The sequence below is a fragment of the Streptomyces sp. NEAU-174 genome (assembly GCF_052665095.1).
Genome location: NZ_JBQTCE010000006.1, coordinates 495,848 through 542,491, shown reverse-complemented (window position 1 = coordinate 542,491; position 46,644 = coordinate 495,848). Strand labels below are relative to the sequence as shown.

Annotated in this window: 47 protein-coding genes; 19 read left to right on the top strand and 28 right to left on the bottom strand. The window is 71.5% G+C overall.

What is annotated here, in order from left to right; all coding sequences use genetic code 11:
- Nucleotides 1–88: 88 nt before the first annotated feature.
- Entirely contained in the window at nucleotides 89–496 is a 408-nt protein-coding gene (locus tag ACT2CW_RS20680) for a RidA family protein (protein WP_445517726.1), read from the bottom strand.
- Nucleotides 497–812: 316 nt separating this feature from the next.
- Between ACT2CW_RS20680 and ACT2CW_RS20675 the strand changes: the two genes are divergently transcribed.
- On the top strand, nucleotides 813–1,601 hold the full coding sequence (locus tag ACT2CW_RS20675; RefSeq protein WP_445517725.1) for a hydrolase: 789 nt from the start codon (nucleotides 813–815) through the stop codon (nucleotides 1,599–1,601).
- Nucleotides 1,602–1,643: 42 nt separating this feature from the next.
- Here the strand turns inward: ACT2CW_RS20675 and ACT2CW_RS20670 are convergent, their stop codons facing one another.
- Nucleotides 1,644–2,924 carry a YeeE/YedE family protein gene (locus ACT2CW_RS20670; RefSeq protein ID WP_164424825.1) on the bottom strand — a complete coding sequence of 427 codons (1,281 nt, stop codon included), beginning with the start codon at nucleotides 2,922–2,924 and terminating at the stop codon, nucleotides 1,644–1,646.
- Nucleotides 2,925–3,222: 298 nt separating this feature from the next.
- Nucleotides 3,223–3,984: a FadR/GntR family transcriptional regulator gene (locus ACT2CW_RS20665; protein ID WP_445517724.1), complete on the bottom strand. Its 762-nt coding sequence runs from the start codon at nucleotides 3,982–3,984 to the stop codon at nucleotides 3,223–3,225.
- 158 nt (nucleotides 3,985–4,142) lie between these two features.
- On the opposite strand from ACT2CW_RS20665, the gene ACT2CW_RS20660 reads away from it, so the two are divergent.
- Nucleotides 4,143–4,946 carry a carbon-nitrogen hydrolase family protein gene (locus ACT2CW_RS20660; protein ID WP_445517723.1) on the top strand — a complete coding sequence of 268 codons (804 nt, stop codon included), beginning with the start codon at nucleotides 4,143–4,145 and terminating at the stop codon, nucleotides 4,944–4,946.
- Nucleotides 4,940–6,376 (top strand): APC family permease, encoded by a 1,437-nt coding sequence (locus ACT2CW_RS20655; protein WP_445517722.1) that lies wholly within the window; start codon nucleotides 4,940–4,942, stop codon nucleotides 6,374–6,376. Before ACT2CW_RS20660 ends, ACT2CW_RS20655 begins: the two co-directional genes overlap by 7 nt.
- A 63-nt stretch (nucleotides 6,377–6,439) precedes the next feature.
- Here ACT2CW_RS20655 and ACT2CW_RS20650 read toward each other — a convergent pair whose 3' ends face one another.
- On the bottom strand, nucleotides 6,440–7,306 hold the full coding sequence (locus ACT2CW_RS20650; protein ID WP_445517721.1) for an AraC family transcriptional regulator: 867 nt from the start codon (nucleotides 7,304–7,306) through the stop codon (nucleotides 6,440–6,442).
- Between the two features lie 252 nt (nucleotides 7,307–7,558).
- Between ACT2CW_RS20650 and ACT2CW_RS20645 the strand changes: the two genes are divergently transcribed.
- Nucleotides 7,559–7,903 carry a hypothetical protein gene (locus ACT2CW_RS20645; protein WP_164424817.1) on the top strand — a complete coding sequence of 115 codons (345 nt, stop codon included), beginning with the start codon at nucleotides 7,559–7,561 and terminating at the stop codon, nucleotides 7,901–7,903.
- Here ACT2CW_RS20645 and ACT2CW_RS20640 read toward each other — a convergent pair.
- From ACT2CW_RS20640 to ACT2CW_RS20615, 6 genes are all read right to left on the bottom strand, one after another.
- The gene (locus tag ACT2CW_RS20640) at nucleotides 7,861–8,568 is read right to left on the bottom strand and encodes a pentapeptide repeat-containing protein (RefSeq protein WP_182468551.1); all 708 of its coding nucleotides are present in this window, start codon (nucleotides 8,566–8,568) and stop codon (nucleotides 7,861–7,863) included. The genes ACT2CW_RS20645 and ACT2CW_RS20640 overlap by 43 nt on opposite strands.
- Nucleotides 8,569–8,588: 20 nt before the next feature.
- Nucleotides 8,589–9,122: a ferritin-like domain-containing protein gene (locus ACT2CW_RS20635; RefSeq protein ID WP_182468550.1), complete on the bottom strand. Its 534-nt coding sequence runs from the start codon at nucleotides 9,120–9,122 to the stop codon at nucleotides 8,589–8,591.
- 158 nt (nucleotides 9,123–9,280) lie between these two features.
- Nucleotides 9,281–10,165: a DNA/RNA non-specific endonuclease gene (locus ACT2CW_RS20630; RefSeq protein ID WP_164424811.1), complete on the bottom strand. Its 885-nt coding sequence runs from the start codon at nucleotides 10,163–10,165 to the stop codon at nucleotides 9,281–9,283.
- Between the two features lie 200 nt (nucleotides 10,166–10,365).
- Entirely contained in the window at nucleotides 10,366–12,516 is a 2,151-nt protein-coding gene (locus ACT2CW_RS20625) for a xanthine dehydrogenase family protein molybdopterin-binding subunit (protein WP_445517720.1), read from the bottom strand.
- The gene (locus tag ACT2CW_RS20620; protein ID WP_445517719.1) at nucleotides 12,513–13,505 is read right to left on the bottom strand and encodes an FAD binding domain-containing protein; all 993 of its coding nucleotides are present in this window, start codon (nucleotides 13,503–13,505) and stop codon (nucleotides 12,513–12,515) included. Before ACT2CW_RS20620 ends, ACT2CW_RS20625 begins: the two co-directional genes overlap by 4 nt.
- The gene (locus ACT2CW_RS20615) at nucleotides 13,502–14,059 is read right to left on the bottom strand and encodes a (2Fe-2S)-binding protein (protein ID WP_037957040.1); all 558 of its coding nucleotides are present in this window, start codon (nucleotides 14,057–14,059) and stop codon (nucleotides 13,502–13,504) included. The genes ACT2CW_RS20620 and ACT2CW_RS20615 overlap by 4 nt, the downstream gene beginning before the upstream one ends.
- A 251-nt stretch (nucleotides 14,060–14,310) precedes the next feature.
- On the opposite strand from ACT2CW_RS20615, the gene ACT2CW_RS20610 reads away from it, so the two are divergent.
- Nucleotides 14,311–14,922 carry a TetR/AcrR family transcriptional regulator gene (locus ACT2CW_RS20610; RefSeq protein ID WP_164424805.1) on the top strand — a complete coding sequence of 204 codons (612 nt, stop codon included), beginning with the start codon at nucleotides 14,311–14,313 and terminating at the stop codon, nucleotides 14,920–14,922.
- Between the two features lie 79 nt (nucleotides 14,923–15,001).
- Here the strand turns inward: ACT2CW_RS20610 and ACT2CW_RS20605 are convergent, their stop codons facing one another.
- From ACT2CW_RS20605 to ACT2CW_RS20595, 3 genes are all read right to left on the bottom strand, one after another.
- Nucleotides 15,002–16,006, bottom strand: a complete 1,005-nt coding sequence (locus ACT2CW_RS20605; protein ID WP_445517718.1) for a Gfo/Idh/MocA family protein — start codon at nucleotides 16,004–16,006, stop codon at nucleotides 15,002–15,004.
- Nucleotides 16,007–16,075: 69 nt separating this feature from the next.
- Nucleotides 16,076–16,852 carry an SDR family oxidoreductase gene (locus tag ACT2CW_RS20600; RefSeq protein ID WP_445517717.1) on the bottom strand — a complete coding sequence of 259 codons (777 nt, stop codon included), beginning with the start codon at nucleotides 16,850–16,852 and terminating at the stop codon, nucleotides 16,076–16,078.
- Between the two features lie 15 nt (nucleotides 16,853–16,867).
- Nucleotides 16,868–18,046 carry a phytanoyl-CoA dioxygenase family protein gene (locus ACT2CW_RS20595; RefSeq protein ID WP_445517716.1) on the bottom strand — a complete coding sequence of 393 codons (1,179 nt, stop codon included), beginning with the start codon at nucleotides 18,044–18,046 and terminating at the stop codon, nucleotides 16,868–16,870.
- A gap of 108 nt (nucleotides 18,047–18,154) precedes the next feature.
- On the opposite strand from ACT2CW_RS20595, the gene ACT2CW_RS20590 reads away from it, so the two are divergent.
- Nucleotides 18,155–19,186, top strand: coding sequence for a LacI family DNA-binding transcriptional regulator (locus ACT2CW_RS20590; protein WP_445517715.1), 1,032 nt, complete (start codon nucleotides 18,155–18,157; stop codon nucleotides 19,184–19,186).
- A 129-nt stretch (nucleotides 19,187–19,315) separates the two neighbouring features.
- On the opposite strand, the gene ACT2CW_RS20585 is transcribed toward ACT2CW_RS20590, so the two are convergent.
- Genes ACT2CW_RS20585 through ACT2CW_RS20560 form a run of 6 tightly spaced genes read right to left on the bottom strand, consistent with a single transcriptional unit; the run spans nucleotide 19,316 to nucleotide 25,665 of the window.
- Complete coding sequence (locus ACT2CW_RS20585) at nucleotides 19,316–20,032, bottom strand: sulfite exporter TauE/SafE family protein (protein ID WP_164424793.1); 717 nt, start codon at nucleotides 20,030–20,032, stop codon at nucleotides 19,316–19,318.
- Nucleotides 20,029–21,105: an ABC transporter ATP-binding protein gene (locus ACT2CW_RS20580; RefSeq protein ID WP_445517714.1), complete on the bottom strand. Its 1,077-nt coding sequence runs from the start codon at nucleotides 21,103–21,105 to the stop codon at nucleotides 20,029–20,031. Before ACT2CW_RS20580 ends, ACT2CW_RS20585 begins: the two co-directional genes overlap by 4 nt.
- Nucleotides 21,098–22,111 carry an ABC transporter ATP-binding protein gene (locus tag ACT2CW_RS20575; protein ID WP_445517713.1) on the bottom strand — a complete coding sequence of 338 codons (1,014 nt, stop codon included), beginning with the start codon at nucleotides 22,109–22,111 and terminating at the stop codon, nucleotides 21,098–21,100. The genes ACT2CW_RS20580 and ACT2CW_RS20575 overlap by 8 nt, the downstream gene beginning before the upstream one ends.
- A complete protein-coding gene (locus tag ACT2CW_RS20570) occupies nucleotides 22,108–23,067 on the bottom strand; it encodes an ABC transporter permease (RefSeq protein ID WP_164424785.1) in 960 nt (319 codons plus the stop codon). The genes ACT2CW_RS20575 and ACT2CW_RS20570 overlap by 4 nt, the downstream gene beginning before the upstream one ends.
- A gap of 14 nt (nucleotides 23,068–23,081) precedes the next feature.
- Nucleotides 23,082–24,011 (bottom strand): ABC transporter permease, encoded by a 930-nt coding sequence (locus ACT2CW_RS20565; RefSeq protein ID WP_164424782.1) that lies wholly within the window; start codon nucleotides 24,009–24,011, stop codon nucleotides 23,082–23,084.
- A gap of 1 nt (nucleotide 24,012) precedes the next feature.
- Entirely contained in the window at nucleotides 24,013–25,665 is a 1,653-nt protein-coding gene (locus tag ACT2CW_RS20560; protein WP_445517712.1) for an ABC transporter substrate-binding protein, read from the bottom strand.
- Between the two features lie 188 nt (nucleotides 25,666–25,853).
- Here ACT2CW_RS20560 and ACT2CW_RS20555 point away from each other — a divergent pair, with 188 nt between their 5' ends.
- Nucleotides 25,854–26,903, top strand: coding sequence for a 2-hydroxyacid dehydrogenase (locus tag ACT2CW_RS20555; protein ID WP_445517711.1), 1,050 nt, complete (start codon nucleotides 25,854–25,856; stop codon nucleotides 26,901–26,903).
- 6 nt (nucleotides 26,904–26,909) lie between these two features.
- On the opposite strand, the gene ACT2CW_RS20550 is transcribed toward ACT2CW_RS20555, so the two are convergent.
- The gene (locus ACT2CW_RS20550; protein ID WP_182468538.1) at nucleotides 26,910–27,689 is read right to left on the bottom strand and encodes an SDR family oxidoreductase; all 780 of its coding nucleotides are present in this window, start codon (nucleotides 27,687–27,689) and stop codon (nucleotides 26,910–26,912) included.
- A gap of 99 nt (nucleotides 27,690–27,788) precedes the next feature.
- Between ACT2CW_RS20550 and ACT2CW_RS20545 the strand changes: the two genes are divergently transcribed.
- The 7 genes from ACT2CW_RS20545 (at nucleotide 27,789) to ACT2CW_RS20515 (ending at nucleotide 34,249) form a co-directional block, all read left to right on the top strand.
- Complete coding sequence (locus ACT2CW_RS20545; RefSeq protein ID WP_445517710.1) at nucleotides 27,789–28,313, top strand: winged helix-turn-helix transcriptional regulator; 525 nt, start codon at nucleotides 27,789–27,791, stop codon at nucleotides 28,311–28,313.
- A gap of 140 nt (nucleotides 28,314–28,453) precedes the next feature.
- The gene (locus tag ACT2CW_RS20540; protein ID WP_445517744.1) at nucleotides 28,454–29,416 is read left to right on the top strand and encodes a D-cysteine desulfhydrase family protein; all 963 of its coding nucleotides are present in this window, start codon (nucleotides 28,454–28,456) and stop codon (nucleotides 29,414–29,416) included.
- A gap of 40 nt (nucleotides 29,417–29,456) precedes the next feature.
- Nucleotides 29,457–29,660, top strand: coding sequence for a hypothetical protein (locus ACT2CW_RS20535; RefSeq protein WP_445517709.1), 204 nt, complete (start codon nucleotides 29,457–29,459; stop codon nucleotides 29,658–29,660).
- A gap of 151 nt (nucleotides 29,661–29,811) precedes the next feature.
- Entirely contained in the window at nucleotides 29,812–30,579 is a 768-nt protein-coding gene (locus ACT2CW_RS20530) for a GntR family transcriptional regulator (protein WP_445517708.1), read from the top strand.
- 91 nt (nucleotides 30,580–30,670) lie between these two features.
- Nucleotides 30,671–31,678, top strand: a complete 1,008-nt coding sequence (locus ACT2CW_RS20525) for an ADP-ribosylglycohydrolase family protein (RefSeq protein ID WP_445517707.1) — start codon at nucleotides 30,671–30,673, stop codon at nucleotides 31,676–31,678.
- Between the two features lie 61 nt (nucleotides 31,679–31,739).
- Nucleotides 31,740–33,233, top strand: coding sequence for a purine-cytosine permease family protein (locus ACT2CW_RS20520; RefSeq protein WP_445517706.1), 1,494 nt, complete (start codon nucleotides 31,740–31,742; stop codon nucleotides 33,231–33,233).
- Complete coding sequence (locus tag ACT2CW_RS20515; protein WP_445517705.1) at nucleotides 33,230–34,249, top strand: PfkB family carbohydrate kinase; 1,020 nt, start codon at nucleotides 33,230–33,232, stop codon at nucleotides 34,247–34,249. The genes ACT2CW_RS20520 and ACT2CW_RS20515 overlap by 4 nt, the downstream gene beginning before the upstream one ends.
- Before the next feature lie 66 nt (nucleotides 34,250–34,315).
- On the opposite strand, the gene ACT2CW_RS20510 is transcribed toward ACT2CW_RS20515, so the two are convergent.
- Nucleotides 34,316–34,945, bottom strand: a complete 630-nt coding sequence (locus ACT2CW_RS20510; RefSeq protein ID WP_445517704.1) for a TetR/AcrR family transcriptional regulator — start codon at nucleotides 34,943–34,945, stop codon at nucleotides 34,316–34,318.
- Nucleotides 34,946–35,135: 190 nt separating this feature from the next.
- Here ACT2CW_RS20510 and ACT2CW_RS20505 point away from each other — a divergent pair, with 190 nt between their 5' ends.
- The 3 genes from ACT2CW_RS20505 (at nucleotide 35,136) to ACT2CW_RS20495 (ending at nucleotide 37,031) form a co-directional block, all read left to right on the top strand.
- Nucleotides 35,136–35,837 carry an SDR family oxidoreductase gene (locus ACT2CW_RS20505; protein ID WP_182468531.1) on the top strand — a complete coding sequence of 234 codons (702 nt, stop codon included), beginning with the start codon at nucleotides 35,136–35,138 and terminating at the stop codon, nucleotides 35,835–35,837.
- A 64-nt stretch (nucleotides 35,838–35,901) separates the two neighbouring features.
- Nucleotides 35,902–36,324, top strand: coding sequence for a tautomerase family protein (locus tag ACT2CW_RS20500; RefSeq protein WP_037956995.1), 423 nt, complete (start codon nucleotides 35,902–35,904; stop codon nucleotides 36,322–36,324).
- 104 nt (nucleotides 36,325–36,428) lie between these two features.
- The gene (locus ACT2CW_RS20495) at nucleotides 36,429–37,031 is read left to right on the top strand and encodes a DJ-1/PfpI family protein (protein WP_445517703.1); all 603 of its coding nucleotides are present in this window, start codon (nucleotides 36,429–36,431) and stop codon (nucleotides 37,029–37,031) included.
- A 10-nt stretch (nucleotides 37,032–37,041) separates the two neighbouring features.
- Here ACT2CW_RS20495 and ACT2CW_RS20490 read toward each other — a convergent pair whose 3' ends face one another.
- From ACT2CW_RS20490 to ACT2CW_RS20480, 3 genes are read right to left on the bottom strand one after another with little or no spacing between them, the layout of a single operon-like run.
- On the bottom strand, nucleotides 37,042–37,833 hold the full coding sequence (locus ACT2CW_RS20490) for a siderophore-interacting protein (protein WP_250852762.1): 792 nt from the start codon (nucleotides 37,831–37,833) through the stop codon (nucleotides 37,042–37,044).
- A 52-nt stretch (nucleotides 37,834–37,885) separates the two neighbouring features.
- The gene (locus ACT2CW_RS20485) at nucleotides 37,886–38,794 is read right to left on the bottom strand and encodes a PDR/VanB family oxidoreductase (RefSeq protein WP_445517702.1); all 909 of its coding nucleotides are present in this window, start codon (nucleotides 38,792–38,794) and stop codon (nucleotides 37,886–37,888) included.
- A 23-nt stretch (nucleotides 38,795–38,817) separates the two neighbouring features.
- Nucleotides 38,818–39,447: an MSMEG_1061 family FMN-dependent PPOX-type flavoprotein gene (locus tag ACT2CW_RS20480; RefSeq protein WP_164424756.1), complete on the bottom strand. Its 630-nt coding sequence runs from the start codon at nucleotides 39,445–39,447 to the stop codon at nucleotides 38,818–38,820.
- Nucleotides 39,448–39,559: 112 nt separating this feature from the next.
- Between ACT2CW_RS20480 and ACT2CW_RS20475 the strand changes: the two genes are divergently transcribed.
- Complete coding sequence (locus tag ACT2CW_RS20475) at nucleotides 39,560–40,234, top strand: TetR/AcrR family transcriptional regulator (RefSeq protein ID WP_445517701.1); 675 nt, start codon at nucleotides 39,560–39,562, stop codon at nucleotides 40,232–40,234.
- 66 nt (nucleotides 40,235–40,300) lie between these two features.
- On the opposite strand, the gene asnB is transcribed toward ACT2CW_RS20475, so the two are convergent.
- Entirely contained in the window at nucleotides 40,301–42,133 is a 1,833-nt protein-coding gene (gene asnB, locus ACT2CW_RS20470; RefSeq protein WP_182468613.1) for an asparagine synthase (glutamine-hydrolyzing), read from the bottom strand.
- A 457-nt stretch (nucleotides 42,134–42,590) separates the two neighbouring features.
- On the opposite strand from asnB, the gene ACT2CW_RS20465 reads away from it, so the two are divergent.
- Nucleotides 42,591–44,045 (top strand): glyceraldehyde-3-phosphate dehydrogenase, encoded by a 1,455-nt coding sequence (locus tag ACT2CW_RS20465; RefSeq protein ID WP_445517700.1) that lies wholly within the window; start codon nucleotides 42,591–42,593, stop codon nucleotides 44,043–44,045.
- Between the two features lie 118 nt (nucleotides 44,046–44,163).
- On the opposite strand, the gene ACT2CW_RS20460 is transcribed toward ACT2CW_RS20465, so the two are convergent.
- The 3 genes from ACT2CW_RS20460 to ACT2CW_RS20450 all read right to left on the bottom strand — a co-directional run bounded on the left by ACT2CW_RS20460 (nucleotide 44,164) and on the right by ACT2CW_RS20450 (nucleotide 46,480).
- Nucleotides 44,164–44,976 carry an IclR family transcriptional regulator gene (locus tag ACT2CW_RS20460; RefSeq protein WP_164424749.1) on the bottom strand — a complete coding sequence of 271 codons (813 nt, stop codon included), beginning with the start codon at nucleotides 44,974–44,976 and terminating at the stop codon, nucleotides 44,164–44,166.
- 159 nt (nucleotides 44,977–45,135) lie between these two features.
- On the bottom strand, nucleotides 45,136–45,456 hold the full coding sequence (locus ACT2CW_RS20455) for an indolepyruvate ferredoxin oxidoreductase subunit alpha (RefSeq protein WP_414083000.1): 321 nt from the start codon (nucleotides 45,454–45,456) through the stop codon (nucleotides 45,136–45,138).
- 1 nt (nucleotide 45,457) lies between these two features.
- Nucleotides 45,458–46,480: an NAD(P)/FAD-dependent oxidoreductase gene (locus tag ACT2CW_RS20450; RefSeq protein ID WP_445517699.1), complete on the bottom strand. Its 1,023-nt coding sequence runs from the start codon at nucleotides 46,478–46,480 to the stop codon at nucleotides 45,458–45,460.
- Between the last annotated feature and the right edge of the window lie 164 nt (nucleotides 46,481–46,644).

Below are 46,644 nucleotides of genomic sequence, written 5' to 3'. Positions count from 1 at the left end.
TCCCCCTCCCCACCCCCAAAAAGACGGGACCCCCCACCAGCTTCGGTTTTGCCCCCGGGGGGGGGGTGCCCCCCCCCCGCGGCCACGCTCAGTCGAGGACCGCGGTGGCCTCGATCTCGACCAGGTGCTCGGGTACGTCCAGCGCCGCGACGCCCAGCAGCGTGCCCGGCGGGACCGGGGTGACCCCCAGCTTCGCGGCCGCCCGAGCGGCCCCCTCCAGGAACCGGGGCATCTTGTCGGGGGTCCAGTCGATGACGTAGACAGTCAGCTTCGCCACGTCGTCGAAGGAGCCACCGACCTCGGCCAGGGCGGTGGCGATGTTGAGGTAGCACCGCTCGACCTGAGCGGCGAGATCGCCTTCGCCGACCGTGACCCCATCGGCGTCCCAGGCCACCTGCCCGGCGATGTGGATCAGCCTCGACCCGGTCGCGATCGACACCTGTCGGTACGCGTCGATCTCCGGCAATCCGCTGGGGTTTACCAGGGTGATGGCCATGCTGCCTGCCTTCTCGTGATGGGGCCCAAGGGCTCGCTCGCTGTCACGGAACCCAAGAGTCCGTGCTCTCTGGTGGTTACTCGGAAACCGTAAGAGAGTGACCTCTGGCATGGAAGAACGCACTTTTCGGTGACTGAGGAACCTTTTGGTGACCGAAGGGCGAAGCGGCTCGGGTGCCGGTCGCGAGGACATCCGGCCTTCCCGGCTTGTCATGTACGGGCTACAGTGCGAGAGATATATGGGAGCGCTCCCAAGCTCGCACTCCCAAGCCCGCTCCAAGTGCTCCCGACCCTCCCCACCAGCCGAAGGATCTCCCATGACCTCCACACCACACCGCGCCCTGGCCGTCGCCGCGGTGGCCGTGGCGGTGGCGCTGGCCGCCCCGGCCGCGCCACGGGCCTCGGCACGACCGGCGGCCTGTGCCGCCAACGGCTTCTGCGAGGACTTCGAGTCCCAGACCGGGACCACCCCCGCGGGCCGCTGGACCACGGCCGTCGCCAACTGCTCGGGCACCGGCACCGCCACCGTGGACACCACGATGGCGCACGGCGGCACCAAGTCGGTGCGGATCACCGGCAAGGCGGGGTACTGCAACCACGCCTTCGCCGGCACCTCGCTGTCCGGTCTGCCGTCCGGCGGCGATCTCTACGCCCGCTTCTGGGTCCGCCACACCACCGCGCTGCCCGCCCAGCACGTCACGTTCGGTGCGCTGCGCGACGCCAACGACAACGGCAAGGACCTGCGCATGGGCGGCCAGAACAAGGCGCTCCAGTGGAACCGCGAGTCGGACGACGCCACCCTCCCCGCCCAGAGCCCGGCGGGCGTCGCGCTCAGCACCCCTCTGCCCGTCAACACCTGGACGTGTCTGGAGTTCCGCCTCGACCGCACCGTGGGCCGGCTGGACACCTGGGTGAACGGCGGGCTCGTCACCGGCCTGGTGGTCGACGGCACTCCGACCCAGGACGTCGACCAGCAGTGGCTGAACCGGGGCGGGTGGCGGCCCGCCCCGGCCGATCTGCGGCTGGGCTGGGAGAGCTACGGCGAGGGCGACGACACCCTCTGGTACGACGACGTGGCCGTCGGCACCTCCCGTATCGGCTGCTGACCAGCCGTCAGGGAACGTGAACCGCCCACGGCCCCGCCGCCGTCAGCAGACGCCGTCGCCCGGCTTCGGGTTCCCGAGTCCGAAGAGCGGCCGCAGCTTCAGCCCGGCCCAGGTGCCGAGGAGGGCGAAGGCGCCCCAGACCCAGCCGTGCAGGCTGCCGGAGGCGATGCCCGCGAGGTAGGCGCCGATGTTGCAGCCGCCCGCGAACCGGGCACCGATGCCCATCAGCACCCCGCCGAGCACCGCCGCGGTCGCCGTACGCCACGGCACCCCGCGGTGCAGGGTCCAGGTGCCGCCGAGCGCCGCGGCGACCGCCGCGCCGATCATGATGCCGATGTCGGTGAGGCTGGTCTTGTCGGCGAGCACGGGCCCCGCGAGCATCTCCTTGTTCCCGGGCTGCTGCCACCAGCTCCAGCTCTCCGGATGGCCGCCGAGCGCGCGCACCAGCTCTGAGCCCCACAGGCTGAAGGCGCTGGTGACGCCCCACGCGCCACCGGAGACCAGCAGCACACCGGCGCCCAGCACGGCCAGCGCCAGCGCGCCGACCGCCAGCGGCCAGGAGCCGCGCAGCACGCGCGCGGCGGCACCCCGCGCGGAGGGCACCGGGCCGATCGGCGGCGGGTTGCGGCGGGCCTGGACGCGCCGGCTGACCAGGACGATGGCGGCGAGCACGAGGATGGTCACCGCCCACGAGCCGAACCAGCCGATGTGGTCCGCCATGACCACCGGCTCCAGCGAGGGCAGGTCCTTCCACAGGTCGAACTGCCAGGCGGCCAGGGTGGCGCCGCCGATGAAGCCGCCCAGCGTGAGCACGATCGACGTCTGCCCCGAGCCGACCGCGAAGAGGGTGCCGGAGGCGCAGGCCCCACCGAGCTGCATGCCGACGGCGAAGAGGAACGAGCCGATCAGCAGCCCGAGCCCCAGCGGTCCGCCCGAGGGCGCCGGCACGGACCCGAACAGTCCGGTCTTCGTCCCGATGAGCAGGGCGAACAGCGTGGCCGTGGTGCCCAGCAGCAGGGCGTGGGCGCGCAGCCCGGTGCCGTTGCCGACGGCCACCAGCTGCCGCCAGGCGGAGGTGAAGCCGAAGCGGGAGTGGAAGAGGGCGACGCCCAGGGCGAGGCCGAGCAGCAGCAGGACGCCGGGCTTGGCCCCGTGGGCGGACCATACGTACGCGGTCAGCGCCGCGGCGAGCAGTCCGGACACGGCGAGCGGCACCGGCCGCACCGGTGGCGCGGCGGGCGCCTCCGGCCGCGGCACGGAGGTGGGGGAGGGGGACAGCAGTGCGGCGGTCTTCGCCGCATCGGCGGGCGGGGCGGTGGTCACGTGCGGACTCCGGAGATGAGGAGAGAGGGATGACGCTGGGCGGGAGGGCCCGGCCGGACGGCGCGGCGCCGAGGCGGCGGCGCGCGGTGGGGGAAACCGGCCGGTTCCGGCTCAGCGGCGACAGAGGCCGTCGTCGACGCACCACGCCGAGCTCGCGAACAGCGCGAGACAGAGCAGACGGGCGGGTGCGGACATGTACTCCAGGATATGGTCCGGGTTTCAAGAACTGGACCCCGGTCTCACCATGCGATCTGTGGAGTCAGCCACAGATTCGGCCACGGACACCGACGGCCTCGGGTCAGCCGTCCTCGCCCCGCTCGGCGGTGTCCGCGAGGCCGACGTACATCGAGTGGTGCAGCTCCGCCACATGGTCCCGGAGCAGGGCGGCCGCCGAGGCGGCGTCCCGCGCGGCGAGGGCGGCCCTGATGGCCTTGTGCTGCTCGTTGCTGCGGCGGAGGTAGTCCAGCGGATATGGCAGGAAGTACGCGTACAGCTCTCCGGTGACCCGCTCGTACATCCCCAGCGCGGCGGGCAGCCCGGCGCCCTCGGCCAGGGCCAGGTGGAACCGCCTGTCGCCGGCGTGGAACTCGGCCCAGCTCTCGGCCGCGTCCATCTCCCGGACGCACTCGTCCAGCCGGTCGAGCCCCGGCCGGCCGAGCCGCTCGGCGGCCAGCTGTGCGAAACCGGCCTCCAGCACGATGCGCTCGTCGATCAGCCGGTGCACCCGATCGCTGTCCTCCCGGTACGCGGCCACCTGCGCCACGGTGCGGCGGCGGGGCCGCTCCGCGATGAAGGTGCCGCCCGTACGCCCCGGGCGCCGCTGGACGACTCCCTCGCGCTCCAGGGTGGAGAGGGCCCGGCGGACGGTGATCTCGCCGACCCCGAGCGCCGCGGCCGTGGCCCGCACGTTGGGCAGCCGCTCGCCGGGCGCCAGCAGGCCCAGGTCCACCGCCAGCGAGATCCGGGCCCGTACGGTGTCGACGGCGCTGGTGCGGCGGATCGCGGCGAGGGCGCTGCTGGTCAGGGCGCTCGGTGCGCCGGACGGTTCCTGGGTCGCCATTCCCTCAGCGTAGGCATCCCGCCCAAGGGCCCTCCCCACGATCCTCGTACGGAGCCCGGCGCTTTGCGGAACCGTGACCTCCGGGGGTTTACCTGATCAAAGTGAGCATGTTTTCATGGCTCGAATTCACCCCAGGACACCCACGGTCGAAGGCACTGATGAAGATCTCCGGACTCCAGACGGCGGGAACGCCCGGCGACGTCGCCGCCAACCTCCGCGAACTGGACGCGGCATGCCGCCGGGCCCGTGCCGAAGGCGCCGAACTCCTGATCACCACCGAGCTGTTCATCACCGGCTACGACATCGGCGACGCCGTCCGGGACCTGGCCCGCACCGATCTGCTCTCCCCGGCCCAGGAGATCGCCGCCGCCCACGGCATCGCGCTCGTCCTCGGCGCCCCCGAGCACGACGACGGCGCCTGCTACAACAGCGCCTTCTTCATCGACCGGGCCGGAGCGATCCTCGGCCGCCACCGCAAGAACCATCTCTTCGGCGATCTCGACCGCAGGTACTTCACCCCGGGCGACCGGACCGCTCCCGTCATCACGTACGCGGGCGTCCGGATCGCGATGCTGATCTGCTACGACGTGGAGTTCCCCGAGAACGTACGGGCCGCCGCCCTCGCCGGCGCGGACCTCGTCGCGGTCCCGACCGCCCAGATGCAACCGTACGAGTTCATCGCCGAGCACCTGCTGAGGGTGCGCGCCTGGGAAAACCAGATCTACATCGCCTACGTCAACCATGACGGCGACGAGGGTTCACTGCGCTACGTCGGCCGCAGCTCCATCGTGAGCCCGTCGGCGACCGTGCTGGACAGCGTCGAACACGGCAACCGGCTGCTCTTCGCCACCGTGGAACCGCACACGGTCCGGACAGCGCGCAAGGCCAATCCGTATCTGACCGACCTCCGGCCAGACCTCTTCACCCCGTCCGCCCGCGCCACCAAGGACCCGTCATGCTGACCGACCCCGAAGTGCACGCATCCACCCCGCGACAGACCACGACGAATCTCTCGGGGCGGCTCGGCACCGGCGCCATCGTCTTCATGGTGATCGCCGCCGCCGCGCCCCTCACGGTGGTCGGCGGCAACGTCCCGCTCGCCATCGCCGGCGGCCCCGGCGCCGGAGCCCCCGTCGGCTTCGCCCTCGCCTCGCTGGTCCTGTTGGTGTTCGCGGTCGGCTTCGTCACCATGACGCCCCACGTTCCGCAGGCCGGGGCCTTCTACGCGTACGCCACCCGCGGCCTGGGGGACCGGGTCGGAGTGGGCACGGCCGCCGTCGCGCTCGTCGCGTACACGGCGATCCAGGTCGGCGTCTACGGCTATCTGGGATGGGCCGTGAACGACGTCCTCCACACCTTCGGCGGGCCGTCCCTGCCCTGGTGGGTGTGGGCGCTGGCGGCGCTCGCCATCGTGGCTTTCCTCGGCTACCGCCATATCGACCTCAGCTCCAAGGTCCTCGGTGTGGCACTCGTCCTGGAGATCGCGGTGGTGCTCGTCCTGGACGCCGGGATCTTCACCCGGGGCGGCGCCCACGGTGTCAACGCCGAGTCGTTCACCCCGCATGCGGCCCTCTCCGGACCGCTGGGCGTGGCCGTGCTCTTCGCCATCACCGGATTCATCGGTTTCGAGGCCACCGCCGTCTTCCGGGACGAGGCCCGCGACCCGGAGCGGACCATCCCCCGGGCCACCTACCTCGCCGTCCTGATCATCGGTGGGTTCTACACGCTGTCCTGCTGGGCGCTGGTCCTGGCGGCGGGCACCGACGACGCCCCGGCCGTGGCCCAGAAGACCCTGGACGGGCAGGGCAACATGCTCATGGACACCGCCCAGGCCTACGTCGGCACCGCGCTGCGGGACGTGATGCAGGTGCTGCTGCTCAGCAGCCTCTTCGCCTGTGTGCTCTCCTTCCACAACGTCATCGCCCGCTACACCTTCACCCTCGCCCGTAAGGACCTCCTCCCCGCGCGGCTGGGCGTCGTCCATCCGCGCCACCACTCGCCGTCCGTCTCCTCGGTCGTCCAGACCGTCACCGCGCTGGTCCTGGTCGTGTGCTGCGCGGTCGTCGGACTGGATCCGCTGGTGGGCGTCTTCGGCTCCATGGCGGGGGTGGCGACGGTCGGCATGATCCTGCTCATGCTGATCACGTCCATCGCCGTGGTCGCCTTCTTCGCGCGCGACGCCCGGCTCGCCGCGGGCAGGGTCTGGCAGACCCGGATCGCGCCGGTGCTGGCCGTCGCCGGACTGCTGACCGCGCTGTGGCTGGTGTTCTCCAACTTCACCCTCGTCACCGGCGTCGGTGTGGGCGCGAGCGTCGTCCTCGCCGTCATTCCCTTCCTCGCGCTCGTCGCGGGCCTGGTCCGAGGGGACCGCGGCGCGCGGAAGCGCGGGTGACACCCCCTGGTCCGGCCGCCCGGGCGAGGCACGGGCGGCCGGACCGGACCACGGTACGGTCCGTCAGACCGCGGTCCGCTCCACGGGGATCCACAGCTCCGCGTCCGCCCGCGCCCCGTCCTGCGACAGCCGGGTGCGCAGGATCTCCGGACCCGGCCTGCTCTGGTACGGGTTGGACGGGAACCACTGCGTGAAGACGTCCCGCCACAGGTACTGGAGCGCCTGCGGGAACGGCCCGGAGTTCTGGAAGACGGCCCATGCCCCCGCCGGGACGGTGAGGGTGTCCAGGTCCTCCGGGGCGGCGGCCCCGGTCACCACCCCGTGGTAGTAGTCGAGTTCGGTTCCCTCGGCCCGGCTCGGGTCGAGGTTGTCGCTCACCCCCAGGATCCCCTCCGGCTCCTGGTCGGACAGAGCGGCGATCCGCCGTATCGTCTCCTGGCCGAGCCCCCGGATGAACTCCGCGATCGCCGGATTCACCCCCTCGTGCACGAGCGGAACACGGACCTTCCTGCCGACCACCTGGAACCGCTCCTTCTCCACGACCCGGTATCGCATACTGCTGCTCCCTTCGACGATGAGGCGGAAGGACATCCGCGGCTGGGAGCTCAGCGAGGCACCCGCCCGCCGGGCCTCACCCGGGCCCACCCCGTGCATGGCCCGGAACGCCCGCGCGAACGCCTCCCCCGAGCCGTAGCCGTAGCGCACCGCGATCTCCAGGAGCGTCCGCTCCCCCGCGAGCACCTCGGCCCCCGCGAGGGTGAGCCGTCTGCGCCGGATGTACTCCGACAGCGAGATCCCCGCCAGCGCGGAGAACAGCCGCCGGAAGTGGTACTCCGACGTCATCGCGATCCGCGCCAGCTCGGCCACATCGATCCGCTGGTCGAGCCGCGCATCGATGTGGTCCAGGGCCTCGTTCAGCTGCTCCAGCACCTCGGTCTCCTTCCTTGACGCTGATCACGTTAGGAAGCCGGCGCCCTGCCGGACCCGACATCCTGTGCCCGGTCCGGTCGGGTATGGCGGTCCGTCACCGACCGTCCCGGCCATCGCTTTGCCCGGGTTCCGGCCGGCGTTCATCCGTACGTCCGTTCGGTCACCGTTTCATCACAACGGCTACACGGCTCTCCCACTTCGCCGCCGCCACGCCGCATGATGCACCCCACCATCCACGCACCTGGGAGACACATGGGCACCCGCACCGTCCACGCCGCGGCAGTCATCGCCATCACCCTGCTCCTGACCGGCTGTTCCACCGGCGGTGACGTGCGCGACAAGAGCACACCGAGCGGCACCCCGGGCGCCGCCGAGAAGGCCGAGACCACCCGGGCCTGTGTCGATGCCATCGCCGACCGGGCCGCCGCCCACAAGGGCGGAGCGGTCCGCTCCCACCCCGTCCCCGCGCCCTGCGCCCGGCTGTCGGACGCCGACTATCTGGACGCCTATATGAAGGGCCTCGAGCAGGCGCACAGCGCCGCCCGGAAGACCTCTCAGGGGGAGACCGGCAAGGCGGCCGACGGCGGGGGAAGCTGACCCGAGGCCCGGTCCGCCGCCCGGTCCCGATGGTCGGCGCAGGAGACCCGTGCGCTCGACCGGGAGCCGTCCGGGCAGAGGACGTTCTCCCAACTCGTCGTCGAGATATCGGCATCCCGCAGCCGCGCGCCGCGGAGATCGGAGTCGGACACCGTGGCTCCGGCCAGATCGGCGCCGCTCAGATCCGCTCCGTTGAGGCCGACATGGGTGAGGGAGGCCGCCCGCAGATACACGTCGTCCAGCCGCGCGCCCTCGAAGCTGACATCGGTGAGCAGACCCCTGCCGAGCCTGGCGCCGCGCAGATCGGCGCCGCGCAGATCGACCTGCGAGAGGGTGGCGGAGGTGAGGTCCGCCCGCCGGAGGTCGGCGCCGCGCAGATCGACGTTCTCCAGCGACACCGCGGCCAGCCGTGCCGCGTAGAGATTGCCGCGCCGCAGATTGGCCTCGGACACCAGCCCGGTCAGCGTGGACCGTTCGAGATTCACGCACCGCAGCTTCTTCTGCCACAGGTCGCCACCGGCCACGGTGCGGCTGGAGAGATCCCTGCCCGTGCGGCCGGAACAGCTCCGGCCATGGGCGTCGTCCTCCCCGCACCCGGCGAGCAGGGCCGAGGACAGGGCGGTCACGATGAGGCAGGAGAGCGAGCGGGGCCACCGCGTGGTCATGGGCCGACCCATCACGGATGTCAGACGCCGATCAGATCCACCAGATCGTCGGCGTGCTCCTCCTCTTCCTCCAGGATCGACTCCATCAGCCGGCGGGTGGTCGGGTCGTGTTCGCCCAGCCAGCGGATGATCTCCTGATAGCTGGCGATCACGATGCGCTCGGCGAGCAGATTGTGCTCCAGCATCGCCTTGAGGTCATCGGCGGCCGGGGTGGTGTAGTCGGTGTGGGAGCGCTGGGTCAGCGAGGCGGGGTCGAAGTCGGGGTCGCCGCCGAGCTGCGAGACGCGTTCCGCGGCGCGCAGCGCGTGCTGCATCTCCTCCTTCGCGTGCTCGGTGAACTCCGAGGACACCTGGGCGCGGTCGATGCCCCTGGCCGAGATGGCGTGGCGGGTGTAGCGCAGCCAGCACACCACCTCGGTCGCGATGACGTCGTTGAGGATGCCGATGACCCGGTTCTTGTCCAGACCGTAGGTGTCCGTCACCGGGCCCGCCGCCATCTTCCGGCGGGCGTCGTCGCGGATCCTGGTCACGTCCAGTACGAAGTCGTCGCTCATCGGTGCCCTCTCTGCTCTCCTCGGCTTGGGCGAGTGGTTCCCCGCCGGGGCCCGGAGGGGAGCGGACGGAACGGGAAGATGACTGGATCGCCGCACAGCGCCAGCCGATCGGCGGTATCCGGTGCCGGTGCGGCGTCAGACGCGTGTGGCGGACGGGTTCATGCGGCGCGCACGGTGATGTCGTCGTAGGACTCCAGACGGGTCCAGCGGGGTGCGGCGCGCCTTCCGGCGGTCAGCCGGTCGGCCGCCGGGAGCGGGCCCAGGTCCAGGGCGGTGAGGCGGGCGATGTCGGAGACCGGCACCTGGAAGGTGCGGAACGCCCCGAGCGGGGGAGGGTCTCCGGCCCGCGCTGCCTCCGCCATGACCCGGGCGGCGGCGTCCCGGCTGAGGTCGGGGCTCTGGTCGAGCACATAGGCGGTGGAGGCCAGCTCCCCGTCCTGGAGGAACGCGGCGACCTTCCAGAACCGGAGCGGCACCTGGATGCCCCGGTAGGGCGGATCGGAGTTCTCGAGCACGGGTCCGGTGAACACCGTCAGCTTTCTGTCGAACTCCTCGGCGTGGTCCAGCAGGAAGTTCTCCAGCCCCTGCCAGAGCTGCTTGCCCTGGTTGAAGACGTTCATCTGGGGAGCGGCGTTGGTGTAGTGGAAGGTGTCGTCGTTCGCCATGGAGGCGTTCGGACCCCATACGGGATCGAGGCGGCGGACCAGATGTCCCTTGTCCAGCGGGTTGTCCCGGTAGACGGGGTGACCGGCCTGCTGGGCCTCGGGCAGGCGGGGGTCGAAGCGCCATTCGTCCTCGCGTGGCACATCGACGAGGTGCGCGCCGTCGATCGTGACGGCCGTCGCCGCGGCCAGCCGGCGGTCCGGGCGGAAGACGACGCTGAAGTTGGTGTAGGGCAGGACGGTCGTCTCGGTGTCGGGGCCGGTCGGCCGGGGCAGCGGCAGGGAGGGGCCCAGGAAGCGCTCGTCGTAGCCCTTGCGGCCCACCAGGGACGCCGGGCTCGCGGTCTCCGCGTTCTGCGGGGGATCGGGGGGAGTGGCCATGCCGTTGTCGGTACCGTGCCACCCGATCACATAATCGGACTGGACCTCTTATCCCGCCCGTATGGTCGAGTGGACTCGCCCCACAAGGCCGCATCACGGCCGCAGGAACCTACGAGGGCGCGGCCGAACAGCGCCCCTACGAGCTCGGCGCCGGCCAGGTGGGAAACCTGACCGGCGCCGAGCGCTCGACGGTGCGAGGGTCAGCCCGCGTGGCCGGGCTCCGGCAGGTTCGTCCCCGCCGACAGGACCCGGTCCGGGCGGATCGGCAGGTTGCGGTGGCGGACGCCGGTGGCGTGCCACACCGCGTTGGAGATCGCCGCCGCGGCCCCGACGATGCCGACCTCGCCGACGCCCTTGATGCCGACCGGGTCGTCCGGGTCCGGGTCGTCCACCCAGTCCGCCTCGACGACCGGCACATCGGCGTTGGCGGCGAAGTGATAGCCCGCGAGGTCGGGGGAGACCAGGCCGCCCGAGGCCCGGTCCCTGACCGCCTCCTCGTGCAGGGCCATGGAAATGCCCCAGATCATTCCGCCGACGAGCTGGTTGCGCGCGGTCAGCGGGTTGACGATCCGGCCCGCCGCGAAGATGCCGAGCATCCGCCGCACCCGGACCTCTCCGCTGGTGACGTCCACGGCCACCTCGGCGAACTGCGCGCCGAAGGAGTGCCGTTCCTTCTGGGCCAGGGCGCCGATCGCCTCGGTGGTGTCGGAGCGCGCGGTGATCCCCTCGGGCGGGATGTCGCCGCCCAGGGCCAGCCGCTCGCGCAGTTCGCTCACCGCGATCGCCACCGCCCACGCCCAGGAGCGCGTGCCCATCGAGCCGCCGGCGAGCATCGCCGGGCCGAGGTCGCTGTCCGCCATGACCACCCGGACCCGCTCCGGATCCACCGCCAGCGCGTCCGCGGCGACCAGGTTGATGGCGGTCCGGGCACCGGTGCCGATGTCCGCCGCGTTGATGCGCACGGTGAAGGTGCCGTCCGCCTCCGCCGTCACGGCCGCCGTGGACGGTCCGGCGCCGGAGTGGAAGCTGGCCGCCGCCATACCGGTCCCGAGCAGCCACCGCCCCTCGCGGCGCACCCCCGGACGGGGGTCCCGGCCGGCCCAGCCGAACCTGCGGGCGCCCTCCTCGTAGCAGGCGACCAGATTGCGGCTGCTGAACGGCAGGCCCGAGACCGGGCCCCGGTCGGGCTCGTTGCGGACGCGCAGCTCGATCGGGTCGATGCCGGTCTTCTCGGCGAGCTCGTCCATCGCGCACTCCAGCGCGAACGAGCCCGGCGCCTCGCCGGGCGCGCGCATGAAGGTCGGGCTCGGCACATCGAGCCGTACGACGCGGTCGCTGGTGTAGTGCGCGTCGGCGTCGTACATCACGCGGGCCACCGTGGCGCTCCGCTCGATGAACTCGTGGACGGTCGACGTGACGCACTCGGACCGGTGGTCCAGCACCCGCAGCCGCCCCGACTCGTCGGCGCCGAGCCTGACCCGCTGCGCGGTGGGGCTGCGGTAGCCGATCGTCGAGAACATCTGGCGGCGGGTCATCACGACGCGCACCGGGCGCTGGAGAACGGTCGCGGCCATGGCGGCGGCCACCTGGTGCGGGCGGGTGGTCTTGGAGCCGAAGCCGCCGCCGACGTGCTCGGACCGCACCCGCACCGACTCCGCGTCGAGGGAGAAGATCTGCGCGAGCTCGGCGGCCACCATCGTGCTGCCCTGGTTGGAGTCGAAGACCTCCAGCCGGCCGCCGTCCCAGTGGGCCGTCGCCGCGTGCGGCTCCATGGGGTTGTGGTGCTCTTCCGGGGTGGTGTACTCGGAGTCCACGACGAAGGTGGACGCGGCGAGTTCGGCCTCGACGTCCCCCTTCGACGACACCGCCGGCCCGAAGGGCGAATCCGGAGGGGTGTACATGTCCGGGTGTCCGGCGGTGAAGCCGATGTCGTGCGGCTCCTGCTCGTACCGGACGACCAGTGCCTCCGCGGCCTCCCTGGCCTGCTCGGGCCGCTCGGCGAGGACCAGCGCCACCGGCCAGCCCATGAAGGGGACACGGTCGTGCTGGAAGACCCCGAGGATCGGGTCGGGCTTCCCGATCATGCCCATGTAGTCCAGGTTGACCCGCGGGGCGTTCTCGTGGTGGATGACCGCGAGGACGCCGGGCATGGCGAGCACCGGCTCGGACTCGACCGCGCTGACGCGGCCGCGGGCCACGGTGGACAGCACCATCCAGCCGTGGGCGAGGTCGGGCAGGGGGATGTCGCCCGCGTAGCGGGCCGCTCCGGTGACCTTCTCCCGGCCCTCCACGCGGGTGCGCGCGGTGCCGAAGGCGCCCGTCGTCGTGGTGGTTCCGGTCGTCGTGGTCATCGGGCGGCCTCCTCGGTGAGTTCGGTCAGCAGGGCCACGACGAGGTTGCGCATCAGCGGCACCTTGTATCCGTTGTGGGGCAGTGGATCGGCGGCGGCCAGCTCCGCGTCCGCGGCGGCGGCGAACGCCTCGGCGGTCGCCGGGCCCCCGGTCAGCGCCCGCTCGGCCGCCAGCGCCCGCCACGGCCGGGAGGCGACCGCCCCGAAGGCGAGGCGGACCTCCTGGACGACCCCGTCCCGGACGTCGAGGGCGGCGGCGATCGAACCGATCGCGAAGGCGTAGGACGCGCGCTCGCGGACCTTGCGGTAGCGGGAGTGGGCGGCCACCGGGGCCGGGGGCAGGGTGATACCGGTGATCAGCGCGCCGGACGGCAGCGCGGTCTCCAGGTGCGGGGTGTCGCCCACGGGCAGATAGAAGTCCGCGAGCGGCAACTCGCCCGGCCCGTCGGCGGTTTCGTACCGTACGACGGCGTCGAAGGCGGCGAGCGCGACCCCCATGTCCGAGGGGTGGGTGGCCACGCAGTGCTCGGAGGCGCCGAGGACCGCGTGGTTGTGGTGCTCACCCTCGACGGCCGGGCAGCCGCTGCCGGGGAGGCGCTTGTTGCAGGGCCCGGCCACATCGGTGAAGTAGCCGCAGCGGGTGCGCTGGAGGAGGTTGCCGCCGACGGTGGCCATGTTGCGCAGCTGGCCGGACGCACCGGCCAGGACGGCTTGGGCGAGGGCCGGGTAGCGGCGCCGCACCTCGGGGTGGGCGGCGAGATCGCTGTTGGTGACGGTGGCCCCGATGCGCACGTCCCCGTCCGGCGTCACCTCGACGTGGTCCAGGGGCAGTTCGCGCACGTCGACCAGGCGTCCCGGCCGCTCGACGCCGGTCTTCATCAGGTCGACCAGATTGGTGCCGCCGCCGAGGAAACGCGCGTCGGGGTCCGCGCCGAGCACGGAGACCGCCTCGGAGACCTCGAGAACCCGCTGGTAGCCGAACTCCTTCATGCGAGGGCCTCCTCGGTCCCGGCCGTGCGCGCCTCGGCCGCCCGCGCGACCGCCTGGACGATCGACACATAGGCGCCGCAGCGGCACAGGTTGCCGCTCATCCGCTCCCGGATCTCGTCCGGGGTGAGGGGCGGGGGCCCCGCTTCGGGGCGGACGTCGGCGGTGGCGGCGCTCGGCCAGCCCGCCGCGTGCTCCTCGATCACGGCGAGGGCGGAACAGATCTGCCCCGGGGTGCAGTAACCGCACTGGTAGCCGTCGAGGTCGAGGAACGCCTGCTGCACCGGGTGCAGCTCGTCGCCCTCGGCCACGCCTTCGATCGTGGTGACCTCACGGCCCTCGGCCGCCACCGCGAGCTGGAGACAGGAGACGGCCCGGCGGCCGTCCATCAGCACCGTGCAGGCACCGCACTGGCCCTGGTCACAGCCTTTCTTGGTGCCGGTGAGGTCGAGCTGCTCCCGCAGGGCGTCGAGCAGGGTGGTGCGGTGGTCGACGGGCAGCGTGTGTTTCTCGCCGTTGATGGTCAGCGTGATGACGCTGGACGTCGATGGGGCCATGATCAGCCTTCTTTCGCGGGTGTGGTGCGCGCTGAAGTCGTCCGATGGAGGGGGCCCGGGGCCTAGGGAGGGAGTCCCGAGGATATGGGATGCGGGACAATGCCGGTCGGCGCTCGGTTTCGGCCATCCACACCGGCCGTTTCAGCCGGTAAGGTGGGCCTAAGCGGACAAGTGTCCGCTGTGCAAGAAACTTAGCGGACAGCTGTCCGGTGAGCAAGGTTGGCGCTACGGCGGGGTCCGGAGGAGGGCGAGTGCGGGCAGAGAGGGACGCGCGTCTGCGCTCGGACGCGGCCGCGAACCGCGAGCGCATCCTGGAAGTGGCGCTGGCGGAGCTGACGCGCTCGGCCGACGTCCCGCTGAGCACCATCGCGAAGAAGGCGGGCGTCGGGCAGGGCACGCTGTACCGCCACTTCCCCAGCCGCGAGGCCCTCGTCCTGGAGATCTACCGCCATGAGATGCGGCAGGTGGCCGACACCGCGGCCGAGCTGCTGCGCACCCGAGCGCCGGATCAGGCGCTGCGGGAATGGATGGGGCACCTGGCCCGGTTCGCCATGGCCAAGGCCGGTCTCGCCGACGCGCTGCACAAGGCCATCAGCGCGTCCTGCGGCCAGGAGAAACCGGGGCACGGCCAGATGACCGAGGCCGTGGCGCTCCTGCTGCGGGCCAACGAGGAGGTCGGCACCATCCGCCCGGGCGTCACCACCGACGACTTCCTGCTCGCCATCGCCGGCCTGTGGCAGATCGGCCCCGGCGAGAGCGGGCAGGCACGCGCCCGACGGCTGCTGGACCTGGTCATGGACGGGCTGCGCACGGGCGCGCCCGGGGTGGCCGGGCCGGGCACGGCAGCCGACGGGGCGAGCTGAGCCCGGGCGGGGCCGACGAGGGAGAGCTCGCAGATCCGGGCGGTGCCCAGGACCCCGATGCGCAGCGGCTCGGCTGTCGTCATCCCTTGCGTACCTCTTCCATGGTCACGGGGCGGTGTTCGCGCAACGAAAGCGTGCAGGCCTCGGCGATCCAGCCGGCCTCGACGGCGTCGGCGATGGTGCAGGGGGAGGGCCGCAGACCCGCCACGACCTCGGTGAAGGCGGTGAGCTCGGCCCGGTAGGCGGCGGCGAAGCGGTCCATGAAGAAGTGGTGCGGTGTGCCGCCGGGGAAGGTGGCGCCCGGTTCGACGGAGCGCAGCGGCAGCCTGTCCTCCAGGCCCGCGGCCACGCTGTCCGTCATGCCGTGGAGCTCCAGGCGGGCATCGTAACCCCGGGGGTTGTGGCGGGTGTTGGAGACCACGGCGAGGGTGCCGTCGTCCAGGGTGAGGAGGGCGGAGGCGGTGTCCACGTCTCCGGCGGCCGCGATGTACTCGGCGCCGCGGTTGGCGCCGGTCGCGTAGACCTCGGCGACCTCGCGGCCGGTGATCCAGCGGACGGTGTCGAAGTCGTGCACGGCGCAGTCGCGGAAGATGCCACCGGAGACGGCCACGTAGCCGGCCGGGGGCGGCTCGGGGTCCAAGGTGGTGGACCGCACGGTGTGCAACGGCCCGAGCTCACCGCTGACCACCGCCGCCCGCGCGGCCGCGTAACCGGGGTCGAAGCGCCGGTTGTAGCCGATCTGGACCTCCACCCCACCGTCCTCCACCGCGCGGAGGACATCGAGGCTCTCCTCGATCGTGCGCGCCACGGGCTTCTCGCAGAAGACCGGTACGCCCGCCCGCACGGCGGCGAGGATGAGTTCGGGGTGGGCGTCGGTGGCCGCGGCGATCACGACACCGTCCACTCCGGCCGCGAGCACGGCCTCCGGCGAGTCGACCGCGTGGGCGCCGAAGCGCTCGGCGGCGGCGGTGGCGGCCGCGGCGACCGGGTCGGTGACCACGAGGGAGTCCACCGCGTCGAGCGTGGACAGGGTCTCGGCGTGGAAGGCGCCGATCCGGCCCAGGCCCATGATGCCGATACGCATGGGAAGTCGTGTCCCTTTCTGTCCGGACGGTGGTGTCGCTTCTGGTGACGCTTCTGGTGACGCGGCGGGTCAGCCGAGTCCGCCGACGACGTTCTGGTCCCAGTCGATGACCGAGCCGGTGACGACCCCGCTGCGGTCGGAGAGGAGGAGGACGACGACATCGGCGACCTCGTCCACCTGGCCCAGCTTGCCCATCGGCTGGGCGCGGGCCGCCTCCTCGCGCCAGTCGTCGCCCGCGCCGTGGAAGGCGCGCTGGATGGCGTCCTCGCCCTCGGTGTCGGTCCAGCCCAGGTTGAGGCCGTTGACGCGGACGCGGTCCCAGCGGTGGGCGTGGGCGGCGTTGCGGGTCAGGCCCGCGAGCCCGGCCTTCGCGGCGGCGTACGGCGCCAGGAACGGATATCCGCCGTGTGCGCAGTTGGAGATGATGTTGACGATGGTGCCCGGGGCCTTCCTGGCCACCATGTCGGCGACGGCGGCCTGCATGGCGAAGAACGGGGCGCGCAGATTGATCGCGATATGCGCGTCGAAGAGCTCGGGCGTGGTGTCCAGCAGCGTGCCGCGCGAGGTGAGCCCCGCGGAGTTGACCAGGCAGTCGATCCTGCCGTGGGCCGCCACCACCTGTTCCACGCTGCCGCGTGCCTGCGCGGGATCGGCCAGGTCGGCGCGGAGGAAGGAGACCGTGGCGCCCTGGGCGGCCAGCTCCCCGGCCAGCGGCTCACCGGCGTCGGGGCGGCGTCCGGTGAACGCCACCGTGGCCCCCTCGCGGGCGGCGGCGCGGACGATGCCCGCGCCGATCCCCTGGCTGCCCCCGTTGACCAGGACGATCTTGTCCTGAAGCAGTCCCATGAGCGGTCGTCTCCTTCAGCTCTGGCGGCGCTCGGCGCCGGCCCGCAGTTCCGTACGGAGGGTCTCCGGGCTCCAGCCCCGCTCCAGGGCGCGCCGGAGGGTGTCGGCCTGGGAGTCCGGGGCGAGGCCGCCGACCGGCGGGTCGAGGTCGAGGTTGGTGGGGAACGGGTAGCCCTCGGCGCAGGCCGCGACCACGTTGTGCAGCCAGTCCTCGGTGGCGCCTTCGGCCTTGCGCCGCCGCAGTACGGGGAAGACGGCGTTGGCCACCGCCTCTCGGTCGACGGTCTCCATGGCGCGGCCGAACGCGGAGGAGATCTGGAGCAGGTTGGCCATCCGCCGGATGTCCGCCGAGCGATTGTGCCCGGCGGCGTGGAACAGCGCGGGGTTGAAGAAGACCGCGTCGCCCGCCGCCAGGGGCAGCTGGACGTGGTGCTCGGCGAAGTAGGCCATGAACTCCGGTCGGCGCCAGGCCAGATAGCCGGGCTCGTACGCCTGCGAGTACGGCAGATAGAGCGTCGGGCCGGATTCGACCGGCATGGCGCAGTGGGCGACCGCGCCCTGCAAGGTCAGCACGGGGGACAGCCGGTGGACATGGGCGGGATAGGCCGCGGCCCGCGCCTCGGAGAGGAAGCCGAGGTGGTAGTCGCGGTGCGCGCTCTGGGCCGCGCCGCCCGGGTTGACCTGGTTGATCTGCGAGGTGACCTGGTAGCCGGAGCCGAGCCAGGCGGTGGCCACGAGGGCGATGAGGTCGTTGGCGTAGTAGTCGGCGAAGACCTCCGGTGCGCTCAGGGCCAGCTTCTCCAGCGCGTTCCACACCCGGTCGTTGGCGCCGGGCTTGGCGAAGTGGTCACCGCGGGCGGCACCCGCTGCCCGTTCCCGCTCGATCAGCGCCGTGAACGCCTCGGTGGCCCGGTCCAGGACCGACGCGTCGGGGAAGGCCCCCTTGAACACCACGATGCCCGGGCCGTCCAGCAGGGCGTGGACCAGTTCCGCCTGCGCCTCCCGGCGGCCGGAAGCCGTGGCGGCCCGGGCCCGCAGGCGGTCGCCGTCGTAGACGGGGACGTTCCGCTCCACGGCGTCGGCGCCGGGGTGGTCGCCGGGGTCGGTGGTCCGCTCGACCAGGGTGCGGAAGGCGTCGAGGGAACAGTCGGCCTCACTGAGCCAGACATGAGACCTCGGAGCGATGAGGGGCATTGCCGTCCGATCCTTCCCGTGGGCTGCGGCCTTCTGTCAGTGTTGTGATCGGCCGAGCATCGGGCAATCCTCAGCGGTCCATCAAAAACCCATCAGGGAGGCGCGCCGATGGCCCATCCGTATCCCATCCGGGAGATCGCCCGGCAGGCCGGTCTGAGCGAGGCCACCGTCGACCGGGTGCTGAACCACCGGGGCGGGGTGCGCGAGAGCACCACCCGGGAGGTCCATCAGGCGATCAAGGACCTGGACCGGCAGCGCACCCAGGTCCGCATCGGCGGCCGCACCTTCATGATCGATATCGTGATGCAGGCCCCTGAGCGGTTCTCCTCGGCGGTCCGCGCCGCACTGGAGGCGGAGCTGCCCTCGCTGCGCCCGGCGGTGATGCGGTCGCGCTTCCACTTCCGCGAGGTCGGTCCGGTGGAGGAGCTGATCGCCACGCTGGACCGCGTCGGCCAACGCGGCGGCTGCCAGGGGGTCGTCCTGAAGGCGCCCGACGTGCCCGAGGTCACCGCGGCCGTCGGCCGACTGGCGGCCGTGGGTATACCGGTGGTGACCCTGGTGACCGATCTGCCTAACAGCGCCCGCCGGGCCTACGTCGGCATCGACAACCGCGCCGCCGGAGCCACCGCCGCGTACCTCATGGGCCAGTGGCTCGGCGACCGCCCCGGCAATGTGCTCACCACCGTCAGCCGCGGGTTCTTCCGCGGTGAGGAGGAACGCGAGATGGGCTTCCGCGGCGCCCTGCGCAACGCACACCCCGGGCGCACGCTCGTCGAGGTCACCGACAGCGACGGCCTGGACGCCACCCAGCGCGACCTGGTTCTGCGGGCGCTGCGCCGCGACCCGGACATCCGGGCGGTCTACTCGATCGGCGGCGGCAACACCGCGACGATCCAGGCCTTCGAGGAGCTCGGCCGCGGCTACGAGGTGTTCATCGCCCACGACCTGGACCACGACAACACCCGGCTGCTGCGCGAGCGCCGGCTGTCCGCGGTGCTCCACCACGACCTGCGCCAGGACATGCGCCGCGCCTGCCAGATCATCATGCGGGCCCACGGAGCCCTCCCCGACGACGGCCCCTCCCTGCCCTCGCCCATCCAGGTCGTCACGCCGTACAACATGCCGCCTGACGTGGCCTGAGACGACTGATCGTGGCACCCGCCGGAGCGAGTGGCGGGAGGACGAGTTCCTCCCGGTCCTGCTGGGCCGCACCCGTGGCGGCGGAGGGCTGACCGGATACGTCTGCTCAACGGAAAAGTGCCACCCGGCTCAGACGAACTGCTGGACCACCAGCACCGTCGCGCTCGCCACCGCGAGCACCATGGCCACGGCCCTGGTGCGCCGCAGGTCCAGCCGGCTCGACAGCGGGCGGGCCAGCAGCACGCCGATCGCCGCGGCCGGGGCCAGCAGGGCGGTGTGCCACAGGCTGTACGTGTGCACCGCCCCCGTCGCCGCCAGGGTGGCCAGACTCATCACCGAACCGGCCAGGAAGAACCCGCTCATCGTGGCGCGCAGCCGCGGTCCGCTCAGCCGCTGCCAGACCATGGCCATCGGCGGCCCTCCGATGGCGGTCGCCGTGCCCATCAGCCCCGACATCAGACCGGCCAGCAGCACCGACCGCCGCCGCGGCGCGGGCACGAAGCCGCGCAGGCTCACCGCCACGCCCGCGACGACGACCGCGGCCACCAGGAGGGCGAGGTACCGGGCGGGCAGCACGGCCACCAGCGCCGCGCCGCCCAGCACCCCCGGCACCCGGCCGACCAGCGCCCACCCCGCGCCCCGCAGGTCCAGGTGGCCGCCCTCCAGCACCAGCACCGCGGCCGTGACCCCGGTGGCCAGCAGCAGGACCGCCACCGGGGTGAGCGACGGGTCGAATATCGCGATCACCGGGGCGGCCAGCAGGCCGAGCCCGAAGCCGATGGCGACCTGGAGCAGCGCCCCGACCGCCACCGTGATGAAGAGCAGGGCGAACTCCGGCGAGCTCATGCTTCCATCGGCCCGGCGTCCAGCGGGAAGTGGCACAGGCCCGCATGCGGCTCCCGCCCGGTGTCCGCCGTGCCGTCGCGGATCACGACAGGTGGAGCGAGCTCGGCGCACCGGGCCTCGCTCTTCCAGCAGCGGGTGCGGAACCGGCAGCCCGACGGGATGTCGTACGGGGACGGGATCTCCCCGCGCAGCTGGATCTCGTCGTCCCGGGCCTGCCCGGAGACGGCCTGCCCGGAGACGTCGAGGGTGGGCGCGGCGGACATCAGGGCGGCGGTGTAGGGGTGTACGGGCCGGTCGAAGACGTCCTCGGTGGGGCCGTGCTCGATGACCTTGCCCAGGTACATCACCGTCACCCGGTCGGAGACATGCCGGACCACGGACAGGTCATGGGAGATGAAGACGTAGGAGACACCGAGCCGTTCCCGCAACTCGGAGAGCACATTGAGCACTTGGGCCTGTACCGACAGGTCGAGCGCGGACACCGGCTCGTCGCACACGATGAGATCGGGGTCGAGCGCCAGCGCGCGGGCGATGCCGATGCGCTGCCGCTGCCCGCCGGAGAACTCGTTGGGGTAGCGGTGGGCGTCGCTCTCCCGCAGCCCGACGAGGGACAGCAGCTCACGGACCCGCCGCTCCCGTGCCTGTGCCGTGGGCACGATGTCGCGGTGGGTGCGCCACGGCTCGCCGATGAGGTCGGCCGCGGACATCCGGGCGTTGAGCGAGGCGAAGGGGTCCTGGAAAACCATCTGCACCCGGCGCCGCCAGGCCAGCAGTTCCTTGCCCCTGAGGGTGAACGGATCGGTGCCCTCGAAGCGCACGGTGCCCGAGTCCGGCCGCTCAAGACCGAGCACCACTCTGGCCAGCGTCGACTTACCACATCCGGACTCGCCCACCAGCCCGAGCGTCTGCCCGCGCTCGACCCGCACATCGACGCCGTCGAGCGCGGTCAGGCGCCGGCGGCCATGGCCGAACGACTTGGTCACGCCGCTGACTTCGAGCAGCGGCGGGGGAGCGGCGGAGCCATCGGCCCGGGAGCCGGTGGCGGTGGCGTCGGTGAGGGGCGTCTCAGACACGGTCGAGCTCCTCGGAGAAGTGGCAGGCGGCCGAGCGCGAGGTCCCGACGGACATCAAAGGGGGGCGCTCCTGGGCGCAGCGCTCCCGGGCCAGTGGACATCTGGCCTGGAAGACACAGCCGGACGGGACCGCGCTGAGCTCGGGCGGGCTGCCCGGTACGGCGGGCAACGGGCGGCCCCTGACGGCGTGTTCGGGAACCGAGTCGAGCAGCCCCTTGGTGTAGGGGTGGCGGGGGCGGGAGAACACCTCCGCCACCGGGCCGGTCTCCACCACATTGCCCGCGTACATCACCGCGACATCGTCCGCGCGCTGCGCCACCACCGCCAGATCGTGGGTGATCAGCACCAGCGCCATGTCCCGCTCGGTCTGGAGATCCCGCAGCAGCCGCATGATCTGCGCCTGCACGGTGACATCGAGCGCGGTCGTGGGCTCGTCGGCGATGAGCACATCGGGGTCCAGCGCGACGGCCATCGCGATCAGCAGCCGCTGGCGCATACCGCCGGAGAACTGATGCGGATACGCGCGGGCCCGCAGCCGGGGCTCGGGGATACCGACCCGGGTCATCAGCTCGACCGCCTGCTCCCGGGCGTCGCGGCGCGACATCCCGCGATGGATGCGGAACGGCTCGGCGAGCTGCCTGCCGACCGGCTGTACGGGGTTGAGCGCGGTCAGCGCGTCCTGGAAGACGATCGACAGCACGGGGCCGGCGAGCTTCCTGCGCCCCGCCTGGCCCAGCCGCAGCACATCGGTGCCGGACACCTTCACGGATCCGCCCGTCACCTCGGCGGTCGGGTCGAGCAGCCCGACGATGGACAGCGCGGTCATCGACTTGCCGCAGCCGGACTCGCCCAGCAGCGCCAGCGTGCGCCCCTTGCGCACCCGGAAGCCGACGTCGTTCACCGCGCGGACGGTGCCCGAGGGGGTGCGCACGTCGACGCAGAGACCCTCGACTTCGAGGGCGGGGCCGCCGGTCCCGGTGGCCGCGGGCAGGGTGGAGGACTTCACGCGATCATCTCCGAGGGAACAGCGGCCCGGTTGCCGCGCCGCTTCCTGGGCAACGTCAGACGCCAGCGCTGGGCCGGGTCGGTGGCCAGGCGGACCCAGGCGGCGAGCACCGTGGCCGACACCGTGGTGAGCACGATCGCGACACCCGGCAGCACGGCGATCCACCAGGCCGTCTGAAGGTACTGGCGCCCTTGCGCCACCATCAGCCCCCAGCTCACATCGGGGGGCTGGATGCCGATGCCGAGGAAGCTCAAGGACGACTCGGTCAGCATGACGAAACAGAAGTCGAGCGTGGCCACGGTCAGCAGCGTGGGCAGCGCGATCGGCAGAATGTGCCGGTGGATGATGTTCCGGCTCGGGGTGCCGAAGGTCCGGGCCGCGTCCACGAACAGACGGCTCCTCAGCTCGGCCGACTCCGCGCGGGCGGTGCGCAGATAGACCGGGACGCGCGCGATGGCCAGGATCAGCACGATGTTCATCGCGCTGGGCGCGAAGACATACAGCACGACCACCGCGATCAGCAGGGACGGGAAGCTGAGGATGACATCGGCGACCCGCATCGCGACGTTCTCGCGCATGCCCCCGTGGTAACCGGCCCACAGCCCCAGTGCCGAGCCGATCAGCAGCGAGCACAGCACCGCGGGCACCGCGACGGACAGCGTCGTCCCCGCGGCGTCCACCAGCCGGGCCAGCACGCTGCGGCCCAGCACATCGGTGCCGAGCAGCCCGTAGAAGCCGTGGTCGAGGGAGGGCGGGCGCAGCGAGGCGCGCAGATCCTGCCGTACGGCCCGGTCCCCGATGAACACCCGGCCGAACAGCGCGACCAGGAACACCCCGGCGAGGATGACGGCCGCGACGGCCGCGGCCCGGTCCCGGCCGAGCAGCAGCCACCAGCGCGGCGGACGGGCGCGCGACGGGGCGGTCTCCCCAGCGGGACGGTCGGCCGGGTCGGTCATGGTGGCTCCTTCGCTCACGCCGGCACCGCCTGGCGCACTCGGGGGTCGATCAGGGCGTGGCAGACGTCCACGAGGATGTTCAGCGCGAAGATCGTCACCGCCGTGAGCAGGACGGCGGCCTGCAACACCGCGAAGTCGCGCTGGAGAATCGAGTCGATCATGAGCTTGCCGATCCCGGGCCAGCCGAAGATCGTCTCCACCACCACCGCGCCGTTGACCAGACCGACGGTGAGATCCCCGGCCACGGTCAGCACGGGCGTGATGGAGTTGCGCAGCGCGTGTCCGAACACCACGCGCCGGGGGCCGGCTCCCTTGCTGCGCGCGACCTTCACATACGGCGCGGACAGCGCGCCGACCATGCTGCCGCGGACCACCTGCACCAGCACCCCGAACGGGCGGATCAGCAGGGTGGCGATGGGCAGCACCCAGATCTCCGGGCCGCCCAGGGTGCCGGAGGTCGGCAGCCAGTCGAGACCCACTCCGAAGACCAGCACCCCCACGATCGCGAACCAGAAGTCGGGGATGCTGGCCGCCGTCATCGACAGCAGACCGGCGATCCGGTCGATGAGCGAGTTGGGCCGGTACGCGGCGAGGCTTCCGACCAGCAGCGCCCCGAGGATCGCCAGCAGCATCGTCATCCCGGCCAGTTGGAGCGTGACGGGAAACGCCTTGAGCACCATCGAACCGGCCGACTCCCCGGTGCGCAGCGACGTCCCGAAGTCGAGTCGGGCGGCATGGGTGAGGTAGTCCCACAGCTGCACCGGGATGGAGTCGTCGAAGCCGTGGGCGGCGGAGAACTCGGCGCGTTGCTGGGGCGTGGCGCTCAGCGGGAGGTAGAGATCGACGGGATTTCCGGTCAGCCGGGCCAGGCAGAACACGCCTAGCACCACGAACACCAGGGGGATCGCGCTGGAGATGACGCGCTTGCGCAGGAAGGACGTCATCTCAGTGCCTCCCCGGCTTGGCGGGGCCGACCTCGGCCAGCCGCATCTCGTCCCCGGTGGCGGAATCCGGCCGGTACCGCACCCTCGGCGACAGCCCCAGCAGCCCGCGCATATGGGCCAGATAGGCGTACTGCACGACCGTGTCGTTCTGGTACTCGAGCACCTCGGCGAACGCCTTCTCGCGAGCCTTGCCGGACAGCGCGTCCGCCGCGGCGATGCGCCGGTCGAGCTCCTTGGTGCCGAAGGTGGACTGCGGGCCGTCGCTCACCAGGTACTGACTGGTGGTGAACGCCGCGTCCCCGGCCTGGTTGCCGTGCATGATCAGCAGCGCCACCGGCCCGACGTCACGGGGCAGCGGACGCAGCTGGTACTGGAGGTGGGTGGCGGTGTCCGCCATGCGAATCCTCACGTTCAGCCCCACCCGTGCCATCTCGTACTGGAGGGCCTCGGCCACTTCCGAGATCCCGGCGAACATGCCGTTGCGCGCCACGAGGGTGATCTGCCGGTGCACCGGGACGCCGTCGGCGGCGGCCTGTTTCACCAGCGCGCGGGCGGCGGCCACCCGGTACGGGACGGGGGCGAGGTCGTCGTTGTGGCCCACCACACCGGGCGGGACGAGTTGGGCGGCGGGCTTGGCCAGTCCGCCGAGGAGCGCGTCGATGATGCCCTTGCGGTCGACGGCCATGCCGATCGCCTTGCGCACCCGGATGTCGTCGAGCGGCGCCTCGCGGCCGTCCAGGCGCAGGGCGGTGGTCTCGTTGTTGGGGTAGGCCACGGTGTTGCCCTTGTCGGCGCTGGTGTGGTCCAGCGCCGTCGCTATATCGGCCTCGCCCTTGTCGATCATCGCGGCGCGGACGCTGGCGTCGCTGCGCCAGACGTACCGGGCCCGGGGGTAGGCGGGCGCCTTCCCCCAGTAGTCCTCGTTGCGGGCGAGCGAGATGGAGACGCCGGTCTGCCAGGACTTGACGGCGTAGGGGCCGGTCCCGACCGGTATCCGCACCTTGGCCTTGGTGCTGGTGGTGCGCGGCACGATCTCGACGAAGCTGAGCCGCAGGGGGAGGATGGGGTCGGTCTTCTCGGTGGTGACGGTCAGCCGGGTCGGGCTGACGGCGTGTACGTCGAGCTTCTCGTCGCCGAAGACGTAGCCGTCCACGTTGCAGGCGAGATCGGAGTTGACGGCGCGGTCGATGGAGAAGGCGGCGTCCTTCGCCGTGAACGGCTGCCCGTTCTGGAAGGTCACACCGGGGCGCATGTCGAAGGTCCATGTCGTGGGCTTCGTCTGCCGCCACCCGGTCGCCAGCAGCGGATCCAGCTTCCCCGAGGTGGGGTCGCGTTCCACCAGCGGCTCGGTGATGTTGGAGCGGACGACGACACCGGTCGCGGTCAGCGATGACTCGCAGGGCTCCAGCGTCGGGGGCTCCTGGGTGAGGACCACCCGCAGGGTGCGGCCGTCCGCGCTTCCGGCGTCACCCGCCGCGTCACTGTTCGCCACGGCGCACGCGCTGGTCAGCAGCAGCGTGCCGGTTGTGAGAAGGGCGAGAACTGTATGGGCCCGGCCTCGTTCCCGGTGCGGGCCGGAGGGTACGGAGGACTTCATCGTCGGCGTATCTCCGAGGGTGCTGGCGGGGTGCCGCCCGAGAACGACAGTCGACATGGCTGTCTACACTTACGTACCCGGTCTGCATTTGTGGACGCCGAAGCTAAACCGGGGGTGCCTGGGCGTCAAGGGATCTGACAACAGCCGCAGGTGGAGCGGTCCTTGGCCGAGGCCTCCCGATCATTGACAGCCTCATGGGCCCCATGCACGAATGAAGACAGCGCCTATATATGAGGACGGTGGTCATGGTCGGCACGGCTGTCCCCGGTGGTGACCGGGGGATGCGCATCATGCTCAACCACCGGATCCTGAGCAGGTTCGGCGAGCGGCTGAGGGCACGGACCGAGGACCGGCACGAGTGGCTGGACGTCTGCGACTGGGACGCGGCACGGATCGCCGACACCATCGCCTCCGTCGATGTGTACGTGGGCTCACAGCTCGGCGAGGACCACGCGCGCCGGGCCCGGCGCCTCCGCCTCGTCCATGTCGTCGGCGCGGGCTACGACGGCATCCCCCTGGAGGCGCTGGGGCCCGATGTGACCGTGGCGAACACCTTTCACCACGGCGCGTCGATCGCCGAACACGTCCTGATGTGCGTGCTGATGCTGTCCCGGCGGGTGCTCGCGGCCGACCGCGAGCTGCGGGCCGGGCGGTGGCGGAACGTGGCCGTCGATGCCACGCTCCCCTTCGGGGACACCCTGCGGGGACGCCGGGTCGGCGTCATCGGCTTCGGCGAGACGGGACGGGAGATCGGCCGGCTGTGCCAGGCGGTCGGCCTGGGGGTGCGGGCCGTGCGCCGCGATCCATCGGCCCCGCTGCCGGACGGTCTGCGCCCCGACTGGGTGGGCGGCACGGACCGGCTCCCGGAACTGCTGGCGGACTCCGACATCGTGGTGGTGACCGTTCCGCTGAGCCCCGCGACCCGCGGACTGATCGGCCCCGCCGAACTCGCCGCGATGGGCCCTCAGGCGCTCCTCGTCAATGTCGCCCGTGGCCCGGTCGTGCGGGAGGAGGCGCTGTACGAGGCGCTGTCGGCGGGCACCATCGCCGGGGCCGCCCTCGATGTGTGGTGGGCCGCCCCGCCCCACGCGCCGAGCCGTCTGCCGTTCCACACATTGCCCAATGTGGTGATGACACCGCACAACTCGGGGCACACGGAGGAGACGTTCGCCGCCCGCGCCACGGAGATCGCGACCAATATCAACCGTCTGGCGGCGGGGAGCCCGCTCGGCAATGTGGTGCGCGCCGGACGGGGGCGGGCCGTGCCCGACGGCCCCGCGGTGGAGAGCGTCTGAAGCGGCTCAGACGGCGGGTACGGTGCCGCCGTCGATGACGTGCTCGGCGCCGACGATGGCGGAGGCACGGTCGGAGACGAGGAAGGCGACGAGTTCGGCGACCTCCTCGGGCCGGTTGGGACGCCCGAGGGGGATGCCGCCGAGGGAGTCCATGAGCGACGCCAGAGCGGACTCCCGGTCACCGGTCTGCTCGGCGATGCGGTCGATGAGCGCGTCGGCCGCGCTCGTCTGGATGAACCCCGGGGACACCGTGTTCACCCGCACCCCGAGCGGTGCCACCTGGTTGGCCAGGCCCTTGCTGTAGGTGGTGAGTGCGGCCTTGGCGGCGGCGTAGGCCAGCGTGCCGTTCCACAGTGGCATCCGACGCTGGATCGAGGAGACATGGACCACCGCGCCCCCGCCCCGTTCGATCATGCCCGGGATCAGGGCGCGGTCCAGGCGGACGGCGCCGAGCAGATTGTGGTTGAGCTCCTGCTGCCAGATCTCCTCGGACATCGCCTCGAAGCCACCGGCGGGCGCGGCCGAGCCGCCGAGCGTATGGACCAGGATGTCCGCGCCGCCCAGCCGCCGCCGCACCTCCCGCGCGATGTGTTCCGCGCCTTCCGGTGTGGTCAGGTCGGCGCCGACGAAGTCGTCGTCACGGACGTCCTCGGGCCGGGAGCGGGCGGTGACCAGTACGGTCGCACCGGCCGTCCGCAGCCGGGCCGCGATCGCCGCTCCGGTGCCCTTGGTGCCACCGGTGACGAGGGCCCGACGGCCGGAGAGAGAGTCATTGGGTGTGGGCAAGGCTGTCCGTTCCGGAATGCGCGCAGGGCACACCCCTTGTGACTGCTAAAATAGAAGCAAGTGACTTTCACATTAGCAGTAACTCGGGAGGGTGTCGCGATGGCAAGCCGGATCAGGCTGGAGGACCGTGAGTGCCCGCTGTCGACCACGGTTCAGCACGTGGGGGAGTGGTGGACGCTGCTGATCCTGCACGACGCCTTCGACGGCTATACGCGCTTCGACCAGTTCCAGCAGAGCCTGAACATCTCCACCAGCATGCTCACCACGCGGCTGAAGACCCTGGTGGCGGACGGCCTGCTGGAGCGGCGCCCGTACCAGACCAACCCGGTGCGCCATGAGTACGTGCTGACCGAGCGCGGCCGTTCGCTGCGGCCTGTCGTCGTCGCGCTGGCCGCCTGGGGCAATCAGCACCTCGCGCCTGAGGAGCGCGCCATGATCCTGGTCGACGCCCGCACCGGCGAGGAGGCCGAACCTGTCGTGGTGGACGCGCGCACCGGCCGAAGCCTCGACGACAGTGAGAGGTACGTGTTCACCGCGGGCCCGGCCGCGAGCGAGGCGATGCGCGCCCGCTACGTCGAACTCGAGCGGCAGCGGCCCGTGCCCGGCACTTCCGCGTCCGAGTAGAGAAACAGGCTGGCTGGAAGGCGGCGATCGTGTCAGAAGAGCGTCAGGGCACCACGCAGGATCAGGACATCACGCAGGATCAGGGCACCACGCGGGGCCAGGATGAAACGGGGGGCCAGGACATCGCGCGGGCCGAGTTGATGAGTCGGCCCACACCGCTGGAGCCCGCGCCCCGCCTGGCCCGTGCCATCGGGCTGGAGCCCGAGGATCTGTGGGTCAAGCGTGACGATCTGATCGGCCTCGGCGGCGGCGGCAACAAGGTCCGCAAGCTGGAGTGGACGGCCGGTGCCGCCCGCGCCGAGGGCGCCACCACCCTGGTGACCAGCGGGGCAGCCCAGAGCAACCACGCCCGTCTGACGGCCGCGGCCGGTGCCCGGCTGGGCATGGACGTGGTCCTGGTCCTCGCCGGTGCGCCGACCGAGGGCATGACGGGCAACCTCGCGCTCGACGGTCTCTTCGGCGCCCGCGTCGTATGGGCGGGCGAGGTGAGCGAGGCGGAACTCGCGGCGGCCGTGCAGGACGTGGCCCGCGACCTGCGCGAGCGGGGCGCCCGGCCCGCGGTGATCCCCTTCGGCGGCTCCAGTGTGCTGGGCGCCCTGGGCTATGTCGCGGCGGGGGCCGAACTCCTGGTGCAGGACCCGGACCTGACCACGGCGGTGGTGGCGGTCGGATCGGGCGGCACCATGGCCGGTCTCGTCCACGCCCTCGGCGCCGAGCGGGTGCTGGGGGTGCACTGCGGAGCCGTCGCCGATCCCGAGCACACCGTCGGCCACCTGGTCGAGGGGCTGGCCGGAGAGCCCGCGGCCACCCCTCTGCGGCTGCGCCTCGATCAGGTCGGGCCCGGCTACTCCGCGCTCACCGAACCGGTCATGGACGCCATCACCACGGCGGCCCGCACCGAAGGTATCGTCCTCGACCCCATCTACACCGGCCGCGCCCTGGCCGGTCTCATCGCGGCCGTCCACGACGGCCAGGTGCGCCCCGGGCAGCGCACGGTCTTCGTGCACACCGGCGGACTGCCGGGCCTGTTCGGACACCCCGAGACCCTGGAGCGGGCGCGTTCCGCCGTGGCCGACACCGCCGTACGGTGGCCCCGCGGCTGAGCGCCGCACCGGCACGAACCCGGTGTGCCCGCACGATCCGGTGTCACTCCGCGCGTGGCTCCGCTCCCTCGGCGGCATCGACGACCGCGTCGGCGCACATGGCGAGCCGGCCGGCCAGGGCGCGCACATGGTCGCGCGGGGAGTTCCCGTACGGTGGCGAGCCCGGGCGGGAGCCGGTGGCTGGCACTGGCCGATGGTCGACCGGCCCGGCGAGCTGGCGGCGATCCTGCACGACATGGCCTGACGAACCCCCCTGGCTGTCGCTCGCCGATGGCACGGCCCGCCGCGCGGCAGGCCGTGCCATCAGCCTTCCCGCTGCCCCCAGCTTTCCCGGACCAGGATTCGAGTGCTTGCGACTCTAGACAGGACTGAACATGTATGGCTAACGTCCGGACATGCCTAAACAGGTCCTCAAGCATCAGCGCATCGCCCGCGTCCTGGCCCGTGAGATCCACAGCGGCGCCCTGGAGCCGGGCAGCAGGCTGCCCGGCGAACACGCGCTCACCCGGCGCTTCGCGGTCAGCAGGGCCACCGTCCGCCAGGCGCTGGACGAGCTCAGCAAGCAGGGGCTGATCTCCACCCACGCGGGCGTCGGCTCGTTCGTCACCTTCGACGGCGGACTGCTGGACAACCGGCTGGGGTGGACCAGGGCGCTGGCCGACCAGGGAGCCCAGGTCACCACCGAGGTGCTCCGCCTCGAAGCGGTGCGCGACGCCCGGCTGGCCGGTGAACTCGGCATCGAGGGGGCCGAGTTCATGGCGCTCGACCGGTTGCGGGTGCTGCCGGAGGGCACTCCGGTCGCGCTGGAGCGCAGCCGGGTTCCGATGGTCCCGGCGCTGGCCGATGTCCCGCTCGGCGGGCTCCTCGACGGCTCGCTGACCAAGACCCTCGCCGCGGTCGGCATCCGGGCCACGCACGGGGACGAGTGGGCGTCCGTGCGCCAACTGGCCGCCGACGAGGCGACCCTGCTCCGCCGCCGGGTGGGCGAGGTCTGGCTCAACACCCGCCGGGTCAGCCGCGGGGCCGACGGCCGGATCGTCGAGCAGGTGACCAGCCTCCTGGACCCCGCTCGCTTCCAGCTGCACCTCGGCTTCGGGGAGAGCCCCGACGAGACCGCCCTGGGCAGCGGCGATGAGGCCGCCGTGAGGAAGCGGCCCCGATGAGGCAGCCCCGATGAGACCGCACACCGTGGTCCGCGACGGGCAGCCCGCCCCCGCCCCACGTACCGCCTTCGCGCACTGACAGGAAGTCCCGATGAACCACCAGCACGACCGCGCGCTCGGCGCCCTCTACGGCCTGGCGATGGGCGACGCCCTCGGTATGCCCACCCAGATCATGTCCCGGCGGTCCATCGTCGCCCGGTTCGGCACCGTCACCGATTTCGAACCCGGCCCGGAGGACAACCCGGTGAGCGCGGGAATGCCCGCCGGATCGGTCACGGACGACACCGATCAGGCCATCATCGTCGGCCGGCTGCTGACCGGGTCCGGCGGCCGGATCGAGCCGCTGCGGCTCGCGCACGAGCTCCTGGAGTGGGAGCGCGCCATGAAGGCCAAGGGCTCCTTCGATCTGCTCGGCCCGTCCACCAAGGCCGCACTGGAGGCGGTGTCGGCGGGCGTACCGCCGGAGGAGGCGGGCAAGGCCGGTGCCACCAACGGCGCGGCCATGCGGATCACCCCCGTCGGGGTCGCCTTCCCCGACACACCGCTGGAGCCCTTCCTCGACCGGGTCGCTGAGGCGTGCCAGGTCACCCATGACACCACCATCGGCATCGCCTCCGCCGCCGCCGTGGCCGCCGCGGTGAGCCGTGGCATCGGCGGCGGCAATCTGGAGGACGCCTTCGGCGCGGCGATCGCGGCGGCCGCGGCCGGCGCCGAGCGCGGCCACTGGGTCGCCGGGGCCGATATCGCCGCCCGCATCGGCTGGGCCGTGGACCTGGTCCGCGGCCTGCCCGAGCGGCAGGCCCTGGACCGCGTCTGCGACCTGGTCGGCACCAGCGTCGCCAGCCAGGAGTCGGTCCCCGCCGCCTTCGCCGTACTGGCCCTCGCCGAGGGCGAGCCATGGCGGGCCTGCCTGCTGGCGGCCAACCTCGGCGGCGACTGCGACACCATCGGCGCCATAGCCGGAGCGATAGCCGGTGCCGTCAGCGGGGCCTCCGCCCTGCCCGACGACGCCCTCGCCACCCTGCGCTCGGTCAACGACCTCGATCTGGAACCGCTGGCCAAGGCCCTGCTCGCGCTGCGCGCCGACTCGGCCGAATGACACCAACCTCCGCCCCCACATCCGCACCGGAGCGCCCCCGGACAGAAAGACAGGTACCACCATGGCGGCTTCAGAGAACGACCGCGTCGGCTCCGTCGAGACCAGAGGCATCGAGCCGGTTCCCGACGCCGAGCGCCACGGCCACGCGAGCCAGATGTTCTGGACCTGGTTCGCCGCGAACATCAGCATCCTCGGTCTGCCGCTCGGCGCGGCGCTGGTCAGCTTCCGCGGCCTGAACATCTGGCAGGCGGCCGTCGTGGCCATCCTCGGATCCTTCGGCTCCTTCGCCCTGGTGGGCGCCCTCAGCATCGCCGGGAAGCGGGGCGGAGCGCCCGCCCTCACCCTCTCCCGCGCGGTGTTCGGGGTCCGTGGCAACGCCGGTCCCACGCTGGTCACCTGGATGAGCCGGCTCGGCTGGGAGACCATCAACACCACCACGGCCGCCTTCGCCCTGCTGGCGCTGCTCGACGCCGCCTTCGGCATCCGGCGGAACACCGTCCTCACGGTGGTGTGCCTGCTGGTCTTCATCGGCTGCACCCTGCTGATCAGCGGCCTGGGCCACGCCACCATCATGTGGATCAACAGGTGGGCCAGCTATGTCTTCGGTCTGCTCAACCTCGTCGTGATCGGCTTTCTCGCCACCACCGTGGACTGGGCCAAGGTCTTCCACGCCCCGGTCGGGCCGGTGAGCTCGATGGTCGTGGGCGTCGGCATGATCGCCGCCGGTACCGGTATCGGCTGGGCCAACACCGGGGCCGACTACGCCCGTTACCTGCCCCGCCGGATCCCCGGCGGCAGGCTGGTGGCCGCCTCCGCCTTCGGCGCCGGTATCCCGCTGGTGGTGCTGATCTCGCTGGGCTCGCTCCTCGCGGCGGGTGAACCCGATCTGGCCTCCGCCTCCGACCCCGTCTCGGCGATCAACACGATGCTGCCGTCGTGGATGTCCATCCCGTATCTGATCGCCGCGTTCGGCGGACTGCTGCTCTCCAACCACCTGTCCGTCTACTCGGCCGGACTCACCATGATCACCCTGGGGATACGGGTCCGGCGCACCCTCGCCGTCGGCCTGGACGTGGTCGTCACCCTCGCGGGCGGGATCTACTTCATGCTGATCGCCAAGGACTTCTACGGCCCGTTCATCACCTTCCTCACCCTCCTCGCCGTCCCCATCACCGCCTGGGTGGGCGTCTTCGCGGTCGACCTGATACTCCGCCGGTCCTACGACGGCGCCGCCCTGATGGACGTCGGCCGCTCCAGCCGCTACTGGTTCCGGGGCGGGGTCGCCTGGGCCGCGATGATCGCCTGGGCGGCGGCCATCGTGGTGGGTCTGCTGTTCACCGAGGCCAGCACCAGCGCCACCGACGTGTGGTTCTCCGGGCCGCTCGCCCACAGCTGGGTCGGGTCCAACGGGCTGGGCTGGGTGGTGACCCTGGTGCTCGCGGCCGTCGTCTACGCCCTGCTGCGCCGGTTCGACGGCACCGTCCGCGAGGAGGCGTCCGCGCAACCGCCCCAGCAGCAGGTGCTGCCCGCCCCGGCCGCGCGGGAGGTCTCATGAGCGGCCACGACGGCGTCCCCGGCGCCTCCGGGTATGTACGCGAGGCCACGGGCGGTCGACTGGTCCTGCTCGGCAACGCCATCGTCGACCTGGTGATGCGGGTACCCGCACTGCCCGAGCGCGGCGGCGACATCCTCTCCCAGGACACCACCCTCACCACGGGCGGCGGATTCAACGTCCTCACCGCCGCCCGCCGCCTGGGGCTGCCGGCCGTGTACGCGGGTGCCCATGGCACCGGGCCGTTCGGCGACCGGGTGCGGGCGGACCTCGCCCGGGAGGGCATCGAGGTGCCGCTGGATCCGGTCGCGGAGGAGGACACCGGATTCTGCGTGGCCTTCGTCGACGGCGGTGGCGAGCGCACCTTCGCCACCAGCCTCGGCGCCGAGGCCCGGCTGACGGAGGCCCACGCGAGGAGCGTGCTCGCGGCGCTGCGCCCCGGCGACCTGGTGCAGATCTCCGGATACGGCCTCGCCTATCCGGTGAACGGCCCGGTCCTGGCCTCGCTCGTGGCGCGGCTGCCGGAGCACACCCGGGTCTTCCTCGACCCGGGCCCGCTGGCCGACCAGATCCCGCAGGAGGTGCTGGAACCCGTGCTGGCGCGCTGCGACTGGGTCAGCTGCAACCAGCGCGAGGGGCGGCTGCTGACCGGCCGGGACGACGCCCGGGAGGCCGCGGCCGCGCTCGCCGCCCGGCTGGGTCCGCGCACCGGTGTGCTGCTGCGGGCCGACGCGGACGGCTGCTGGCTGGTCCCGCCCGGCGGAGAGCCCGCGCACCTCCCCGGCCGCCGGGTGACCGCGGTCGACAGCAACGGCGCCGGCGACGCCCATACGGGAGCGTTCCTGGCCCTCCTCGGCCACGGGCTGGACCTGAGCAGCGCCGTGGAGGGTGCCAACGCGGCGGCCGCCTTCGCGGTCACCCGCCACGGCCCCGCCACCGGGCCGACCGCCGACGAGCTGCTGGATCTCCTCGACGGCGAGCCGCTCGCCGCGCGGCTGTCCCCGGCGCTCGGGCGGTAGTCAGCCCCCGGGCCCGCCGTCGGCGGGCGGGCCCGGGTGAGCCCGAACCCCTGACGGGAGCATGCCTCACTCGGCGGCTTCGGGCCCGTCCTTCCCGTCGGGGGTGTGCTCATACGCGGCGAGGACGTGGTCGCGCACCGCGGTCAGGATGCGGTCCGACAGATCGTCGCCCGCACAGGCCCGTGACAGCACCAACGCCCCGACCATGGTGGACAGTTCGACGAGAACGGACTCCTCGTCGGCCGCCGGGTTCCCGGACGCCCTCGCGTTGCGTTCCATCCCGTCGATCAGATTGCGCACACCCTCGATGTAGGCCCCCTTGAGCGGGTCGCCGGGCTCCGCGTGCGCGGCGTCCACCGCCAGTGCCGCGGCGGCGCACCCCAGCCCGGGGTTGTCGCGGTGCCGGGCGGACAGATAGGCGGCCAGGAAGGCGGCCCGGGCGCCGCTCGTGTCCTCGCCCTCGGGGGTTTCCGTCATATCGGCGAGGCGTTCGGCGAACGCGGCCGAGCACGCCTGGGCGACCAGGTCGTCCTTCGAGGCGAAGTGGCGGTAGAAGCCGCCGTGGGTCAGACCTGCCGCCGCCATCGCCTGCGGCACGCTCACCTTGTCGGCGCCGTGGGTGCGCACCAGCTTCGCGGTGGCCGCGATCACCTGCTCGCGGTGGCGTTCGGCCTCGGCTCGGGATGCTCGGGGCATGGTCGGTACTTCCTTCTGCGTGTGGTGCCGGACTGGGGTACCGGACGCCGGTACGCGTCGATGATATTTGCGGCCAATTTTAGATGATGCTAATAATCTATTCCAGTGCGCCGCGGGACGGCGGCCTCATGGACCGCCGTCCCCGCCGGCTGGTGCGCGCGAATCGACACGTTCGACAGGGAGGCCCGACATGGTCGCGATCGATGGTTCCGTGGTGCTGGTGACCGGAGGCCAACGCGGCATCGGCAAGGCGTATGTGGAGGCACTGCTCCGGCGGGGCGCGGCGAAGGTCTACGCGACGGCGCGGAAGCCCGCCCCGAGCGAGGACCCGCGGGTCGAGGCCGTTTCCCTCGACGTCAACGACGCGGACGCGGTGGCCGCCCTCGCCGCCCGGGCCACGGATGTGGACATCGTCGTCAACAACGCGGGAGTGCTCCTGCCCTCGCCGCTGCTGACGGCGGACATGGCCGATGTGGTGGCCACGTTCGAGACGAACGTCTTCGGGCCGCTCCGGGTGGCCCGTGCGTTCGCCCCGGTCCTCGCCGCGCGGGGTGGCGGTGCGCTGGTCGACATGCACTCCGTGCTCTCCTGGGGCGCAGGCGCGGCCGCCTACGGCGCTTCGAAGGCCGCCCTGTGGTCGATCACGAATTCTCTCCGCATCGAGCTGGCGGAGCAGGGGACCCAGGTGGTCGGGGTGCACCTCGGACTCGCCGATACCGAGATGGTCGCCGGGATACCGAGTCAGAAGATCTCCCCGGCCGAGGTCGCGGAGGCGGTCCTGGACGGCGTGGAGAGCGGCGCCGACGAGGTGCTCGTCGACGAGGTGACCCGGCGGATGAAGGCGGCGCTCGCCGGGCCGGTGGAGGGCCTCACCCTGCTCCTCGGACGCTGACCGCCCGCCGCGGACAGCCGCTCGTCACCACCGTTCGACTTCACTCGTCCCGAAGGAGAGAGCAATGCCCCTGTGGCACGTCTACCATCCGGTCGGCGCCTACTCCGCGGAGCAGAAGCGGCAGTTCGCCGCGGACGTCACGGCGTACTACACCCGGGTCGGTCTGCCGAAGTTCTACGTCGTCACCCTCTTCCACGAGGTCCCCGAATCCTCGTTCCTGGTCGGCGGGGAGCCGTCGGACAACACCGTCCGGGTCGTGGTCGAGCACATCGCCCGCCACCTGACGGACCCCGAGGTGCGGAAGAAGGGCACCGAGGGGCTCAACCGCCTGCTCGCCCCGCACACCCGGGACCGCGGGCTGCACTGCGAGTTCCATGTCGACGAGACGCCTCGGGATCTCTGGATGATCGACGGGATGTGGCCGCCGCCCGCGCGCAGCGAAGCCGAACAGCTCTGGGCGCGGGAGAACCGCCCGGTGGCGTACTGACCGCGGCCGCATCGCGGCACCGCGAGGCCGCCGGCATCGGTCGGCGGCCTCACGGTGCGGCGAAATCCATGGCCGGGCGGGGCAGGGTCTGATTGGATCGCGGCATGGCCCAGGAAGACACGCGGAAGATCGGAATCCTGCTGTTCCCGGACGTGGAGGAGCTCGACGCCATCGGCCCATGGGAGGTGCTGTCCTACTGGACCCGCAATTTCGCGGAGGACGGATGGCAGGTGTTCTGCTTCTCCGCCGATGGACACCCCGTGACCTGCGCGAAGGGGCTCACCGTCGCGGCCCATCACGCGACGGCCGACCTGCCGGCGCTGGATGTGCTGCTGCACCCCGGCGGCCAGGGGACCCGGCCCCAGCTCGGGGACGACCAGCACCTGGAGTGGGTCCGGGCCCAGCGGCGATCCGTTCCCCTGATGACGAGCGTGTGCACGGGCTCCCTGGTCTACGCGGCGGCCGGACTGCTGGCCGGGCGCCCCGCGACCACGCACTGGGCGTCGCTGGACCGGCTCGCCGAACTCGACCCGACGATCGACGTACGGCCCGAAGAGCGGTTCGTCGACGACGGTGACCTGATCACCTCCGCGGGGGTCTCGGCCGGTATCGACATGGCCCTTCACCTGGTGGCCAGGCTGACCTCCCCCGAGCGCGCACGTCAGGTGCGGCGTGGCATCCAGTACGACCCGCGGCCACCGGTGTGAGCACGGGCGCTCAGCCGGGGCTGGAGCGGCCGTGCCGCCAGTATCCGAAGAACGCGATGTCCGGCTTGGGCACACCGCGGTCGCGCACCAGATGGCGGCGCAGCCCGGTGGCCAGTCCGGCCTCCCCGGCGACCCAGGTGTAGAACCGGCCCGGTCGCAGGGACGACGTCCGGACCGTGTCGAGGGCCAGCCCGCCGGGCAGGGTGTCCGCGCCGTCCCGGGCCAGCCACCGCACCCGTACGCCCTCGGGAGCGGTGATGTCGTCACGGATGTCGGCGGTCCCGGGTACCTCCAGGAAGACCTCCGCCACCAGCGACGCCGGAGCGTCCTCGAGGATGGCGAGGATCGCCGGCACGGCGCTCTCGTCCCCGACGAGCAGCTGCCATTCGGCATGGGCCGGTGGCAGATAGCTCATGCCCATGTCGAAGATGCCCGCCGGGTCTCCGGGCCGGGCGTGCCGGGCCCAGGTGGAGGCCGGGGTGTCGCCGTGCAGGGCGAACTCGATGTCCACCTCTCCGAGTTCGGGCCGGGCGCGCCGGATGGTGAAGTTGCGCACCCATGGTCGGCGTGACTTCGGCAGCAGGAGTAATTCCGCCATCCACGCGTCGCTGGAGAGCTTCGGCATCCTCAGCCCGTCCTGCCCCTCGCGGGGGAAGAACAGCCGCACCATCTGGTCGAAGCCCATCGGCTTCAGCCGCTCCAGTTCGGGTCCGCCGAGTGTGATGGTCGAGAAGGCGGGGGTCAGCCGGGTGTTCCGGCGCACCTCCAGCGTGATCATCTGACGTGATTCGGGCGTGCGCATCTTGGGCAACATGTCGTTCCTCGCGTTGCGTTGGGGGCCGCTCGCCGCCTGGTCACAGGTCCACGACGAGCCGCGGGGACAGGGCGCGGGACACACAGGCGTACATCCGGCCCGCGGGGGCGCCGATGTCGTCCCGGTGCTCGGGTTCGCCGTCGAGTACGGCCACTTCGCAGCTGCCGCAGACGCCTTCACGGCATCCGGACGCCACGGGGAAGCCGGCGTGGGTCAGGGCGTCCAGCAGCGACTCGTCGTCGGGCACCTGGACCGTACGCCCCGACCGGGCGCACACCGCCTCGAACGCCGTGTTGGGCGCGAACGACCTGGGCGCCGGGCGGAACCGCTCCGCGTACAGCCGCCCCGAGGGGAACGCGTCCTCCACCGCGGCGAGCATCGGTCCGGGGCCGCAGGCGTACACCACGGCACCGGGGCTCAGCACGGATGCCAGCGCCGCGAAGTCCGGCCTGCCCTGCTGGCGCGTGGCGACGATCCGCACCCGGTCGCCGTAGCGGGAGCGCAGTTCGTCGACGAAGGGCATGGACTCCACCGACTGCCCCAGGTACACGAGCGACGCCGGGACGTCCGACGCGGCCGCGGCCCGCAGCATCGGCAGGATCGGGGTGATGCCGATCCCACCGGCGAGGAAGAGGTACTCCGGCGCGGGGAGCAGCGGGAAGTGGTTCCGTGGCAGCGACACATCGAGGGCGCGGCCCTGGCGCAGGAACCGGTGGATGTACTCCGAACCACCCCGGCTGAGGCGGTCGTGCCGTACCGCGACGCGGTAGGACTCCCGGTCCGCCGGGTCTCCGCACAGCGAGTACTGCCGGGTCAGCCAGTTCGGCAGCGCCAGGTCGATATGGGCGCCCGGCTCCCAGGGCGCCAGCGGGCCGGTGGCGCCCCGCAGGACGAGGGAGACGACGTCTTCGGCGACCCGTTCGATGTGGTCGACGACGGTCTGTTGCATCGTTGATTCACCTTGTGCCGTGGTCAGTAGAGTTTCCGGTAGCCCTCTTCGAGGGCGTGGGTGAGCGCCATCGGGTCGATGTCCATGCCGAATTGGGTGGCGGCGATCTCGCCGACCGACGGGATCTCGTCGGCGAGGGCCTGGCTCGCGGGATCCCACAGCCGGGAGCGGATGAGCGCGCGCCCGCAGTGGAAGTACGCCTCCGCCACCTCGACGACGATCGCCAGCACCGGATCCTTCGCCTCGGTCTGCATCCGGGCGAGCACATCGGGGTCGTCCGTGGGGTAGGCGCGGCCGTTGACCCGCAGGGTCTCCCGCAGCCCGGGGATGAGGAAGAGCAGCCCGATCCCGTCGTTCTCGGCGAGGTTGCGGAAGGAGTCGGCGATCTTGTTGCCGGGGCGGTCGGGAATCGCGAGCGTGTGGTCGTCGAGGACCTTCACAAACCCCGGGTAGTCACCACGGGGGGAGCAGTCGGCGCGTCCCTCCGCGTCCGCCGTGGCCATGGAGAGGAAGGGGGAGTGTGCGATGAAGAGGCGGAAGTATTGGTCGATATGGTCCTGGACCTTGCCCTTGACCATGGCTTCGGGCTCCCCGAGCAGGGCGTGGACCTCGGCCGGCGACAACCGCCGGGGACGGGTGCTGGTCTGCGTCATGAGGACTCCTTCCGGGAGTGGCGAAGCGGCTCCGCCGCAGTTCATGGCACTATTGTGAGCAATTACTCAGGTCTTGCGCCACTCGCTTTCGAGGCGCTGTGCAGGAGGTGTCATGACGACCGGCCGTCGCGGACTTCAGCCACGTAAACAGCCACGCCAGGCCCGGGCCGAGCTCACCCGGCAGCGCATCCTCACCGCCGCTGCTCACGTTTTCGCCGAGTACGGGTATGCCGCCGGGACCACCAATCGCATCGCCGAGCGCGCCCGGATCTCGATCGGCTCGCTGTATCAGTACTATCCGAACAAGGATGCGATCCTGGCCGAGTTGCTGATCCGTCATCTCGACACCGGGGGCGACGCCATCAGGAGCCGCCAGGGCGAGGACGAACCCGACTCCCTGGAAGAGATCATCCGCGGCTTCGCGCGCCCCGTGATCGCGAACCATCTCGACGACCCGCAGCTGCTCCGCGTCATGATGGAACACGGGCCGCGGTCGCCCGAGTTGCTCGAGAAGATCGCCCGGCACGAGCGGGAACGGATCGCCTACACCCAGGAGTTGCTCGAGCGCCATCCCGAGGTCCGGGTCGAGGACACCTACGTCGCCGCCCGGCTCGTGGTGTCCACGGTCGAGCTCGTCGTCCACCATCTCATCGCGGCGCCGGACTCCGTCGACACCACCCGGCTGGAGAACGAACTGGTCGCGATGATCACCAGCTATCTCACGGCCGCGCCGGGCGTGGCCGACAAGGCCGAAGCGCCCACGGAACGAGGGACGGACACCCGGTGACCCGGGTGCCCGTCCCTCGTGATGTGTGAGGTGTGAGGTGTGAACGCGTGACGCGGACCGCGGGCGTCAGTCGATCGTGATGACGGGCTTGCGCAGGTCGAACCATGTCGCCAGGTCGAGGGCGCGTTCGACGGTGGCGCGCTGCTGAGTGGTGATGACCTCCGCCGGTGCGTCGAGCGCCTCCCTCAGCGTCTCGGTGCGGCACAGTTCGAGGGCCGGGTGTCCGGAGGTGATGAGGTCGCCCGCCTGCCGCCTGATGGCGGCGAGGTAGGCGGGATCGAAGCTGCCGGGGTAACCGCTCTTCTTGCGGTTGGCCACGGACTCGGGCAGCACATCGCGGGTGGCCTCGCGCAGAATGCTCTTCTCCCGCCCGTCGAACGTCTTCAGCGACCAGGGCGTGTTGAAGACGTAGGAGACGAGGCGGTGGTCGCAGAACGGCACCCTGACCTCAAGGCCGACGGCCATGCTCATCCGGTCCTTGCGGTCGAGCAGGGTGTTGACCATGCGGGTGAGGTGCAGATAGCAGACCTGCCGCATGCGCTTCTCCAGACCGGTCTCGCCGTCCTTGAGCGGGACTTCGTCCAGGGCGCTGAGGTAGTGGTCGTGCAGATAGGTGTCCAGGTCGAGCTTCTCGGTGAGGTCCTGGGACAGCAGGCTCTTGGTGTCGCCGAGCGTCAGTCCTCCGGCGAGCCACGGGAAGGTGTCGGCCTCGCGCCGCTCGTCGTGGAACCACGGGTAGCCGCCGAAGACCTCATCGGCCGACTCGCCCGACAGGGCCACGGTCGACTGTTCGCGAACGGCCTTGAACAGCAGATAGAGCGAGTTGTCCCGGTCGCCGAGCCCGATGGGCAGATCCCTCGCCGCGATGGCCGCCTGCCTGACGGCCGGGTCGGACAGGGCGGAGCCGTCGAGAATGATGTCCCGGTGGTCGCACTTCACATGCTCGGCCACGGCGTGCACATACGGCGTGTCGACGCTGGGCGCCACGTCGATCGCGCGGAAGTTCTCCGCCTGCCCGGGGAAGTCCACGGCGAAGCTGCGGACGGTCTCGCCGTGTTCGCCGAGCTTGCGGGCGGCGAGCGAGGTCATCGCCGAGGAGTCGAGCCCTCCGGAGAGCAAGGTGCAGCGAGGCACATCGGCGACGAGCTGACGGGCGATGATGTCCTCCAGCAGCTCCCGCACATGGGCGACGGTCGTCTCCTGGTCATCGGTGTGCTCGGAGACCTCCAGACGCCAGTACGCCTGCTCGCGAAGCCCATTGCGGTCGACGACGGCGATATGGCCGGGGCGCAGCTCCTTCATGCCCTTCCAGATCGCGTGGCCCGGGGTCTTGGCGAAGGAGAAGATCTCCCGCAGCCCGTCCAGGCCGACCTCGGGGGCGGCGAGCGGATTGGCGAGGATGGCCTTGGGCTCGGATCCGAAGAGGACGCCGTCGTCGGTCTCGTAGTAGTAGAACGGCTTGATGCCCATCCGGTCCCGGATCATCACCAGCTTCTCGGTGCGGGAGTCCCAGATGGCGAAGGCGTACATACCGTTCAACTTCTCGGTGAGGGATTCGCCCCATTCGACATAGCCGCGCAGCACGACCTCGGTGTCGGAGTCGGTGGTGAAGCCGTGGCCCCTGCGGCGCAGTTCGTCGCGCAGCTCGGTGAAGTTGTACGCCTCACCGGAGTAGACCATGCTCACGGGGCCGTCGGCCGTGTCGACGGCCATGGGCTGCGCCCCGCCGGGCAGGTCGATGACGGCCAGCCTCCGGTGCCCGAGCGCCGCCCTGCCGGTCACCCACGCTCCGGCCGCGTCCGGGCCCCGGCAGGCCATCGTCTCCGTCATGGTGTCGAGAACCTGGCGGTGGGAGGTCAGATCGCGACGGTAGGAGACCCAGCCGGTGATGCCGCACACAGTGATCATCCCTTTCACTCAGCGGGAGATGGTTGCCTGTGAAAACCATCTACCTCCCCGGAGGCGGATCGCTACCGGGTGCTGATCTTCGGGGGAGTGGTATTTCTCACTGGTAAATTCCTGTTAATGGTAAGTTTCATCATGAACGCTGTCCGAAAAACGACGCCCACTAAGTCGTTATTTTACGGCTGATATCCACGTCGTAATTCATCAAGGAATGACCGGCGGTATACGAAAGTGGAGGAACGGCTCCGTGGCGGCCCCGGCTCTCCGCGATGGGCCGCGGCGCATGGGCGGCGGCGGGGGCCATGAGCCCGCGTGTCGTTCGGCGAGCGCACGGGAGCCGTGCCGGGAGCCGTGCCGGGAGCCCGCCTGGTGCCGATGGCCGGGGGCGCCGACGAGCCCCATGACCTGGGGAGCTAGCATATGAGCGCCACCTAGCTCGAAAGATAAATCTGTGACTCTCAACGAGGACTCGTTCACCAACTGGAAGCACCGCGAGGAGATCGCGGAGTCGATGATCCCCCTCATCGGGAAGCTGCATCGGGAGCGGGACGTCACGGTCCTGCTGCACAGCCGCTCCTTGGTGAACAAGTCGGTCGTCAGCATCCTCAAGACCCACCGATTCGCCCGCCAGATCGCCGGTGCGGAGCTTTCGGTCACCGACACCCTGCCGTTCCTGCGGGCGCTCACCACGCTGGATCTCGGCCCCTCCCAGATCGACATCGGCATGCTCGCCGAGACGCACCGGGCCGATGAACGCGGCCTCTCCGTCGAGGAGTTCACCGCCGAGGCCGTCGCCGGGGCCACCGGGGCCAACAAGATCGAGTGCCGTGAGGGACGCGATGTCGTCCTCTACGGGTTCGGCCGGATCGGGCGGCTGGTCGCCCGGCTGCTCATCGAGAAGGCCGGGTCCGGCAACGGTCTGCGGCTGCGCGCCATCGTCGTCCGCGGGAGCGGCGGCCGGGCCGGTGAGGACATCGTCAAGCGGGCCTCGCTGCTGCGCCGCGACTCCATCCACGGCCAGTTCCAGGGCACGATCACCGTGGACGAGGCGAACAGCAAGATCGTCGCCAATGGCAACGAGATCAAGGTGATCTACGCCGACGATCCGAGCTCGGTGGACTACACGGCGTACGGCATCAAGGACGCCATCCTCATCGACAACACCGGCAAGTGGCGCGACCGCGAAGGGCTGTCCAAGCATCTGCGCCCCGGTATCGACAAGGTGGTGCTGACCGCGCCGGGCAAGGGCGATGTCCCCAACGTCGTCCATGGCGTCAACCACGACACGATCAAGCCGGACGAGCAGATCCTGTCCTGCGCCTCGTGCACCACCAACGCGATCGTGCCGCCGCTGAAGGCGATGGCGGACGAGTACGGCGTGCTGCGCGGCCATGTGGAGACCGTCCACTCGTTCACCAACGACCAGAACCTGCTGGACAATTACCACAAGTCCGACCGCCGTGGCCGCTCGGCGCCGCTCAACATGGTCATCACCGAGACCGGTGCCGCCTCCGCCGTGGCGAAGGCCCTGCCGGACCTCAAGGCGAAGATCACCGGCAGCTCGATCCGCGTCCCGGTCCCGGATGTCTCGATCGCGATCCTCAATCTCCAGCTCGCGCGCGAGACCACCCGCGAGGAGGTCCTGGACCATCTCCGCGATGTGTCCCTGACCTCGCCGCTCAAGCGCCAGATCGACTTCATCAGCGCCCCCGACGCGGTCTCCAACGACTTCATCGGCTCGCGCCACGCCTCGATCGTCGACGCGGGCGCCACCAAGGTCGAGGGCGACAACGCGATCCTCTACCTCTGGTACGACAACGAGTTCGGCTACTCCTGCCAGGTCATCCGCGTCGTCCAGCACGTCTCCGGGGTGGAGTACCCGACTTACCCGGCCCCGATGGTCTGACGCCCGCCACGACAACGGTCCCGCTTCCGGCCCCGACCGGAAGCGGGACCGCCTACTCGCCCGTTCCGGCCATGTCGGCCAGCAGCCGTACGATGCCCGGCTGCTCGTCGACTGAGGGCTACGGCTCGGTCCGGTACGCCTCGATCACCGCGAGACGGGTGGTGACGGCCTCCGCGGCGTTCCGCAGCGCCGCGAGCGTACGGGGGACGTTGTGGCGTGCCGTGGGGGCGACGACCGACAGCGCGCCCAGGTAGGCGCCGTCCCTTGGGCCGCGTATGGGCACGGCCACGGCGGAGTAGCCGAGCCGGTGCTCCTCGGAGTCGGTGGCGTAGCCCTGCTCCTGGATACGGGCGAGTTCGCCCGGGAGCCGGTCGGCGGTGAGGGTGCGGGCGGTCATCCGGCGCATATGGGGGGCCAGCCGCGCCAGCGGGTACTGGTCGGGCAGCAGCGCCAGGGTGAGCTTTCCCGGGGCCGTGCTGTGCAGCTGGAGCAGCCGTCCGCCGATCGAGGCACCGGCCCGGTTGCGGTGGCGGCCGGCGTTGTCGATGCACAGCAGGTCGGTGCCGTTCGGCACGGACAGGCTCACGGGGCTGTCGAGGGCCTGTGCGAGGTTCTCCAGCACCGGCCGCGCGGCGTGGCGCAGGGTGCGCTGCCGGGGAGCGCGCAGGCCGATCGCGTACAGCAGCAGGCCCAGCCGGTAGTGGGAGCCGTCCCGCTCCAGCAGCTCGCTGGCGACGAGGTCCTGGCACAGCCGGTGCACCGTGGCCTTGGCGACCCCGGTGCGCGTCGTCAGCTCCGTGAGGCTGAGGGAGAGGTCGCCGTCGCCGAAGGCCGACAGGATCAGCCCGACCTTGCCGAGGACGGACTTGGGGGACCGCCCGTCCGGCCCGGCTTCCTCGCCGTTGCCACGAGGTACCGCCGCAGTCGTCACGACATGCCCTCCTCGCCTGCCGGTGTGCCTCGGCCGAGGCCGCCATGAGTGCTGAGGATGGCCAATATAGAGGGCTTCTTGCCTGGTAGGAATGGTGGGAATGGTGGGAGGGGTCGGAACTCGGCGGCGGTCAACCCGGTCCCGCGGCCGGTGATCCGCTCACCGGCCCGCCACCAGGGCCGTGTCCACCCCCAGCGGGCCGACCGGCCCGGCGCCGCCGGGAGCGCCCAGCGGGGCGTCCCGGCCGGGCAGGACCTCCTCGAAGAACCGCCGGTTGTCGGCACGGTGCTCGGGGTCCGCCGTGCGGTCCACGGTGATCGCCTGCTCCGGGCAGGCGACCTCGCAGGCGCCGCAGTCGATGCACTCCACCGGGTTGATGTAGAGCTTGCGCTCGCCCTCGTAGATGCAGTCGACCGGACACTCCTCCATGCAGGACCGGTCCATGATGTCCACGCAGGACGCGCCGATGACGTAGGCCATGTCAGTTCTCCTTCTCGGTGGAATGCCCGGGGAACAGCGCCGCCTCCGGGTCGATGACCGTGGCGGCGTTGTTGACGGCCGTGGCGGCCTCGCCGAAGCCGACGGAGATCAGGCGCACCTTGCCCGGGTAGTCGGTGATGTCGCCGGCCGCGAAGACACGGGGCAGGTTGGTGGCCATGCGGGTGTCCACGGCGATCCGGCGCGCCCGCAGGGTCAGGCCCCACTCCCGCAGCGGGCCGAGGTCCGCGAGGAAGCCGAGGGCGGCTACCACGGTCTGTGCCGGGAGGCGCGTGGTGTCCTTGGTGGTCCGGTGGCGGATCTCGACCTCCTCCAGGTGTGCGGCGCCGTACAGGCCGCTGACCTCGGAATCGGTGAGCATGTCGATGCCGAGCGCCCGCACCTTCTCCACCGACGCGCGGTGGGCGCGGAACCGCGCGGTGCGGTGCACCAGGCGGACCGAGCGCGCCACGGGGGCCAGCAGGGCCGCCCAGTCGAAGGCGCTGTCGCCACCGCCGACGACCACCACGTCATGACCGGCGTGTGCGGTGGGGTCGGGCACGAAGTACACCTGGCCGCGGCCGAGGAAGTCCTCCCCGGCCGGGAGCGGGCGGGGGGTGAAGGTCCCCACGCCACCGGTGATCACGACTGCCCCGGCCCGCACCGCCGTCCCCCGGTCGCTGCGGACCACGGGCAGTCCGTCGCCGTCGTGGTCCAGCGCCACCGCGCGGTGGCCGAGGAGATACCGGATGCCGTATGCCTCCGCCTGCGCCACCAGGCTGTCCACCAGGTCGCGACCGCGCACCGAGGCGAATCCGGCGATGTCGAAGATGGGCTTCTCCGGATACATCGCGCTGATCTGGCCGCCCCGCTGGGGCAGCACATCCATCACGGCCACGCGCAGGCCCCGGAAGCCCGCGCAGTACGCGCCGTACAGGCCCGACGGTCCGGCGCCGATGATCAGGATGTCCGTCTCGACCACCGCCGCGTCCTCCGCGGCGACCGGTTCATCGTTGAGAACGCTCATGGTCGAGGAGCGTAGGCAGGCCGCGATCACGGTCCAATGGAATCGGTCCGCCTGCCGGGACAGGGCGCCGCCCCATCGACAGCCCCGCCACACCGTGTCCGGACACGCGGAAGCGGTGGAACTCAGGGCCCCCCAACCCTGAGTGTCACCCCTCCCCCACCCCA

Coding starts and splice junctions, on each gene's coding strand:
- ACT2CW_RS20680 (WP_445517726.1), bottom strand. CDS start 496: ATGGCCATCACCCTGGTAAACCCCAGCGGATTGCCGGAGATCGACGCG.
- ACT2CW_RS20675 (WP_445517725.1), top strand. CDS start 813: ATGACCTCCACACCACACCGCGCCCTGGCCGTCGCCGCGGTGGCCGTG.
- ACT2CW_RS20665 (WP_445517724.1), bottom strand. CDS start 3,984: ATGGCGACCCAGGAACCGTCCGGCGCACCGAGCGCCCTGACCAGCAGC.
- ACT2CW_RS20660 (WP_445517723.1), top strand. CDS start 4,143: ATGAAGATCTCCGGACTCCAGACGGCGGGAACGCCCGGCGACGTCGCC.
- ACT2CW_RS20655 (WP_445517722.1), top strand. CDS start 4,940: ATGCTGACCGACCCCGAAGTGCACGCATCCACCCCGCGACAGACCACG.
- ACT2CW_RS20645 (WP_164424817.1), top strand. CDS start 7,559: ATGGGCACCCGCACCGTCCACGCCGCGGCAGTCATCGCCATCACCCTG.
- ACT2CW_RS20640 (WP_182468551.1), bottom strand. CDS start 8,568: ATGACCACGCGGTGGCCCCGCTCGCTCTCCTGCCTCATCGTGACCGCC.
- ACT2CW_RS20635 (WP_182468550.1), bottom strand. CDS start 9,122: ATGAGCGACGACTTCGTACTGGACGTGACCAGGATCCGCGACGACGCC.
- ACT2CW_RS20630 (WP_164424811.1), bottom strand. CDS start 10,165: ATGGCCACTCCCCCCGATCCCCCGCAGAACGCGGAGACCGCGAGCCCG.
- ACT2CW_RS20625 (WP_445517720.1), bottom strand. CDS start 12,516: ATGACCACGACGACCGGAACCACCACGACGACGGGCGCCTTCGGCACC.
- ACT2CW_RS20620 (WP_445517719.1), bottom strand. CDS start 13,505: ATGAAGGAGTTCGGCTACCAGCGGGTTCTCGAGGTCTCCGAGGCGGTC.
- ACT2CW_RS20615 (WP_037957040.1), bottom strand. CDS start 14,059: ATGGCCCCATCGACGTCCAGCGTCATCACGCTGACCATCAACGGCGAG.
- ACT2CW_RS20605 (WP_445517718.1), bottom strand. CDS start 16,006: ATGCGTATCGGCATCATGGGCCTGGGCCGGATCGGCGCCTTCCACGCC.
- ACT2CW_RS20600 (WP_445517717.1), bottom strand. CDS start 16,852: ATGGGACTGCTTCAGGACAAGATCGTCCTGGTCAACGGGGGCAGCCAG.
- ACT2CW_RS20595 (WP_445517716.1), bottom strand. CDS start 18,046: ATGCCCCTCATCGCTCCGAGGTCTCATGTCTGGCTCAGTGAGGCCGAC.
- ACT2CW_RS20590 (WP_445517715.1), top strand. CDS start 18,155: ATGGCCCATCCGTATCCCATCCGGGAGATCGCCCGGCAGGCCGGTCTG.
- ACT2CW_RS20585 (WP_164424793.1), bottom strand. CDS start 20,032: ATGAGCTCGCCGGAGTTCGCCCTGCTCTTCATCACGGTGGCGGTCGGG.
- ACT2CW_RS20570 (WP_164424785.1), bottom strand. CDS start 23,067: ATGACCGACCCGGCCGACCGTCCCGCTGGGGAGACCGCCCCGTCGCGC.
- ACT2CW_RS20565 (WP_164424782.1), bottom strand. CDS start 24,011: ATGACGTCCTTCCTGCGCAAGCGCGTCATCTCCAGCGCGATCCCCCTG.
- ACT2CW_RS20560 (WP_445517712.1), bottom strand. CDS start 25,665: ATGTCGACTGTCGTTCTCGGGCGGCACCCCGCCAGCACCCTCGGAGAT.
- ACT2CW_RS20555 (WP_445517711.1), top strand. CDS start 25,854: ATGGTCGGCACGGCTGTCCCCGGTGGTGACCGGGGGATGCGCATCATG.
- ACT2CW_RS20545 (WP_445517710.1), top strand. CDS start 27,789: ATGGCAAGCCGGATCAGGCTGGAGGACCGTGAGTGCCCGCTGTCGACC.
- ACT2CW_RS20540 (WP_445517744.1), top strand. CDS start 28,454: ATGAGTCGGCCCACACCGCTGGAGCCCGCGCCCCGCCTGGCCCGTGCC.
- ACT2CW_RS20530 (WP_445517708.1), top strand. CDS start 29,812: ATGCCTAAACAGGTCCTCAAGCATCAGCGCATCGCCCGCGTCCTGGCC.
- ACT2CW_RS20525 (WP_445517707.1), top strand. CDS start 30,671: ATGAACCACCAGCACGACCGCGCGCTCGGCGCCCTCTACGGCCTGGCG.
- ACT2CW_RS20520 (WP_445517706.1), top strand. CDS start 31,740: ATGGCGGCTTCAGAGAACGACCGCGTCGGCTCCGTCGAGACCAGAGGC.
- ACT2CW_RS20515 (WP_445517705.1), top strand. CDS start 33,230: ATGAGCGGCCACGACGGCGTCCCCGGCGCCTCCGGGTATGTACGCGAG.
- ACT2CW_RS20510 (WP_445517704.1), bottom strand. CDS start 34,945: ATGCCCCGAGCATCCCGAGCCGAGGCCGAACGCCACCGCGAGCAGGTG.
- ACT2CW_RS20505 (WP_182468531.1), top strand. CDS start 35,136: ATGGTCGCGATCGATGGTTCCGTGGTGCTGGTGACCGGAGGCCAACGC.
- ACT2CW_RS20500 (WP_037956995.1), top strand. CDS start 35,902: ATGCCCCTGTGGCACGTCTACCATCCGGTCGGCGCCTACTCCGCGGAG.
- ACT2CW_RS20495 (WP_445517703.1), top strand. CDS start 36,429: ATGGCCCAGGAAGACACGCGGAAGATCGGAATCCTGCTGTTCCCGGAC.
- ACT2CW_RS20490 (WP_250852762.1), bottom strand. CDS start 37,833: ATGCGCACGCCCGAATCACGTCAGATGATCACGCTGGAGGTGCGCCGG.
- ACT2CW_RS20485 (WP_445517702.1), bottom strand. CDS start 38,794: ATGCAACAGACCGTCGTCGACCACATCGAACGGGTCGCCGAAGACGTC.
- ACT2CW_RS20480 (WP_164424756.1), bottom strand. CDS start 39,447: ATGACGCAGACCAGCACCCGTCCCCGGCGGTTGTCGCCGGCCGAGGTC.
- ACT2CW_RS20475 (WP_445517701.1), top strand. CDS start 39,560: ATGACGACCGGCCGTCGCGGACTTCAGCCACGTAAACAGCCACGCCAG.
- ACT2CW_RS20455 (WP_414083000.1), bottom strand. CDS start 45,456: ATGGCCTACGTCATCGGCGCGTCCTGCGTGGACATCATGGACCGGTCC.
- ACT2CW_RS20450 (WP_445517699.1), bottom strand. CDS start 46,480: ATGAGCGTTCTCAACGATGAACCGGTCGCCGCGGAGGACGCGGCGGTG.